General features: G+C 60.6%; 44 protein-coding genes and 1 riboswitch. Of the genes, 20 read left to right on the top strand and 24 right to left on the bottom strand.

Features of this window, described 5'->3' with window-relative positions; all coding sequences use genetic code 11:
* Nucleotides 1-157: 157 nt before the first annotated feature.
* The 9 genes from PH605_RS23260 to PH605_RS23220 form a co-directional block, all read right to left on the bottom strand.
* Nucleotides 158-1,675 carry an ATP-binding protein gene (locus PH605_RS23260; RefSeq protein ID WP_161988003.1) on the bottom strand — a complete coding sequence of 506 codons (1,518 nt, stop codon included), beginning with the start codon at nucleotides 1,673-1,675 and terminating at the stop codon, nucleotides 158-160.
* 121 nt (nucleotides 1,676-1,796) lie between these two features.
* On the bottom strand, nucleotides 1,797-2,690 hold the full coding sequence (locus tag PH605_RS23255) for an EamA family transporter (RefSeq protein WP_142846373.1): 894 nt from the start codon (nucleotides 2,688-2,690) through the stop codon (nucleotides 1,797-1,799).
* A gap of 51 nt (nucleotides 2,691-2,741) precedes the next feature.
* Entirely contained in the window at nucleotides 2,742-3,380 is a 639-nt protein-coding gene (locus tag PH605_RS23250; protein WP_142846375.1) for a LysE family translocator, read from the bottom strand.
* Between the two features lie 72 nt (nucleotides 3,381-3,452).
* Nucleotides 3,453-3,740, bottom strand: a complete 288-nt coding sequence (locus PH605_RS23245) for a HigA family addiction module antitoxin (RefSeq protein ID WP_020810458.1) — start codon at nucleotides 3,738-3,740, stop codon at nucleotides 3,453-3,455.
* A 14-nt stretch (nucleotides 3,741-3,754) separates the two neighbouring features.
* The gene (locus PH605_RS23240) at nucleotides 3,755-4,033 is read right to left on the bottom strand and encodes a type II toxin-antitoxin system RelE/ParE family toxin (RefSeq protein WP_142846376.1); all 279 of its coding nucleotides are present in this window, start codon (nucleotides 4,031-4,033) and stop codon (nucleotides 3,755-3,757) included.
* 97 nt (nucleotides 4,034-4,130) lie between these two features.
* Nucleotides 4,131-4,370, bottom strand: a complete 240-nt coding sequence (locus PH605_RS23235) for a hypothetical protein (RefSeq protein ID WP_065655931.1) — start codon at nucleotides 4,368-4,370, stop codon at nucleotides 4,131-4,133.
* A 378-nt stretch (nucleotides 4,371-4,748) separates the two neighbouring features.
* Nucleotides 4,749-5,570: a glutamate racemase gene (murI, locus tag PH605_RS23230; RefSeq protein ID WP_059760388.1), complete on the bottom strand. Its 822-nt coding sequence runs from the start codon at nucleotides 5,568-5,570 to the stop codon at nucleotides 4,749-4,751.
* The gene (locus tag PH605_RS23225) at nucleotides 5,554-6,387 is read right to left on the bottom strand and encodes an RNA methyltransferase (protein WP_142846378.1); all 834 of its coding nucleotides are present in this window, start codon (nucleotides 6,385-6,387) and stop codon (nucleotides 5,554-5,556) included. The genes murI and PH605_RS23225 overlap by 17 nt, the downstream gene beginning before the upstream one ends.
* A 138-nt stretch (nucleotides 6,388-6,525) precedes the next feature.
* Nucleotides 6,526-7,059: a hypothetical protein gene (locus PH605_RS23220; RefSeq protein WP_161988004.1), complete on the bottom strand. Its 534-nt coding sequence runs from the start codon at nucleotides 7,057-7,059 to the stop codon at nucleotides 6,526-6,528.
* Between the two features lie 216 nt (nucleotides 7,060-7,275).
* On the opposite strand from PH605_RS23220, the gene PH605_RS23215 reads away from it, so the two are divergent.
* Nucleotides 7,276-8,490, top strand: a complete 1,215-nt coding sequence (locus PH605_RS23215; RefSeq protein ID WP_035210117.1) for an NADP-dependent isocitrate dehydrogenase — start codon at nucleotides 7,276-7,278, stop codon at nucleotides 8,488-8,490.
* A gap of 19 nt (nucleotides 8,491-8,509) precedes the next feature.
* On the opposite strand, the gene PH605_RS23210 is transcribed toward PH605_RS23215, so the two are convergent.
* On the bottom strand, nucleotides 8,510-9,133 hold the full coding sequence (locus PH605_RS23210) for a TetR/AcrR family transcriptional regulator (RefSeq protein WP_161988005.1): 624 nt from the start codon (nucleotides 9,131-9,133) through the stop codon (nucleotides 8,510-8,512).
* A 79-nt stretch (nucleotides 9,134-9,212) separates the two neighbouring features.
* Between PH605_RS23210 and PH605_RS23205 the strand changes: the two genes are divergently transcribed.
* Together PH605_RS23205 and PH605_RS23200 are read left to right on the top strand one after the other, a co-directional pair.
* Complete coding sequence (locus tag PH605_RS23205; protein ID WP_161988006.1) at nucleotides 9,213-9,749, top strand: anthrone oxygenase family protein; 537 nt, start codon at nucleotides 9,213-9,215, stop codon at nucleotides 9,747-9,749.
* A gap of 371 nt (nucleotides 9,750-10,120) precedes the next feature.
* Nucleotides 10,121-10,747 carry a glutathione S-transferase family protein gene (locus tag PH605_RS23200; protein ID WP_065655929.1) on the top strand — a complete coding sequence of 209 codons (627 nt, stop codon included), beginning with the start codon at nucleotides 10,121-10,123 and terminating at the stop codon, nucleotides 10,745-10,747.
* Between the two features lie 97 nt (nucleotides 10,748-10,844).
* Here the strand turns inward: PH605_RS23200 and alaS are convergent, their stop codons facing one another.
* Both alaS and recA read right to left on the bottom strand, forming a co-directional pair.
* A complete protein-coding gene (alaS, locus tag PH605_RS23195; protein WP_065655928.1) occupies nucleotides 10,845-13,508 on the bottom strand; it encodes an alanine--tRNA ligase in 2,664 nt (887 codons plus the stop codon).
* Between the two features lie 232 nt (nucleotides 13,509-13,740).
* On the bottom strand, nucleotides 13,741-14,826 hold the full coding sequence (recA, locus tag PH605_RS23190) for a recombinase RecA (protein ID WP_065655927.1): 1,086 nt from the start codon (nucleotides 14,824-14,826) through the stop codon (nucleotides 13,741-13,743).
* 246 nt (nucleotides 14,827-15,072) lie between these two features.
* Here recA and PH605_RS23185 point away from each other — a divergent pair, with 246 nt between their 5' ends.
* Nucleotides 15,073-16,014 carry a carbohydrate kinase family protein gene (locus PH605_RS23185; protein WP_142846384.1) on the top strand — a complete coding sequence of 314 codons (942 nt, stop codon included), beginning with the start codon at nucleotides 15,073-15,075 and terminating at the stop codon, nucleotides 16,012-16,014.
* 29 nt (nucleotides 16,015-16,043) lie between these two features.
* The gene (locus PH605_RS23180; RefSeq protein WP_065655925.1) at nucleotides 16,044-16,967 is read left to right on the top strand and encodes a pseudouridine-5'-phosphate glycosidase; all 924 of its coding nucleotides are present in this window, start codon (nucleotides 16,044-16,046) and stop codon (nucleotides 16,965-16,967) included.
* Nucleotides 16,968-17,253: 286 nt separating this feature from the next.
* On the opposite strand, the gene PH605_RS23175 is transcribed toward PH605_RS23180, so the two are convergent.
* On the bottom strand, nucleotides 17,254-19,488 hold the full coding sequence (locus tag PH605_RS23175) for an OmpA family protein (protein ID WP_142846386.1): 2,235 nt from the start codon (nucleotides 19,486-19,488) through the stop codon (nucleotides 17,254-17,256).
* A gap of 336 nt (nucleotides 19,489-19,824) precedes the next feature.
* On the opposite strand from PH605_RS23175, the gene PH605_RS23170 reads away from it, so the two are divergent.
* From PH605_RS23170 to PH605_RS23150, 5 genes are all read left to right on the top strand, one after another.
* Nucleotides 19,825-20,598 (top strand): ABC transporter substrate-binding protein, encoded by a 774-nt coding sequence (locus PH605_RS23170; RefSeq protein WP_125146937.1) that lies wholly within the window; start codon nucleotides 19,825-19,827, stop codon nucleotides 20,596-20,598.
* 112 nt (nucleotides 20,599-20,710) lie between these two features.
* Nucleotides 20,711-21,514: an ABC transporter permease gene (locus tag PH605_RS23165; protein ID WP_078052763.1), complete on the top strand. Its 804-nt coding sequence runs from the start codon at nucleotides 20,711-20,713 to the stop codon at nucleotides 21,512-21,514.
* Nucleotides 21,511-22,341, top strand: a complete 831-nt coding sequence (locus PH605_RS23160) for an ABC transporter permease (protein ID WP_125146936.1) — start codon at nucleotides 21,511-21,513, stop codon at nucleotides 22,339-22,341. The genes PH605_RS23165 and PH605_RS23160 overlap by 4 nt, the downstream gene beginning before the upstream one ends.
* A 168-nt stretch (nucleotides 22,342-22,509) precedes the next feature.
* Nucleotides 22,510-22,776, top strand: a complete 267-nt coding sequence (locus tag PH605_RS23155) for an usg protein (RefSeq protein WP_003522173.1) — start codon at nucleotides 22,510-22,512, stop codon at nucleotides 22,774-22,776.
* An 84-nt stretch (nucleotides 22,777-22,860) separates the two neighbouring features.
* Entirely contained in the window at nucleotides 22,861-23,685 is an 825-nt protein-coding gene (locus PH605_RS23150) for a class I SAM-dependent DNA methyltransferase (RefSeq protein WP_065655920.1), read from the top strand.
* Nucleotides 23,686-23,856: 171 nt separating this feature from the next.
* Here the strand turns inward: PH605_RS23150 and PH605_RS23145 are convergent, their stop codons facing one another.
* The 4 genes from PH605_RS23145 to PH605_RS23130 all read right to left on the bottom strand — a co-directional run bounded on the left by PH605_RS23145 (nucleotide 23,857) and on the right by PH605_RS23130 (nucleotide 26,900).
* A complete protein-coding gene (locus tag PH605_RS23145) occupies nucleotides 23,857-24,822 on the bottom strand; it encodes an aliphatic sulfonate ABC transporter substrate-binding protein (protein ID WP_078052761.1) in 966 nt (321 codons plus the stop codon).
* 285 nt (nucleotides 24,823-25,107) lie between these two features.
* On the bottom strand, nucleotides 25,108-25,596 hold the full coding sequence (locus tag PH605_RS23140) for an Lrp/AsnC family transcriptional regulator (protein WP_003507846.1): 489 nt from the start codon (nucleotides 25,594-25,596) through the stop codon (nucleotides 25,108-25,110).
* Nucleotides 25,597-25,666: 70 nt separating this feature from the next.
* The gene (locus PH605_RS23135) at nucleotides 25,667-26,314 is read right to left on the bottom strand and encodes a uracil-DNA glycosylase family protein (protein ID WP_142846388.1); all 648 of its coding nucleotides are present in this window, start codon (nucleotides 26,312-26,314) and stop codon (nucleotides 25,667-25,669) included.
* Nucleotides 26,307-26,900 (bottom strand): thermonuclease family protein, encoded by a 594-nt coding sequence (locus PH605_RS23130; RefSeq protein WP_142846390.1) that lies wholly within the window; start codon nucleotides 26,898-26,900, stop codon nucleotides 26,307-26,309. Before PH605_RS23130 ends, PH605_RS23135 begins: the two co-directional genes overlap by 8 nt.
* Nucleotides 26,901-27,008: 108 nt before the next feature.
* Between PH605_RS23130 and pdhS2 the strand changes: the two genes are divergently transcribed.
* The gene (pdhS2, locus tag PH605_RS23125) at nucleotides 27,009-28,544 is read left to right on the top strand and encodes a two-component system sensor histidine kinase PdhS2 (RefSeq protein WP_035262217.1); all 1,536 of its coding nucleotides are present in this window, start codon (nucleotides 27,009-27,011) and stop codon (nucleotides 28,542-28,544) included.
* 62 nt (nucleotides 28,545-28,606) lie between these two features.
* Here pdhS2 and PH605_RS23120 read toward each other — a convergent pair whose 3' ends face one another.
* Nucleotides 28,607-29,011 (bottom strand): diacylglycerol kinase, encoded by a 405-nt coding sequence (locus tag PH605_RS23120; RefSeq protein ID WP_142846392.1) that lies wholly within the window; start codon nucleotides 29,009-29,011, stop codon nucleotides 28,607-28,609.
* Between the two features lie 8 nt (nucleotides 29,012-29,019).
* On the bottom strand, nucleotides 29,020-30,054 hold the full coding sequence (cobT, locus tag PH605_RS23115; protein WP_003522166.1) for a nicotinate-nucleotide--dimethylbenzimidazole phosphoribosyltransferase: 1,035 nt from the start codon (nucleotides 30,052-30,054) through the stop codon (nucleotides 29,020-29,022).
* A 152-nt stretch (nucleotides 30,055-30,206) separates the two neighbouring features.
* Between cobT and PH605_RS23110 the strand changes: the two genes are divergently transcribed.
* Genes PH605_RS23110 through PH605_RS23100 form a run of 3 tightly spaced genes read left to right on the top strand, consistent with a single transcriptional unit; the run spans nucleotide 30,207 to nucleotide 31,907 of the window.
* On the top strand, nucleotides 30,207-30,992 hold the full coding sequence (locus PH605_RS23110) for an adenosylcobinamide-GDP ribazoletransferase (protein WP_142846394.1): 786 nt from the start codon (nucleotides 30,207-30,209) through the stop codon (nucleotides 30,990-30,992).
* Nucleotides 30,993-31,011: 19 nt separating this feature from the next.
* Nucleotides 31,012-31,203 (top strand): DUF1289 domain-containing protein, encoded by a 192-nt coding sequence (locus PH605_RS23105; RefSeq protein WP_142846396.1) that lies wholly within the window; start codon nucleotides 31,012-31,014, stop codon nucleotides 31,201-31,203.
* A complete protein-coding gene (locus tag PH605_RS23100; protein ID WP_059760417.1) occupies nucleotides 31,200-31,907 on the top strand; it encodes a TIGR02281 family clan AA aspartic protease in 708 nt (235 codons plus the stop codon). The genes PH605_RS23105 and PH605_RS23100 overlap by 4 nt, the downstream gene beginning before the upstream one ends.
* A 268-nt stretch (nucleotides 31,908-32,175) precedes the next feature.
* Here the strand turns inward: PH605_RS23100 and PH605_RS23095 are convergent, their stop codons facing one another.
* Entirely contained in the window at nucleotides 32,176-32,778 is a 603-nt protein-coding gene (locus tag PH605_RS23095; protein ID WP_125146930.1) for a hypothetical protein, read from the bottom strand.
* Between the two features lie 290 nt (nucleotides 32,779-33,068).
* A riboswitch (FMN riboswitch) is annotated at nucleotides 33,069-33,219 on the top strand.
* A 120-nt stretch (nucleotides 33,220-33,339) separates the two neighbouring features.
* Here PH605_RS23095 and ribB point away from each other — a divergent pair.
* Entirely contained in the window at nucleotides 33,340-33,981 is a 642-nt protein-coding gene (gene ribB, locus PH605_RS23090; RefSeq protein ID WP_142846398.1) for a 3,4-dihydroxy-2-butanone-4-phosphate synthase, read from the top strand.
* A 269-nt stretch (nucleotides 33,982-34,250) separates the two neighbouring features.
* Here ribB and PH605_RS23085 read toward each other — a convergent pair whose 3' ends face one another.
* From PH605_RS23085 to PH605_RS23070, 4 genes are all read right to left on the bottom strand, one after another.
* Nucleotides 34,251-35,039 (bottom strand): SDR family oxidoreductase, encoded by a 789-nt coding sequence (locus PH605_RS23085; RefSeq protein WP_035262232.1) that lies wholly within the window; start codon nucleotides 35,037-35,039, stop codon nucleotides 34,251-34,253.
* Nucleotides 35,040-35,053: 14 nt separating this feature from the next.
* On the bottom strand, nucleotides 35,054-36,532 hold the full coding sequence (locus PH605_RS23080; protein WP_125147032.1) for a sugar ABC transporter ATP-binding protein: 1,479 nt from the start codon (nucleotides 36,530-36,532) through the stop codon (nucleotides 35,054-35,056).
* Nucleotides 36,533-36,650: 118 nt separating this feature from the next.
* Nucleotides 36,651-37,580: a sugar ABC transporter substrate-binding protein gene (locus PH605_RS23075; protein ID WP_142846400.1), complete on the bottom strand. Its 930-nt coding sequence runs from the start codon at nucleotides 37,578-37,580 to the stop codon at nucleotides 36,651-36,653.
* Between the two features lie 134 nt (nucleotides 37,581-37,714).
* Complete coding sequence (locus PH605_RS23070) at nucleotides 37,715-38,695, bottom strand: ABC transporter permease (RefSeq protein WP_065655910.1); 981 nt, start codon at nucleotides 38,693-38,695, stop codon at nucleotides 37,715-37,717.
* A 441-nt stretch (nucleotides 38,696-39,136) separates the two neighbouring features.
* Here PH605_RS23070 and PH605_RS23065 point away from each other — a divergent pair, with 441 nt between their 5' ends.
* The 5 genes from PH605_RS23065 to PH605_RS23045 all read left to right on the top strand — a co-directional run bounded on the left by PH605_RS23065 (nucleotide 39,137) and on the right by PH605_RS23045 (nucleotide 44,277).
* A complete protein-coding gene (locus PH605_RS23065; protein WP_078052753.1) occupies nucleotides 39,137-39,946 on the top strand; it encodes a transketolase in 810 nt (269 codons plus the stop codon).
* Complete coding sequence (locus PH605_RS23060; protein ID WP_142846404.1) at nucleotides 39,946-40,902, top strand: transketolase family protein; 957 nt, start codon at nucleotides 39,946-39,948, stop codon at nucleotides 40,900-40,902. Before PH605_RS23065 ends, PH605_RS23060 begins: the two co-directional genes overlap by 1 nt.
* A 115-nt stretch (nucleotides 40,903-41,017) precedes the next feature.
* Complete coding sequence (locus tag PH605_RS23055; RefSeq protein WP_142846412.1) at nucleotides 41,018-42,487, top strand: FGGY family carbohydrate kinase; 1,470 nt, start codon at nucleotides 41,018-41,020, stop codon at nucleotides 42,485-42,487.
* 20 nt (nucleotides 42,488-42,507) lie between these two features.
* The gene (locus tag PH605_RS23050) at nucleotides 42,508-43,467 is read left to right on the top strand and encodes a sugar-binding transcriptional regulator (RefSeq protein ID WP_161988008.1); all 960 of its coding nucleotides are present in this window, start codon (nucleotides 42,508-42,510) and stop codon (nucleotides 43,465-43,467) included.
* Between the two features lie 24 nt (nucleotides 43,468-43,491).
* Nucleotides 43,492-44,277 carry an SDR family oxidoreductase gene (locus tag PH605_RS23045; protein ID WP_142846406.1) on the top strand — a complete coding sequence of 262 codons (786 nt, stop codon included), beginning with the start codon at nucleotides 43,492-43,494 and terminating at the stop codon, nucleotides 44,275-44,277.
* Nucleotides 44,278-44,419 lie beyond the last annotated feature (142 nt).

Below are 44,419 nucleotides of genomic sequence, written 5' to 3'. Positions count from 1 at the left end.
TGCTTGATCTCGGCTGCGTAAACCAGTCCGGAAATACGGCCGCCTGCCTGCATAGGCCGGGATGCGCATCCCGGCCTATGCATCAAGTAAACCACAATACGTCCACACAAGTCCGGCATGACGGAAAGGTTATTCCAAGCAGGAAACCCTGCCAACCTCACTCCGCCGCAAGCCGCGCATCATCCTCAGCCGCATCCGCATCGCCGGGTGCGGTTTTTGCGTCGAGATCGGGAAACGCCACGATGCGCTTGCCGGAGAAATCGGCATGCACCACCACGAGCTCCTTCTCCTCGAAATAACCGAGGAGGCGCCGCGCGCGGCGAGCGGAATGGGTGCCATAGGCGCGGGCAATGCGGGCATCCGACGGGCAAGGCTCTTCACCCAGCGCCGCCTTGACGAGCAGCAGGAAGACCCCCTGCAGATCGTCGGAAACCGACATCGACAATTCCAGCGCCTTTTCCCAGCCTTCGCTTGCTGCCATCGCCGCATCCACGCCGGAACGGGCAATCGCCACCTGTCGGCGGAATTCCGCCAATGTCATCGGCGTGCCGGGAATGCGACGCATACGGGCGCGCACCAGAAAATCCTGATACAGCACGGCATCCGTGCGATAGGCCGATTGCGGATCGTCGAGAATTTCCACAAGAACCGCACCGATCTTTTCCTCACGCTCTTCGGGCGTCAGTTCCGGCTGACCTGCACGCGGCGACTGCTCCGGCGTAGGGCCAACGGCGGCGGGTGGGGAACGGGAGAGTTCGGCCAGAATATCCGTGGTCGGACGTGGTGCTGGCGGTGTGCGGCGCACGGCAGGCCGGGTAAACTCTTCCGGATCCGGCGTGAAGATCAGGTCTTCCACATCCTGCGGCGCATCCGGCAGCGGCATCAGCTTTGGCGAGGAGGAACGCGCCGAGGTTTCCACCGGGCCGATGACGATGGGCAGCGGCCGACGCGACAGCGCCGGGCCAAGCGCCACGAAATTGCCGCGCTGCAGATCGCGGAACATTTCCGCCTGCCGCCGGTCCATGCCGAGCAGATCAGCCGCGCGCGCCATGTCGATATCGAGGAAGGTGCGGCCCATCAAAAAGTTGGAGGCTTCCGCCGCGACATTCTTGGCAAGCTTCGCAAGACGCTGCGTGGCGATGACGCCGGCAAGCCCGCGCTTACGCCCACGGCACATCAGATTGGTCATGGCGCCCAGCGAGGCCTTGCGGGCATCTTCCGTGACTTCACCAGCAACGGAGGGCGCAAACATCTGCGCCTCATCCACCACGACAAGCACCGGATACCAGAATTCACGATCCGCATCGAACATGCCGTTGAGGAAGGCGGCGGCGGCCCGCATCTGCTGTTCAATATCGAGGCCTTCCAGCGTCAGCACGCAGGAAACGCGGTGCTGGCGAATGCGGTTGGCTATGCCGGCAAGCTCCGCTTCGGTGCGCTCGCCATCCACCACCACATGACCGAACTTGTCGGAAAGCGTGACGAAATCACCTTCGGGATCGATGATGACCTGCTGCACCCATGGCGCCGATTGCTCGAGCAGCCGGCGAAGCAGATGCGACTTGCCGGAACCGGAATTGCCCTGCACCAGCAGGCGCGTCGCAAGCAATTCTTCAATATCGAGCTTGGCCTGCTGCCCGCCCGATAGGGTTCCCATGTCGATACCGACCTGCAATGTTCCATTCCCTGTGCTGCATATCAGGACCGATTCCCTCAAGGGACGGCCGAACATGGTCTTTACCAAAAAAATGCTTGTTGCGTCTCACCCATGCCGATAATGCACAGGCAATTCGCTCTTAGCCCTGCGCAGACCTCACCCAAAAGCGTGAAGCGCCGATGCGCCGGCCAAAGACGTTGAGCGCGAGCCCCAGAATGACCAGTGCTGCGCCGACCACTTCGAAAACGGTAATATGTTCGGCAAAAGCGAGGTACGCGCTGATAAACCCGACAATTGGCACCAGCAGCGAAAATGGCGCCACCGTTCCAGCCGGATAGCGCAGAAGTAGGTAACTCCATATCCCAGCACCCACGATCGTCGCGCCATAGGCCATGTAGATAACCACAAAAGCCATGGTCGGGGTCGCATTGGCAACCCCTTCGGCAATCGCTTCCGGCCCTTCCACCACGAGGGACAGCAGGATCAATGGCAGAACAGGCACAAGACTGGTCCAGGCGACGAAAGAGACGGCATTGACCTGACCGATGCGGCGATTGACGATGTTGCCACAGGCCCAGGCAATCGCGGAACCGACGCCCATCAGAAGCGGTACCAGCGCCGCCGCCGTCATCCGCTCCACACCGATGACCGCCAGCCCGCCAAAAGCGATGATCGCGCCGAAGACCTGCGACGGCAATGGCCGTTCACCGAGAAACACCACGGCAAGCGCCAGCGTGAAGAAGGCCTGCGACTGCATGACCAGCGAAGCGAGCCCCGCCGGCAGCCCGAGCTTGATGGCGGGATAAAGCAGGCCGAACTGCACGAAGCCCATGGCCATGCCGTAAACGATCATGTGTCTCCACGGCACATTGGGTTTCGGCAGGAAGAACACAATGGGCACCGCCGCAAAGAGATAACGCACACCCGTCAGAAACAGGGGCGGCATATCGGCGACGCCCACCTTGATGACGACGAAGTTGAAGCCCCACAAAAACACGGTAATCAGGGCAAGAAATATATGCGGCAATGCCATTTTGTTATGTCCGAATTTCAGGCGATCGACGCCTCAGGTGCTTGAGGGGCTTTAAGCCGAAACCGCCCTCTTCCAGCCGAAGGTAATGAGGCCGGCACCGATCAGGAGACCGCCGCCCGTGCGGTTGACGATGCGCTGAACCTTCGGCTTGCGGATCGTATTGCGGGCGGCACTTGCCAGAAGTCCATAAAGCGCCGCATTGACAGTGGCAAGCACCAGGAATGTGACTTCGAAAATCAGCACCTGCGGCCAGAAAGGCGGCGTCGGCACCAGAAACTGCGGCAGGAAGGCCACGAAGAACACGATGCTCTTCGGGTTCAGCGCGGTCACGATATAGGCATGCAGGAAGATTTTGAGCGGTCTTTCACGGCCGGTCACGCCCGTCCCTTCCGCCCCCTCGCCGCTGACCGGCGAACGCCACAGCTTGATGCCGAGATAGATGAGGTAAGCCGCACCGATCCATTTAAGCCCGGTGAAAAGCGCCGCCGATGTGGCAAGCAGCGCGCCGAGCCCCAGCATGGAAGCCGTCATTGCGGTGAAATCACCAAGCGCCACGCCCGTCACCGTCGCCGTGCTGGCCTTGCGGCCATGGCCCAGCGCATAAGAAATCACCAGCAGGATCGTCGGTCCCGGAATGGCAAGCATGATGGCGGATGCGGCCACGAAGGCCAGCCAGTTTTCCAGCGGCATGAGGAATCTCCCTATCTTATCTTTGGGAGCAAGCCACCAAAACCAGAAGGTATCAAGCCAAATCTTCGAAGATTATGCCGCCCTGTCATCCAACGGACGAACGGGCGGCTGCTCACGTTTCATCGCCTGTGCAAGATCGTAATTCGACTGCATGGCAAGCCATGCCCGCGCGGTGCTGACCCCTGCCCGCTCCAACCGTAAGGCAAGGTCTGGGCTGACCCCTGCCCGTCCGTTCAAGACCCGCGAAAGCGCTACGCGCGACATTCCAAGCCTTTCAGCAGCGTCTGTTACGGAAAGCTGAAGTGCGGCAATAACCTCTTCCCGTAACAACTCACCGGGATGAACAGGAAATTTCATCATTGGAACAATTCCCTTCAGTGATAATCCTGATAGTCGACAAGTTCGACGTCGCTATCCAGAAATCGAAACGTCACACGCCAGTTTCCATTCACCCATATGGACCAGTGGCCCCTCATGTCACCCTTTAACGGATGAAGTTTAAGACCAGGAAGATCAAGATCGGGAACGCCTGCCGCAACCTCAAGCAAGGTTAGTATTCGGCCAAGCTTGGCGGCATGAGCAGGCTGAATACCCTTCGTCGTCCCGGAACGATAAAAAGCTTCCAGTCCTTTGTGTCGGAAACTGACGATCATAAGAACAGCGTATCCTGTATCGCATCGCTATACAATACGTAACGGCAGAGATGCGGCGGCCTCCCCGACATTTCTTTGCCGGAGAGGCCTTTGCCAATCAAAACCGGGGCGCCCAGTGAGGAACCTCCCAATCCCGCCGCCGCTTCACCCGCGACGGGTCAAGGCCAATATCGACCAGCAGGCGCTCTGGCAGATCGGCAGGATCGGTCGGCGGTGCGCGCGGCACCACTGCGGCAATGAGAACCGCTTTCAGGGTTTTCCAGACACCGAATGTGACGAACAAGCGATCGACCGCATCCGGCAGCGCATATGCTACCAATGGTTGATTTTTCTGCATGGGAAATCCATCCCGGCGCGGCAAAGCGGCCAGGTCCTTTATCGATGGAAAACGACATGCCGAAACGGTGCGCGCAGCACTCATGCCACGCAAACGCGCAAGTCACATGTCGGACGAAGTGAAAATGCCAAACGGCAGGGAAATCAGGCCATAAGCCTTATCGGAGGGAGATGCCTCGCATCACATAACCGCCGATAAACATGCCGGAAAGGCCTGACATGCCGTTAAGGCGCATATTGATGTCATTGGTCATTCCACGCCTCCATTTATAGCGGTTACAGACAAGGTGCATCTTACACAAGAAATCCGGCGCGACAAGTGGTCGCAATCTCGAATTGCAAAAGACGGATAAAACAGATGCAAAAATACAACAGGCGCTCAGGCTGCCGAAACGCTGAGACCGAAACCCTGCATCAGCCGCCGGGTGGCGAAATCCGGCTTGCCGGAGGTGAAGACGGCAAAATCGAAACCATCCGGATGCTCCGCATCCTGCGGCAGCGGCACAAGGTGGCGCGCGCGCCGCGCAATCGCCTCGGCGGGGTCAAGCCAATCCACCGGCCATGGCGCCAGCCTGCGAAACAGATTGGCCATGAAGGGGTAATGGGTGCAGGCAAGAACGACGATATCCGTGCGTTTTCCCTCGCTGTCGATGAAACAGGGTTCGATTTCGGCAAGCACAGCCTCATCCGAAACCGGCTCGCCCCTGATCCAGCTTTCCGCCATGCGCGCCAGGTTTTCAGAGCCGACGAGGCGGACATGACATTGGCTGGCGAAGGACTGGATGAGATCGCGCGTATAGGCGCGCTTGACGGTGCCCGGTGTCGCCAGCACGGAAACGAGGCCCGAGCGGGTGCGCTCCGCTGCCGGCTTGATGGCGGGCACAGTGCCAACGAAGGTCATATCCGGAAAGCGGGCGCGAAGATCTGCGCCAGCGAGCGTGAAGGCGGTGTTGCAGGCGATGATGCAGACTTCGGGGCTATAGTCGTCCAGCAGCTTGTCGAAGAGCGAGAGAATGCGCGCCTTCAGGGCTTCCTCCTCCCAGCCGCCATAGGGAAAACCCGCATCGTCGGCCACATAGATGAAGCCGCGCTCGGGCATCAGCACGCGCGCCTCGCGCAGCACGGTCAGCCCGCCAATGCCGGAATCGAACACCAGCACCGGTTTCAGCACATCGGCCGCCGCCTCACTCGTCTTCAGCATTCTCCCCTGCTCCCTCGGCCGACGGCCCCGCTGCCCTTCCCGCCTGCTTCGGCCACTGCCGGGGAAAGCGGTCGAGCGAATTGATCACGCCACGGAAAACGCTGATTTCCTGCTCCGAAAAACCGCGTCGCGACAGCACGGCGCGCAGATTGTCGACCATTTTCGGCTTTTTTTCAGCGGGATGAAAATAACCCCGCGCATCCAGCGCTTCCTCGATATGTTCGAACAGGCCAAAAACCTGTTCCTTGGTCGAAGGACGCTGCTCGACGGACTGGAAAATCGTCTCTCCCAGATCGTCCATGCCGGATTTCATCCATTCATAGGACATCAAAAGCACGGCCTGCGCGATATTGAGCGAGGCAAAAGCGGGATTGACGGGAAATGTCACGATCTCGTCGGCCAGCGCCACTTCCTCATTGGTCAGCCCCCAGCGCTCGCGGCCGAAGAGGATACCGGTCTTTTCGCCAGCCTTGAATTTTGCCCTGAGCGTATCGGCGGCGGTGACGGGCGCACGCACCGGCTTGAAACCGTAGCGCTCACGCGCGGTCGTGGCATAAACGAAGTTCAGGTCCTTGATCGCCTCTTCCAGCGTCTCGAATACCTTCGTGGCGTCAATGACGTGATCGGCCTTGGAGGCTGCGGCGCGCGCCTTCTCGCTCGGCCAGCCGTCACGCGGATTGACCAGACGCAATTCGGCCAGGCCGAAATTGGCCATGGCCCGCGCCACCATGCCGATATTTTCGCCGAGCTGCGGTTCGACGAGAATGATCGCCGGGCCTTCCGCCACAAGTTCGAGATCGCTGTTTGTGCCTGCCATCGTCTTTTGTCCGTGTGTTGAAGCGTCGCATCGATTTTCAGCCTGACGCGCTAAAGCGCGCTTCACTGGCACAGATCGGCGCCAAAATCAAAGCCGGCGCGGAGAAAGCCTGGCTCCACTCCGCTGGCAAGACGCCCCTTATTGCTCCCCCTTGATGATATTCGCCATTTCTTCGCGCAGCGAATCCCTGCCCTCATCGCCAACCCGGTGAATATCGCTGATGACCGGGCGGCCGTCTTCCTCGATGACATCGAAATGCACTTCGTCAACCGTCGCTTTCATCTCCGCCTCGTCCATGCAGGCCCAGAGCTTGAACTTTGCTGTCACGTCCGTCACGCCGTCCTTCACCGCGCCCGGCGTCACGGAAACATCGGCCAGCGGGCAGCCATCCTGCGAGTTCGTCACGACATCGTAACCAAAGGGATCGCCGGTCTCGCCGCTTTCGGCCTCGTAAGCCGGCTTCTTGGAGGCTTCGCGATATTGCGCGACGAAATCCTTGCTGAAGAGGCTGGTCAGCATGTCCTCGTCGAAAACGTATTTCCAGTTTTCCGCCTCGCCCGACCAGTTCTTGACGGTGATATCCATCACCTTCTGGACGGGATCGGCAGGCCCGGCGGCGAGCGCGCTATACGAAAAGAGGACGGCGGCAGTCAGAAGCAGAATATTCCGCATGATGTGATCCCGGGATAGGCCCGACAGGCGGGCGAAGCGATTCGCCTGACTGTATTCCGGCATTGTGGTTTGGCAATGCGCAAAGCGTTATTGCGCTGCGCCAAAAAAGCGCCCCCCATGGCTTTGCCTCAGGCGCGCGCGATGCTATAGCCGCACCGGATATTTTTTCCGAATACCGGCGCCATCCGGCGCCACAGCTTCGAAGGTGAGGAATTCATGGCAAAGATCAAGGTAGCCAATCCGGTCGTCGATCTCGACGGCGACGAAATGACCCGTATCATCTGGCAGCTCATCAAGGACAAGCTGATCCTGCCATACCTCGATCTCGACATCGAATATTACGACCTCTCGGTTGAAAACCGCGACGCCACCAACGACCAGGTGACCGTCGATGCGGCGCACGCCATCAAGAAGCATGGCGTCGGCATCAAGTGCGCGACCATCACCCCGGATGAGCAGCGCGTCGAGGAATTCGGCCTGAAGCAGATGTGGAAGAGCCCGAACGGCACCATCCGCAACATTCTGGGCGGCGTCATCTTCCGCGAGCCGATCATCTGCAAGAACGTTCCGCGCCTCGTTCCCGGCTGGACCAAGCCGATCGTCGTCGGCCGTCACGCTTTCGGCGACCAGTACAAGGCAACCGATTTCAAGTTCCCCGGCAAGGGCAAGCTGACCATCAAGTTCGTTGGTGAAGACGGCCAGGTCATCGAAAAGGACGTCTTCGACGCCCCGAGCGCCGGCGTGGCGCTTGCCATGTACAACCTCGACGAATCCATCCGCGAATTCGCCCGCGCCTCCATGAACTATGGCCTGATGCGCAAGTGGCCGGTTTACCTCTCCACGAAGAACACCATCCTCAAGGCCTATGACGGCCGCTTCAAGGATATCTTCGAAGAAGTCTACCAGACCGAATTCAAGAAGCAGTTCGATGAGATCGGCATCACCTACGAGCACCGCCTGATCGACGACATGGTGGCTTCCGCTCTGAAGTGGTCCGGCGGCTACATCTGGGCCTGCAAGAACTATGACGGAGACGTGCAGTCCGACACGGTTGCTCAGGGCTTTGGCTCGCTCGGCCTGATGACCTCCGTTCTGCTGTCTCCCGATGGTCGCACGGTCGAAGCCGAAGCCGCACACGGCACGGTCACGCGCCACTACCGCCAGCACCAGAAGGGTCAGGAAACCTCGACCAACTCGATCGCATCGATATTCGCCTGGACCCGTGGCCTCGCCCACCGCGCCAAGCTGGACGACAATGCGGAACTGGCAAAGTTCGCAGCAACGCTTGAAACCGTCTGCGTTGACACCGTCGAAAGCGGCTACATGACCAAGGATCTGGCGCTCCTCATCGGACCGGACCAGCCCTGGCTCTCCACCACCGCCTTCCTCGACAAGATCGACGAAAACCTCAAGAAGGCAATGGCGGCTTAAGCCGGCCTTCCCAGCGACTTCAAAACCCGGCCTCAGCGCCGGGTTTTTCATTTGTACCGTAGAGCTGAAACGTCAGCTGCGCGGCGCGGGCCGAGCGAGCGTCTATCTCCTCTTGCGTCGGCAGGCCAATCACTCCCGTCGCACGCCTTATCTGCAAATCCCCTGCCAGAAGCGACAGCCAGATTTCCGCAGGTTCTTCCGCTGCCGCGATACCCATGACGCCCTGTTTTGCCAGCGCCTGAAAATACGCCGCAAGCTTCGGCATGACGTGGTCACGACCCTTTTCCGCCAGAAATGCTCCGAGCGTGGCGTCACCGCCGGCTTCCGCCGCCGCAACCCGATTGAGCAGCACAGCCCGCTCCCCGAGAAGCATCGACAATAGTTCAGCCCCGAAACGGGAAAGCTCCCTCACGCCATCGGCCGCTTCCGCCGACGGCAATACCAGCCTTGCGGCATTTTCTTCGACCATGGCTTTGTAAAGCCCGGCCTTGCCGCCGAACCAGCCATAGAGCGTTTCCTTGGAGGACCTGCTCACCTTCGCCAGCGCCTGCATGGAAAAGGCGGCATATCCATCCCTGGCAAGCATGGCGAAGGCATGTTCGACAATCTCGCGCCGGCGCAATTCCCTGCTTTCGTTTCGCATCCGCTTTCCTTGACAATAACCGTACATATGCGTACGGATATGCCGTACATAGATGTACGGTTATTTGATGGAGGTTTTGATGTCCAGCTCATTTCTGCACGAGATCAGAACAAGGCATTTTCCCGCGCTCGCCATCGCAAGAGAACCGGCAATATCGGTCTTGCGCATCGTTGCTCCGCTGAGCCTTGGCGTGATGGCCGGATTCTTTTTCGCCTTCAGCAACCCCGTGATGATGGCTTTCCAGCAACTGGAGGCCGATATCTTCATTCCCGCATTCAACGGCATCAATATCAGCGTCCGCAACGGCGTCTTCTTCACCGCCTTCTTTGCGCCGCTGGCGGGCCTACTCGCCGCCGTGGTCGTTGATCGCAACAACAGGCTGCTATGGTTGTCGGCCTTAATAATTTACACCGTCGTCGTCGTTCAGACGCGAATGGTCAATGTTCCGATCAACGAGTTTTTCAAGACTGTTGCCGCCGACGTGCCGGCCAACTGGCAGGAGCTGCTGGACCGCTGGGCACTTTCCAACCTTCTCCGCACCGTGCTCACCACGGTCGCATTTTTTCTGGCGCTGCTCGCCGCAACGAGGCATGCGGGAAGAACACCAACCCACTGAACTGCAATGGCTTCTCTTTCCAGAGCACCGGCCGCCAATGCGATTGATGGCTGACGGACGCCGATAGGAGCGAACCCGGACCAGGCGCAATGCCGGGTTTTCTTTTTTGTTCACAGTATCTTGATTAGCCGTTGTACTAGGCGCAGACTTCGATTCCGCGTGCTGCGGCCAGTACAACAATAAGACAAAGCTTAAACAGCATCTATTTGCACATAACTTGCCCGGCACAGTCAAACGTTCATCGGAGCATCGGCGCGATCTTAGGGAACACGCGAAGGATGTTGCGAACTTTAAAAATGCGAAGCGCAGGCGCGAAATCCGCATCGGTTTTCCCATGATGCTTCAACGATTTTGCTTGGGGAGGCAAAAGCATGAGTGAATTGATCTTCTACACCAACCCCATGTCGCGCGGACGCATCGCGCGATGGATGCTTGAGGAAGTGGGCGTTCCTTACAGAACGGAAATACTGGGCTTCGAGACCTCGATGAAATCGCCCGCCTACCGGCTGATAAATCCGATGGCGAAGGTGCCCGCCATCAAACACGGCGATACCATCGTTACCGAGGCGGCAGCGATCTGCGCCTATCTTGCCGATGCCTTTCCCGGTGCGAACCTTGCGCCCACACCCAAGGCGCGCGGGCTCTATTATCGCTGGATGTTCTTCGCCGCAGGCCCGCTGGAAATGGCAGCGAGCATGAAGGCGATGGGTTTCGAAGTGCCCAAGGAGAAGCTGCGCATGGCCGGCTGCGGCAGCTATGCGGATGTGATGAATACACTGGAGCGGGCCGTCAGCGAAAACCGCTTCATCGCCGGCGATCTCTTCACGGCGGCGGATGTCTATGTCGGCGCCCATGTCGGCTGGGGCCTGCATTTCGGCACCATCGAAAAACGCCCGGCCTTTCTCGATTACATGGCCCACCTCACCGACCGCCCGGCCTTCAAGCGGGCAGCACAACTAGATGAGGAAGCGGCAAAGGATTTGCAGGCGGCGGGCTGAGAGACGGGAAGACCTGCACCAACCGTCCGTGCACCGGAAGGCTTGAACCGAAAGCAAAAGGGCGGGGTAAAACCCCGCCCTTTTCAATTTACACTGGCTAGGCCGCCAGGGCCGCTGCCACCGCTTCGATGGCATCCTGCGCCTTTGCGCCATCGGGACCACCCGCCTGCGCCATATCAGGGCGACCGCCGCCGCCCTTGCCGCCAAGTGCGGCGGAAGCGGTGCGGACGATATCGACAGCGCTGAAACGGGCCGTCAGATCTTCGGTCACGGCAGCGACAGCACTTGCCTTGCCGTCTTCGGAAACGGCGATCAACAGCACGACGCCCGAGCCGAGATTGGCCTTGGCCTCATCGGCAAGACCCTTGAGGTCCTTGGCATCGATGCCGGACATGGATTTTGCCAGGAAGTTGACGCCCGCGACCTGCTTGACGTCGCTTGCGCCGGCATCCGCCGAACCGCCGCCCATGGCAAGTTTCCGGCGGGCATCGGCAAGTTCGCGCTCCAGCTTCTTGCGCTCATCGAGCAGACCTTCGACACGCGACAGTACATCGCCCGGCTGCACCTTCAGCGAAGAAGCGAGCGCCTTCACACGCTCATCCTGTTCGGCCAGATAGGCAAGCGCGCCCTGCCCGGTCACGGCTTCGAGACGGCGCACGCCCGCACCGACGGCGCTTTCGCCGAGAATGCGAATGAGGCCGATCTGGCCGGTGGCCGCCACATGCGTGCCGCCGCAAAGCTCGACGGAATAGGGACGGTTGGCTTTTGCGCCATGCAGGCCGGTGCCCATGGAGACAACGCGAACTTCGTCGCCGTATTTTTCACCGAACAGCGCCATGGCGCCCTCGGCAATGGCGTCGTCGACGCTCATCAGGCGGGTCACGACCGGCGAGTTCTGCAGCACGATTTCGTTCGCCATTTCTTCGACGACCTTCAGCTCTTCGGCCGACATCGGCTTCGGATGCGAAACGTCGAAACGCAGGCGCTCGGGCGCAACCAGCGAACCCTTCTGGGCAACGTGTGTGCCGAGCACTTCGCGCAGCGCCTCGTGCAACAGGTGGGTGGCGGAATGGTTGGCGCGCAGACGCGAGCGGCGGTCATGATCGACCGTCAGCTGAACGGCATCGCCAACTTTCAGACCGCCCTTGGAGACCGTGCCCAAATGCACGAAGAGGCCTTCGCCCTTCTTCTGAGTATCGGAAACGGCAAAGGCGCCATTGTCGCCGGAAATCACGCCGGTATCGCCCATCTGGCCGCCGGATTCGCCATAAAACGGCGTCTGGTTGACGACGACCTGCACCGTCTCACCATCGGCAGCGCTATCCACCGACTTGCCGTCCTTGACGATTGCCTGGATGACGCCTTCGGCGGTTTCGGTGTCGTAACCGAGAAATTCGCTCGCACCGAGCTTTTCCTTGAGCTCGAACCAGACGGTCTCGGTCGCCTTGTCGCCGGAACCGGCCCAGTGCGAGCGGGCTTCGGCCTTCTGGCGCTCCATCGCATCGGTGAAGCCGGAAATATCGACGCCGATTTCGCGGGCGCGCAGCGCATCCTGCGTCAGGTCCAGCGGGAAACCATAGGTGTCGTAGAGCTTGAAGGCGGTCTCGCCATCCAGCATGTCGCCCTTGTGCAGCGTCGACGTCGCATCGGAAAGCAGCGACAGGCCGCGTTCCAGCGTCTTGCGGAAACGGGTTTCTTCAAGCTTCAGCGTCTCGGAAATCAGCGCTTCGGCACGGACCAGTTCCGGATAGGCGCGGCCCATCTGCTGCACCAGCGCCGGCAAAAGCTTGTAGATCAGCGGCTCACGCGCGCCGAGAAGTTCGGCATGGCGCATGGCGCGGCGCATGATGCGGCGCAGAACATAACCGCGACCTTCGTTCGACGGCAGGACGCCATCGGCGATCAGGAAGGCGGACGAGCGCAGGTGGTCGGCGATGACGCGGTGGCTGGCGCGCTTTTCGCCTTCGGCCGGAACGCCGGTCGCTTCCACGGAAGCGGAAATCAGCGCGCGGAACAGGTCCGTATCGTAATTGTCATGCTTGCCCTGCAGCAGCGCCGAAATGCGCTCAAGACCCATGCCGGTGTCGATCGACGGACGCGGCAGGTCGATGCGCTCTTCCTTCGTCAGCTGCTCATATTGCATGAAGACGAGGTTCCAGATTTCGATGAAACGGTCGCCATCTTCTTCCGGCGAGCCGGGCGGGCCGCCCCAGATATGATCGCCATGATCGTAGAAGATTTCCGAACACGGACCGCAGGGGCCGGTATCGCCCATCGCCCAGAAATTGTCGCTGGTCGGGATGCGGATGATACGGTCGTCAGAGAAACCGGCGATCTTCTTCCAGAGGTTAAAGGCCTCGTCGTCGGTGTGGTAGACGGTGACCAACAGGCGGTTGCGGTCGATGCCGAATTCCTTGGTGATCAGGTTCCAGGCGTGGGTGATCGCCTCTTCCTTGAAATAATCGCCGAAGGAGAAATTGCCGAGCATTTCGAAAAACGTGTGGTGACGGGCGGTATAACCGACATTGTCGAGGTCGTTATGCTTGCCGCCGGCACGCACGCATTTCTGCGCCGAGGCGGCCGTGGAATAGGGACGGCTTTCAAGACCGGTGAAGACGTTCTTGAACTGCACCATGCCGGCATTGGTGAACATCAGTGTCGGATCGTTGCGCGGCACCAGCGGGCTGGAGGGCACGATCTCGTGTCCGTTCTTCTTGAAGTAGTCGAGAAAGGTCGACCGAATTTCATTCACACCGCTCATGCCCACACACCGCTCACAGCTGGAGTCCATCACTTCCACCCCGAAGGATGGCTATATTGCAAAATCACTGGCTTTTATCGTCCGCACCCGGCCCTGTCCAGCCATGGAGGCCCGCGAAGGCGCGCCGACAAACAAAAAGGGCCATGCGAGGCAAATCGCACGGCCTTTTTGTTATGCCAATTCATATCGAGCGCAGCAGCCGGGCGGAGAACACGCCGCAGCTTTACCCAAATCAGCCGTCGTCACCGTCGCTGTCACCGGCTTCCGGGCCGCCATTCTGCAGGAAGCGGTCGGCGATCAGGCCGGCATTCTGGCGCAGCGCCAGTTCGATCTCATTGGCCGTTTCCGGATTGTCGCGCAGGAACATCTTGGCGTTTTCACGCCCCTGCCCCAGACGCTGGCTGTTATAGGAGAACCATGCACCCGACTTCTCGACAATGCCGGCCTTAACGCCGAGATCGACAAGCTCGCCGGTCTTGGAAACGCCTTCGCCATACATGATGTCGAATTCCACCTGCTTGAAGGGCGGCGCCATCTTGTTCTTGACGACCTTGACGCGCGTCTGGTTGCCGACAACCTCTTCGCGCTCCTTGACGGAGCCGATGCGGCGAATGTCAAGACGAACGGACGCATAGAACTTCAGAGCGTTACCGCCCGTCGTCGTTTCCGGCGAACCGAACATGACGCCGATCTTCATACGGATCTGGTTGATGAAGATCACCATGCACTTCGACTTGGAGATCGACGCGGTCAGCTTGCGCAGCGCCTGGCTCATCAGACGGGCCTGAAGACCCGGCAGGCTGTCGCCCATCTCGCCTTCAATTTCCGCCCGCGGCGTCAGCGCCGCAACGGAGTCGACGACCAGCACGTCGACCGCGCCGGAACGCACCAGCGTATCGGTAATTTCCAGCGCCTGTTCGCCCGTGTCGGGCTGCGAGATCAGAAGGCCCTGCAAATCCACACCGAGCTTGCGGGCATAGACCGGATCGAGCGCATGTTCGGCGTCCACGAAGGCGCAGATGCCGCCCTTCTTCTGGGCTTCGGCAATGGTCTGCAATGCCAGCGTCGTCTTGCCCGAGCTTTCCGGGCCATAAATTTCAATGATGCGCCCCTTCGGCAGACCGCCGATGCCGAGCGCGATATCCAGGCTGAGCGAACCCGTCGAAACGGTCTCCACTTCAACCACGTTTTCATTGGAACCGAGCTTCATGATCGATCCCTTGCCGAACGACCGTTCGATCTGGGAGAGCGCCGCTTCCAGTGCCTTGCTTTTATCCACCGATTTATCCTCTACGAGACGCAAAGAATTTTGTGCCATCCGAACCACCTTTAGGTTATTGAAGCCGCACAGGCAATGAAGCAGTATGGAAACGGTATGTACTCTATTTGTTCTCATTTCGCAAGGCTGAGCCAGCATATTGAAAACAAATAGCGATAAGTCGTTTGTTCTGCTTTCGTTTTTCCGTGCCCGGCCCATGGCCGCAAACCGGATGCGAGGTCAGGAAGACGTCAGTTTAGGCCGAATCGTCCGGTCTTTCCATCCGCCAAAGAGGGAAACGCAAGCGTGAAGAAAATACTCGTTCTGGGCGGCGCGCATATCGACAGGCGCGGCATGATCGAGACTGAGACGGCGCCCGGCGCGAGCAACCCTGGCTCCTGGATGGAAGAGGCCGGCGGCGGCGGTTTCAACGCCGCGCGCAATCTTTCCCGCCTCGGTTTTCAGGTCCGCATCATCGCCCCACGCGGCGGCGACGCGACCGGTGAGGCGGTGGCGGAGGCCGCACGGCAGGCGGGCGTGGAAGACACGCCCTTCACCTTCCTCGACCGCCGCACGCCAAGCTACACCGCCATTCTGGAGCGTGACGGCAATCTGGTCATCGCGCTGGCCGATATGGACCTCTATAAGCTCTTCACCCCGCGCCGCCTCAAGATACGCGCCGTGCGCGAGGCGATCACGGCGAGCGATATCCTGCTCTGCGACGCCAATCTGCCGGAAGACACGCTGACGGCGCTCGGCCTCGTCGCCCGCGCCTGCGAGAAACCGCTGGCGGCCATCGCCATATCCCCCGCCAAGGCGGTGAAGCTGAAAGCGGTGCTCGGCGATATCGACATTCTCTTCATGAACGAGGCGGAAGCCCGCGCGCTGACCGGCGAAACGACGGCCAATGTCCGCGACTGGCCCGACATCCTGCGCAAGGCCGGGCTTGCCGGCGGCGTCGTCACCCGCGGCGCAAGCGAGGTGGTGGCCTTCAGCAGGAGGGAGACGGCGATCCTCCATCCGCCCCTCATCCGCGAGGTGAAGGACGTGACCGGCGCGGGCGACGCGATGGCGTCGGGTTATCTCGCCGCCATCGCCGAGGGAAAGACGATTGCGGAAGCGTTGAGGCAAGGCGCGGCGGCAGCGGCCATCACCGTGCAGTCACCCTTCGCCACCTCCCACGAACTATCAAAAGACAGTGTCGAAGCCATGTTGGGGCTTGTTCCCCGGGCTGAAATGCTGGCATGAACCCGCTTTTAAAAACTGGAACAGATGAAATGACCCGCCCTATCTCCCCGCTCCTGCCCATCGTCTATTCTCAGGAAGTCGCCGCCGCCAAGCAGCGCGGTGCGCCGATCGTGGCGCTTGAATCGACCATCATCACCCACGGCATGCCCTATCCCGGCAATATCGAGATGGCGGAAAGCGTCGAACAGATCATCCGCGATCAGGGTGCGGTTCCGGCCACCATCGCGGTCATTCACGGCACCCTGCATATCGGCCTTGAGAAGGACCAGCTCGAGGCGCTGGCCCAGACCACCGACGCCATGAAGGTCTCGCGCGCCGATATCGCCTTTGCGATCGCCGAGCGCCGCACCGGCGCCACCACGGTGGCCGCCACCATGATCGCCGCCGCCCGCGCCGGCATCCGCGTTTTCGCCACCGGCGGCATCGGCGGCGTGCACAAGGGTGCGGAAGAGACCTTCGACATCTCCGCCGATCTGACCGAGCTTGCGAAGACCGGCGTGATCGTCGTCTGCGCCGGCGCCAAGGCCATTCTCGATATTCCGAAGACGCTCGAGGTTCTCGAAACCAATGGCGTGCCGGTCGTCACTTTCGGCTCGGAAGAGTTCCCGGCTTTCTGGTCGCGCTCCTCCGGCCTGCCGAGCCCGCTCTCGCTCAACAGCCCGGCGGCAATCGCCAATTTCCAGACAACCCGCGAACAGCTCGGCATCGATGGCGGCATGCTGGTGGCCAATCCCGTGCCGGAAGAGGATGAAATTCCGCGCGAGGAGATGGAAATCTACATCAACCGCGCCATCTCCCACGCCGAGCGCGACGATATCACCGGCAAGGAAGTCACCCCCTACCTGCTTGGCGACATCTTCCGCCTGACGGATGGCCGCAGCCTGGAAACCAATATCGCGCTGGTGCGCAACAATGCGCAGTTGGCTGCGGAGATTGCGGTGGCGCTGAACTAACCGCCGGGGTTGGGATCATCCTCAAGTTTGCGGGTGACGGCAGGGTTCGAAAACCTCTCCTCCGTCATGCCGGACTAGATCCGGCATCCAGCCACGGCGCGTCTGCGCCGTGAAAGAGTCTTTCGTGATCAAGGACTTGATCACGCTGGACCCCGGATCTGGTTCGGGGTGACGGATTGCGGATGATCAAGCTTTGCCAAACGCCTCGGCGCTGGGGACATCGTAAGCAACAAAAAGGCCCGGAGAGCTTGCGCTTCCGGGCCTTTGTTTTTCCTGTCGAACCCGATCAGTTCTGGGCGACCGGCTTCACCAGCGGCGTCACGCGGCGGATGGTGACGCGGCGGTTCTGCTGTTCCGGGCCGAGCGTCTGGACCTTCAGATAACGCTCGCCATAGCCTTGCGTCGCGAGGTTTTCCGGCGGAATGCCGTAAACATCGGTCAAGACATTGGCGACGGAAGCGGCGCGCTCGTCGGAAAGAACGAGGTTGCTTTCATCCGAACCGACGGCGTCGGTATGGCCCTCGATCAGGAAGGTTTCACCCGGGTTCTTGTCCAGCGCCTTGTTGATCGCATCCGCCACCTTGCGCAGCGAACGGGCCTGCGTCATCGGGATTTCGGCGCTGCCGGTGGCGAAGGTGATGGTATCGAGGTCGATACGGCGCACCTTGTCGCGGATACGGGCCGAATAACGCACTTCATCCAGCGAATAGACACGCTCCACCGGCTCGACCGGCGGCTGTTCCAGGAAGCGGTAATAATCGCGGTCCGGATCGCTCGAGGTGTCGATGATGTAGTCCGTCACGGGAATGCGCAGGCGCATCGGCGGCAGGTCGAGGCCCGGATCGCGATAGACGTAGTCGCGGTCGGGATCTTCCATCAGCTCCGGCGCATAGAACAGCACATATTCGCGGCCGCGATCGTCGATGCGCGAGCGCTGGATCACGTCGCCATAACGGTTGCGGATCGTCACCACCTGCGTTCCGTCACGGCGCTCCACGGTTTCGCGGACACGGCCGCCGGGCAGACGCTCGTAATAGGGCTCGCCGCCATCGCGGATGAAGCGCTGGTTGTCGTCGCCGCGCACCACGACACGGTCGCCGAATTGCAGGATGATCGGCGCATCGCGGTCGCGATCACGCGGACGGCCTTCGCGCGGCTGCCATTCGCGCACGCCTTCCGGCCGCTCATATTGCGGGCGACGGTCGACACGCTCACCCTGCTGCGAGGTGATGGCTTCCATCTTGACGGGCGGCGGCGGGGCCTTGCCTTCGGCGGCGCCGGCGCGCTGCGCCTCCGCGTCGGAGGTCGGAACCTTCACGTCACCGGCCTGCTCGCGTTCGCGACGGCGTTCCTCGCGGGTCTGGCGGTTGCCGGAGCGTTCCACTTCCTTGTCGCTGTCAAGAACGGCGGCGCCCTTGTCGACCGGCAGAATGACGGTATCGGCGGTCTTGGACGGGTCCTTGGCGATTGCCTTGGCCTTGTCCAGCTCTTCCTTCGTCATCGGCGGCGCTTCCGTCTGCGGAACAGCAACCTGATTGGGAACGGCTTCGCCGGCCGGCGCCTGTCCGGTCGTCGTACCGCTCGGCGGCGGCGTCGGCGCGCCTGGCAGCGGGGCTGCGGGTTCGGTTCTGCCCTGACCCTCTACCGGCGGCTGTTCCGAAGGCTGACGGCCCGGTGCGGGGTTGGGCTGGGCTTCAGGTGCCGGCGGACGCGCAGGCGTCGGCGCTTCGGTCGGAACCGGTGCTTCCTTCGCGGCGGGCTCGGGGGCGGCCGGCTTTTTCTCCGGAACGGCTTTTTCGGCCGGCTCGGCTTTCTGTTCCGGGGCCTTTTCCTCTACCGGCGGCTTTTTGGCGGGTGCCGGTTCGCGGGGCTTGGCCGGCTCGCCGGCATTTTCAGGGCGTGCCGCGGGCTCCTGCTCGGCAGCAGGTTCCTTCGCGCGCTCCTTGCGGGGACGCTCGGGACGCTGCTCGCCCTCACCTGCGGGCTGCTCGGCCCGTTCCGGCTTGCGCGGACGTTCCTTCGGCTGCTCTTCGGCAGGTGCGGCTTCGGGTGCGGCCTCGCGCTGCGGCTCCTGCGCGCGTTCGGGTTTGCGGGGACGCTCCTGCGGCTGCTCGGCCGGCGCGGGCTCCGGGCGGGCCTCACGCTGCTGCGGTTCCCGCTGGGGTTCGGGCTGCGGCTCCCGTTGCGGCTCAGGGCGCGGTTCGGCAGGCGCGGCTTCGCGCTTGGGCTCCGGTTCGCGCTGCGGCTCCGGCGCACGCTCCTGTCGTTGCGGCTCGGCCTGCGGCTGCTCCTCTTCGGCCTGCTTGCGACGCTTGCGCAGTTCCTCTTCCGGGTTCGGTTCTTCCGGCTGCGCCTGCGCCAGAATCACCTGACCGGTCGCAGCATCGCCGGGAAGCCCCTGCGACACGGGCGTCTGCGCCCGCGCAGCACCGGCAAAACCGGCCGCGGCCGGCTCCACCGCAATCGCCAGCGACATGAGGGGGAAAACCACCCCCGTCAGCAATGTGTTCTTCTTCAGCATCGGTGTTTCCTCATCTGCCATTATTGGTCGCCAGTCTTGCGACATCTTGATTCCGGCTGCGCGTGCAGGCGCTGGTCAACGCCTCGCACACACTTCGGTTCCCATGATGGACAAAGCCTTCTGTACCGGAAATGAACAGATCAAGGCGTTTTCGTGGAAGCTCTGCGGCACAATCGCGGTCACTAATATTGCAGTTGCATTTTTTGACCAACCGGATGAATAATCGCATCCGCGCTGAAGGCCACAGGCGGTATCATCCGCTGCGCCCTGCGCTCATGGCGTCCGCACTGAAAACAACAACAGACCGCGGATGAACGACCAAAAGAGAGGATCGAAATGCCTATTTCCACCCGTCTGCTCGCAGCCGTATCGATTGCCGCCATCTCGCTGTTTTCAGGTGCTGCCCTCGCGCAGGACAAGATCGTCATCGGCACCGAAGGCGCCTATCCGCCCTTCAATAATCTCGAAGCCGACGGCACGCTGACCGGCTTCGACATCGACATCGCCAAGGCGCTGTGCGAACAAATGAAGGCCGAATGCACCTTCGTCACCAATGACTGGGACGGCATCATCCCCGCCCTTCAGGCCAAGAAGTTCGACGCCATCATCGCGTCCATGTCGATCACGCCCGAGCGTCTCGAGAAGGTCGACTTCTCCAAGAAATATTACAACACCCCGCCGGCCATCGCCGTGCCGAAGGATTCGCCGATCAAGTCCGTCGAAGACCTAAAGGGCAAGTCGCTCGGCGCGCAGGGTTCCACCACCCACTCCAATTATGCCGAAAAGCACTTCCCCGATGCCGACGTGAAGATGTATCCGACCGCCGACGAATATAAGCTCGACATCGCCAATGGCCGTATCGACGCCGTCATCGACGATATCGTCGTGCTGTCGGAATGGCTGAAGACGGATGCGGGCGCCTGCTGCAAGATCCTGACGCCGCTCAAGGTCGATCCCGAGATCAACGGCAATGGCGCAGGCATTGCTGTGCGCAAGGGCGACACGGCGCTGGCTGACAAGTTTACGGCCGCAATCGCCGGTATCCGCGCCAGCGGCAAGTATCAGGAGATCAACAAAAAATACTTCGATTTCGACGTTTACGGCGATTAAGCCGGTTCGATCTGTTGAAATCTCGTGGCGGAAGGCTTGCCCTTCCGCCATTTTTGTTTGAAAACGTCACGATAACAATCACGGCGGCTTAAGACCGCAGGGGAAAATTGGCATGAGCGGAGCATTTTCCGCCATAGGTGCGTTCTGGACCTATGTCTCGACACTTCTCGATCCCTTCTGCGGGCCGGTCGGTCTCTTCTCGCTTTTCGGAAACAGCACCCTGGTCGCCTGTGGCGATGCGGGATGGGGCGATGAAATCGCCTTCGGCGTCAAGGTCACCATCTCGCTGGCGCTCGCCACCCTGCCCGTCGGGCTGCTGATCGGTTTTCTCATCGCGCTCGCCGCGCAATCGGAAGAAAAATCGCTGCGGCTGGCGACCGGCATCTACACCACCATCTTCCGCGGCCTGCCGGAACTGCTGACGCTCTTCATCGTCTATTACGGCATCCAGATGCTGCTGCAATCGGTGGCCGGTTATGTCGGCATCACCGGTCCGGTCGAGATCAACGCCTTCGTGGCGGGCATGGTGGCGCTGTCCGTGGTGTTTTCGTCCTATGCGTCCGAAGTGCTGCTCTCCGCCTTCAAGGCCATACCGAAGGGGCAATATGAGGCAGGCGCGGCACTGGGGCTTTCGCGGGGCCGCACCATGGTGCTCATCATCATTCCGCAGCTGGTGAGGATCGCCCTTCCCGGCATGACCAATCTCTGGGTCATCCTGCTGAAAGACACCTCTTACGTCTCGATCATCGGCCTTGCCGATATCGTTCGCCAGACCGGCATTGCCGCCCGCGTCAGCAAGGAAGCCTTCTTCTTCTACAGCATCGCCTGCCTGCTCTACCTCATCCTCGCGCTGCTTTCCTCCATCGGCATCGGCTTCATCGATCGCTGGTCGCGCAAGTCGGAGGTAAGCCGATGAGCCATATTCAGGAACTCATTCCCCCCCGCCCCGCCCCGGCCGTTGCGGACAAGCCGCTCAATATTTCGCGCATCGTCGGCATCGCCGTCATCACGCTCTGGCTGCTGCTCGCCGCCGGGCTGATCTTCGCCATGATCGAGGGCTGGGACTGGGACAAATTCCAGCGTTACGGGCCGCGCTATATCGACGGTCTCATCACCACCATTACCCTCGTCGGCAGTTCGATCATTCTCGGCGCCATTCTTTCCGTGCCGATCGCCTTCGGCCGCATGTCGGAAAACCGCATCATCGGCGCGCTGGCCTATGCCTATGTTTACGTCTTCCGCAGCACGCCGCTTTTGGCGCAGCTTTTCCTGATCTATTACGGCCTCGGCAGTTTCCGCCAGGGACTGGAAACTGTCGGCCTGTGGTGGTTCTTCCGCGAGGCCTGGTATTGCGGCCTGTTGTCGCTCACCCTCAACACCGCCGCCTATCAGGCCGAAATCCTGCGCGGCGCGATCCGCAGCGTGCCGCGCGGCCAGCATGAGGGCGCCGCCTCGCTCGGCCTGTCGAAACTCGTCACTTTCCGCAAGATCATCCTGCCGCAGGCGCTGATCGTGGCGCTGCGTCCCTATGGCAACGAAATCATCCTGATGATCAAGGGTTCCGCGGTGGTCTCTATCGTCACGGTCTTCGACCTGATGGGCCAGACCCGCTACGCCTTTTCCCGCACCTTCGATTATCAGGCCTATCTGTGGGCCGCGATCTTCTACCTGACGATCGTCGAAACGCTGCGGCATGTCTGGGCATGGCTGGAAGCCCGCCTGACCCGGCATCTCAAGCGCTAGTCGCAACGTTGGCAGCACTCATCAATGAAGGCTGCCAACATTTTGAAAAATATAAATATTTTGTGACAACCCATGTCTTTGGCAAGCTTGGATTAACCATGACGTGTTCCCATATTCGATACAGCGGTAACGCTGTGATCGGCAATCATGGAAACGGGAACCGCCGTCATGAACAAGGACATGGAAATGATGCTGAGAGGCTACGGCCTCACCACCGCCCAGATATTTTATCGCCTGCCGGATCATCCGCTGGTTCTCCAGACCTATGTCTGGCAGGACTATGATCTTGCCCCGGACTTCCCTGAGATGCATGGCTTCCTCAAATTCTGGAAGGAAAAGCTCGATGGACCGCTGCATTCCGTCCGCTACGTGCACCGGCAGGTAATCTCGGCGCAGGAATGGCGCGCGCTCAAGGGGGAGTTCATCATCCACTGAGCCGTCGCACCACATAAGCATTGCGCCCGTCCCCGATGCAGCTTACAGCAAACCTCAACTGAAGATGCTGACGGATAAGGCGCGATGACCAAGAACCAGAAAATCGACGAAGAGGCGCTTGCCGAGGCCTATAACCGCGCGCTCGCGCTTGAAAAAGCCGGCGATGTGGACGCGGCGGTGAAGGCCTATGAAGAAGTTCTGGCCATCGATCCCGACGATCACGGTGGAGCGGCCGTTCGCATCGCCGCCATGGGCCGGGGCGAAACCCCGCCAAAGGCGCCCGACGCCTATGTCGAAACCCTGTTCGACCAGCATGCCGAAGCTTTCGAGGATATTCTTGTCGAACAGCTCGGTTATGCCGTGCCGATGATGGTGCGCCAGCGGCTGCAGACGCTGAACCTCGGCCCCTTCAAGCGCCTGCTCGATCTCGGCTGCGGCACAGGCCTCACCGGTGAAGCGCTACGCGACATGGCCGACGATATCACCGGCATCGACATTTCCGAAAACATGGTCGAGATCGCCCATGAGAAGGACCTCTACGAGACGCTCTACGTCGCCGAAGCCGAGGATTTTCTCGAGGATAATGACGACGAGCCTTTCGACATCATCACCGCCACCGATGTGCTGCCCTATCTCGGCGCGCTGGAGCCGCTGTTTTTCGGCGCCGCCGAAAACCTCAATGCCGGCGGCCTGCTGATCTTCTCGTCGGAAACCCTGCCCGAAGAAACCCTGGCCGGACGCCCCTATATGGTCGGCCCGCACCAGCGTTTCGCCCATGCGGAAACCTATGTCCGCGAAAGACTGGCCGCGACCGGTTTCGAGGTTCTCGAGGTGACCGACATCAACGTGCGCATGCAGGACGGCAATCCGACGCCCGGCCACCTGGTGATTGCCAAGCTCAAGGGCTGATGCGACATAGGAGGCTTGTGCCCCCGACGTTTCGGCAGATTTCTTCTCCCCGGCGGGGAGAAGAAACAAGCGGCACGGGCTCGCCCTATGCGGCAAGAATGGCATTTTCCTGAATCAACCTCTTAGCAACACCCGCCAGCAGGTTGAAGAGACTCACCTTTTCCGACCCGCTCAGCTCGCCTTCGGCCGCCAGACGATATCCGCCACGTTGAGTTTCTTCGGCACGATCTTCAGATCGTAGAACTCATCCGCAAGCGCCTGCTGATAGGCGATGGCCTGATCCGGAACCAGCGAAACCCGCCCGAGATCGGCGCCCGGCCGCGTCAGCGAGACCTTGGTGACATCCTCGGGAACGCCGGTGATCGACGCCAGCGACTTTGCCGTTGCATCGATATTGGCCTGCGCTTTCGCACCCACATTCGCCAGTTCCTTGAGGATCAGTGGCACGAGATCGGGATTGGCCTCCACGAAATCGCCATTGGCAAGGAAATAGCTCCACGGATCGACGATGCCTTCGGCGGTCGAAAGAACCCGCGTCGTCGGCTCTTTTTCCGCCACGGCGAAATAGGGATCCCAGATCGACCAGGCATCGATGCTGCCGCTGCGGAAGGCGGCGGCCGCATCCGGCGGGGCAAGATCGACCGGCGTAATGTCGTTCAACGTCAACCCTGCCTTTCGCAACGCCTTGACGGTGACATTATGGGCGCTGGAGCCACGCTTGAAGGCGACCTTTCTGCCTTTCAGGTCTTCCAGCGTCTTCAGCGGCGAATCTTTCTGCACAAGGATGGCCGAACCGCCGGCCGCCGCTTTGTAAGTGCCCACATAACGCAGATTGCCGCCGGCGGCCTGCGCGAAAAGCGGCGGCACATCGCCGGTTGGGCCGATATCCAGCGCGCCGGCACCCAGCGCTTCAAGAAGCGGCGGCCCGGAGGAGAATTCCGACCATTTGACCTCGATGCCGCGATCCTTCAGCAATGCTTCGAGCGCGCCCTGGCTTTTCGCGAGCGCTATCACGCCATTCTTCTGCCAGCCAATCCGCAATGTGGCGGTTGCGGCACTCGCCCGCCGGATATGCGGCAGAAACACCGCCCCGGTCGCACCTGCAATCAGTCCCAATGTTCCGCGTCGTGTAAGCATATGGATATCCCTCGCTATTCCATCCTTCGACAGTAAAAGCGTAGATATTCGAGAGATTTTATCAAAATCGCAGTTTGCGCGCAGACAGCTCCGGGAGAATTGAATGTGCGAATTTGCCACGATGGGTGGAATAGAATTGTCGTGCCCCGGCGGCGGCTACCGGGATGGACCTTCCGGCTGGATCAGCCCTTGGCGGGCCAGATCGACGGGAAAAACGACCCGCAAATGAAAATGCCCTCCCCGGCAACCGGAAGGGCATTGGTCGAAAAACTGGCCGGCGGCGGATCACTCCTCGCCGGATTTCGGATTGTCCAGCAGCATGTAGTCGAGCGGCAGCTCGGTCGTATATTTGATCTGCTCCATCGCGAAGGCGGAGGACACGTCGCGAATTTCGATCTTGGCGATCATGCGCTTGTAGAAGGCGTCATAGGCCGCGATATCGGGCACAACGACGCGCAGCAGGTAATCGACATCGCCGCTCATGCGATAAAATTCGACGACTTCCGGAAACTCGGAAACCACCTCGGAGAAACGCTTCAGCCATTCGATGGAATGGGAGGCGGTGCGGATGGAGACGAAAACCGTGACCTTCGTGTTTACCTTGACCGGATCGAGCAGCGCCACGCGCCGGCGAATAACGCCGTCTTCCTCCATCTTCTGGATACGCCGCCAACAGGGCGTCGTGGAAAGGCCGACCTTTTTCGCCAGATCGGCAACGGCCAGCGTGGAATCCTCTTGCAGAATGCGCAAAATCTTACGGTCTAGGCGATCCAATGCGTCTATCCTCCTGAATTAATTTCCTTTCAATACACTAATTTTTGCAGAAAAACAGAAAATTGTTTCACTAAAGCCGCATTTCCACATGTTGTCGCAGAACCGGCAGCAGTTCCTCGGTGAACCATGGGTTCTTTTTCAGCCAGCCGGTATTGCGCCAGCTTGGATGCGGCAGGGGAAAAATGCCGGGGCCGGAATTGGCATGGAGAAAGCCGCGCCAGTCCTGCACCGTTTCCGTCATGGTCTTGCGCCGCCTTTCACCCAGATGAAAAGCCTGCGCATATTGGCCGATGGCGAGGATCAGCTCCACCTGCGGCATCGCCATTATTACCCGCTCACGCCATTGCGGCGCGCATTCGCGCCGGGGCGGCAGGTCGCTGCCTTTTTCGTCATAACCGGGAAAACAGAAGCCCATGGGCACGATGGCGAAACGATCCGGATCATAGAATGTCTGCCGGTCGACGTTCAGCCATTGGCGCAGCCTGTCGCCCGAGGCATCATTGAACGGCAGCCCCGTTTCATGCACGCGAAGCCCCGGCGCCTGCCCGGCAATCAGGATGCGCGCCTTGGTCGACATGACGACCACCGGCCGGGGTTCGTGCGGCAGGCGATCGGCCATTCCCCTGAGCGGCTTGTCGCGACAGAGACGACAACGGGCGATTTCGCCGCGCAATACGTCCAGCCCGTCATCACACGCGCCCTTCTCTCCTTCAACCATGATCCCACCCCAGAAGATGACGGACAATGGTGAGGAAACCCGCCGCCGGCGTTTCCAGATCCGCGGCACGGTGTTCCCGCCGCCACTGCGACGGTTTCTCGAATTCTCCCGCCCAGATGCCGCGTGCCTGCCTGCGCGCCGCCGCCTGCTCGCTGGAGAACTGGAAATAACCGGATGCGACGGCAAAACCCGCCGACACCATTTCCGATGAGACATCCCTGCCGCCGGCGGAACAATAAACCAGCAGCCGCCCGTAACGGTCCCTGGAACTGCCGGAACAGGAAAAATCCACAGCCCCGGCCAGCTTTTGCAGGACACGACGCGCTTCCTCACCGCACGGCCAGCTTTCGCTGCCGCGCAGGCATGTCTGCGAAAGCTCCGGCGCATCGATGCCGAGCAGCCGGAAACGTTCCTCACCCTTCGACAGCGTATCGCCATCGATCACGAAGAAGCGGCCGCTATAGGTTTCGCTGTTGATCTGGTCGAGCTTGGCCGCGATCAGAATGCCGAGAAAAACCGTGGCGAGAAAAAGCCCGCCATCGCGAAATGCCGAAAACCGCCTGCCCTTGCCTCCATTTCGTCTCATGTAACAACAAACCCTTGTCAGAAATGGCAAACAAATCCTTTCACGGCAGCATCTTCTTAAGATTTTGCGCGTAGTCTGCAAGGGTTCATGTCACCCTGCGTTGTAACAATGAGTAAAAGCGTCAGCACGTCCACCGACAAGATCATCGTCGACCGGTCGAAAAAGCACCGCAACAAGGCGGTCTTCGACACGGTGAAGACGACGCGTGAACGCCTGCAGCAGGGGGCCGGCGCAAGCGACGCCTATGAACGCGAAATGCTGACCATGCACATCGCCGAAACCCTGCAGGGCGCGATGATCATGCCGCTTTTCATCCTGCTCGCCTCCATCATCGGCCTTTATATAACGCGCGACATCAGCCTGATCATCTGGTCGCTGATTGCGCTGAGCTTCCACGCCTTTTCCCTGCTCTTGGCCAAGCGGGCGGCAAAACAGGAAATCACGGCCGACAATCTTCAGCACTGGAAAAGTCTCTTCCTCGGCATGCAGATCCTCATCGGCTGCGCCTGGGCGATGTTTGCGCTGGCCGAACCGGTGCGCAACGACCCGACGCTCGTACTTTTCTTCAAGGGCTCGACGCTGCTGATCGCGCTTTCGCTCACCGCCATGGCCAATTTCATGCTGCGGCGGGCGACCTTCATGACCTTTTTGCCGGTGCTGGCGGCTCTCTGCATGACCTCGGCCATTTCGCGCAATCCTTTCGATGTCGGTCTCGCGCTGATGTTCGGCATGGCCATCCTCTTCTGTCATCGCATCACCAGCCGGCTTTACCAGACCAGCATCAAGCTCCTCTCCTCGCAGACGGAAAAGGACGACCTGATCGCCGAACTCGAAGTCGCCAATTCGGTGTCCGACGAGGCGCGGCGGCGCGCGGAAGAAGCCAATCTGGCGAAATCGCGCTTTCTCGCCTCCATGTCGCACGAGCTCAGAACGCCGCTCAACGCCATTCTCGGCTTCTCCGAGGTCATGTCATCAGAGGTGCTCGGCCCGCTCAACAATCCGCTCTACAAGGAATATTCCGGCGATATCCATCGCTCCGGCCAGCATCTGCTTGATCTCATCAACGAAATCCTCGACCTGTCGCGCATCGAGGCCGGCCGCTATGACCTCAACGAAGAAGCGATCTCGATGCTGGAAATTGCCGAGGATTGCATCGGCATGATCCAGCTCCGCGCCCGCGCCAAGAACATCAAAATTTCCCAGCAGTTCGAAAACAGCCTGCCGCAGGTCTGGGCCGATGAGAAATCCATCCGCCAGGTCATCCTCAATCTGCTGTCCAACGCCGTGAAATTCACGCCGCAGGGCGGCGAAATCCTCGTGAAGGCGGGCTGGACGGCAGGCGGCGGCCAATATGTCTCGATCAGGGATAACGGACCCGGCATTCCCGAAGATGAAATTCCCGTGGTGCTGTCCGCCTTCGGTCAGGGATCGATCGCGATCAAGAGCGCCGAACAGGGAACCGGCCTTGGCCTGCCCATCGTTCAGGCCATTCTCGCCAAGCATGACGGCCAGTTCATCCTGAAATCGAAACTGCGCGAGGGCACCGAAGGCATCGCCATCCTGCCAGCCAAACGCGTGCTGCAAAGCCTGCCGGCCGTGGAAGAAACCCACGCCATCCAGCCGCGCCGCCGGTCCTTCGCTTGAGGAATTTCCAGGAAAAGTGGCCCCCGGGTTTTCCGTCCTGAAATGCCTTGAGGCTTAGAACTTCAGAAGAACAGCGTCGTTACCAGCGAATACAGCACGAAAAATCCGTTCGCCATCAACAGGCAGAAGACGGCAAAGGAGCCGAGGTCCTTGGCGTGCCGCCCGACCGAGGAGATTTCCGGCGAAATGCGGTCCACCAGCTCTTCGATGGCGGTATTGAGCGCTTCCACCGAAAACAGCAACAGCATCAACACCGTAAAGACGAGAAGATGGGCAAAGGGTGCGCCGACGATCAGAAGAAGGGCAAGCCCGACGCCGAAGGCGAGAACCTCATGCCGGAACGCCGCTTCCTGCCACAGCCGGCCAAGCCCCTGCACGGAATAGCGCGCCGCGGCAAAAAGATGCCGCCAGCCTTTTTCCTTGCGAAAGGCGGGTTCCGGTTGCTTCTTTTGCGGCGTCACGTCCATCTTCAGCCTCAATGGTCGGTGCGGGAGCTGATGCGGGTGTCCACACCCGCCGCTTCGAATGTCGCCATGCCGGAATGGCAGGCGGCGGCGGCCTTGACGATGCCGGCGGCAAGCGCTGCCCCCGTGCCTTCGCCGAGCCGCATGCCAAGCGCCAGAAGCGGCGTCTTGCCGAGCTTTTCGATGGCGGCCAGATGCCCGGGCTCACCCGAGACATGGCCGATCAGGCAATGGTCGAGCGCCGCAGGATTGGCGGCCTTGAGGAGAGCGGCAGCGGCCGTCGCCACATAACCGTCGATCAGCACGGGAATGCGCTGCACGCGGGCAGCAAGGATGGCGCCGGCAATCGCTGCGATCTCGCGTCCGCCGAGACGGCGCATGATCTCCAGCGGATCGGACAGATGATCCTTGTGGAACTCCACCGCTGCCTTCACCGCCGCGATCTTGCGGGCCATGACTTCGCCTTCCGAACCGGTCCCCGGACCGGTCCATTCTTCCGCCGTGCCGCCATAAAGCGCGAGATTGATCGCCGCCGCAATGGTGGTGTTGCCGATACCCATTTCGCCGACGCAGAGAAGATCGGTGCCGCCGGCAATCGCCTCCATGCCGAAGGCCATGGTGGCGGCGCAGTCGCGCTCGGAAAGCGCGGGCTCGCAGGTAATGTCGCCGGTCGGGTAATCGAGCGCCAGATCGAAGATCTTCAGGCCAAGATCGTTTGCAACGCAGATCTGGTTGATCGCCGCACCGCCTGCCGCGAAATTTTCCACCATCTGCTGGGTCACGGATGTCGGATAGGGCGTAACGCCGTGCCGGGTAACGCCATGATTGCCGGCGAAGATCGCCACCAGCGGGCGGGTGACGGCCGGAGAACGGCCGGACCATGCCGCTAGCCACATGGCGATTTCTTCGAGACGTCCGAGCGAACCGGCAGGCTTGGTCAGCTGCGCATTGCGCTCCTTGGCCGCCACAAGCGCGTGCGTATCCGGGCCGGGAAGCTCGCGCAGCAGCGCGCGGAAATCGTCGAAGGGCAATCCGCTCATGCTCATGATATCTGTCTTTCTCGTCGTCGGGTTGGCTGTCGCATCGGCTCATGCGTCCGGAACTTGTGTTTTCCGGCAAATCGGTCTTTGTTGCGCCTCTCATAATCGCGGATGCGCCGCGGAACAACCGGAAATGCAGCGACTGCAACGGAGAGAGCATGAAGGCCGGGGATTTTATAACAGATGTCATGCATTCCCTCGCCTTTCTGAGCCGCCTGCCCGTTCCCTCGCGGTTTTTCGATGATGCCGACGGCGTGTCGATGCGCCGCACCGCCCGCGCCTTTCCCGCCGCCGGCCTGCTGATCGCCCTGCCCGCCGCTTTCCTTATTGTGGTTTTCGCAGCCTTCGACGCCTCTCCGCAGCTCACCGGCTGGCTCGTCATTGGCCTGACGGCGCTCATCACGGGGGCTCTGCATGAAGACGGTCTGGCCGACATGGCCGACGGTTTCGGCAGCGGCAAGGAGAAGGCGCGCATGCTTGAGATCATGAAGGACAGCCGGATCGGCAGCTATGGCACTATTGCCATGATCCTGTCCTTCGCGCTTCGCGCCACCGCACTCGCCTCGCTCATTGAGACGCTGCCGGCAAAAACCGCCGCCGCCGCCCTGATCGCCGCACTTGTCCTGAGCCGCGCCCTGATGGTGTGGCACTGGCAGTCCCTGCCTGCCGCCAAAACCTCCGGCATCGCCGCCGGCGCCGGCCAGCCAGGCTCAAGCGAGCGCAACATCGCGCTGGTGATCGGGCTGCTGCTTTTCACACTCTTCACGCTGCACGCCCTGCCGCTTCTGTCGATTGCCCTCGTGCTGGCGGCAGCCTTTCTGGCGGCCGTCCTTTTCGGCAGGCTCTGCGACAGCAAGATCGGTGGCCATACCGGCGACACCATCGGCGCCTGCCAGCAGATCACGGAGATCGTTACCCTCATCGCCCTTGCCCTTGCGGCGTGACGGCCTGATATAAATCATCATGGAAACACCCTGCATTCATATCTGCCGCCTCGATGAAACCAGCAGCCTCTGCATCGGCTGCGGACGGACGCTGGATGAAATCGGTGGCTGGACGGGGTATAGCGACGAGAAGCGCCGCGAAATCATGCGGTTGCTGCCGCAAAGACTGGCAAACCTGCCCGAGACCGCCAAGGAGACGCATACCGCATGAACAGGCTGACCATCGTTCTCCTCCTGCTGGCCGTCGGCCTTGGCCTGCTTCTCATCAATCACGACGGCGGCCGAACGCTCGGCATCGACAATGATCAATTCGCCCACGTGCTTTATCTTCTGCCCATTGCCGGCCTATTATCCGCCGGCATTCTGGCGGGAAGACGCGGCAGTTTCGGCACCGTCATCCGCCAGCTCGCCGTCTGGCTCGTCATCATTCTCGGCCTCGTCTCGCTCTATCTCTATCGCTACGACCTGCAATCCTTCGGAGACCGGCTGCTGGGCGGCCTGATGCCCGGCCGCGCCGTGGTGGTGACGACAGCCGGCGGCGAACAGGAAATCGTCCTGCACAAATCGATGAGCGGCCATTTCGAAGCGAATGTCGGCGTCGAGGGCAAGACGATCCACATGTTGGTCGATACCGGTGCAAGTTCCGTGGTGCTCGCCAATGCGGATGCGACCGCAATCGGCATCGACACCGCAAATCTCCGCTATACCGTACCGGTGATGACCGCGAATGGCCGCACGGCGGCAGCACCCGTCACCCTTTCGGAAATCAGCATTGGCCCGATCATGCGACGCAACATCCCCGCCCTCGTCGCGCAGGATGGCCAATTGGGCCAAAGCCTGCTCGGCATGAGCTTCCTGTCGACGCTCGGTTCGCTGCAGATGCAGACCGATGAATTGCGATTGCGGGATCGGTAAGCTGCTCTCGGAGAAGGCACCTTATCTTGCGATCAAACGCCCCCATCACAATATATGTGAAGTAACGAGGAAAGGGTTGATCAACGCTGACCCGCTGAAGCAGTGGCTTATCTCGAAAAATACCGCCACCTCGGCAAATCATTGACAGGCCGCATTGACCATGAGACAAGATTACATATTCAACGCAGGAGTTCTCAACATGATCGGTCCAGATCCTATCCTACTTTGATCTAAACGTCCTTCCACTGTAGAGAAGCGAAGCGTCGAACTATGGTTTCGGCGCTTTTTGGTTTTTTGAGATGCCCGGCGAACGGATTTTTCGCTTTAGTTTGTATCCCCTGTATTTTCCTTCCATTGTCTGCAAAAGCTTCTCGCCGGTTTTCTTTGCCTCTTCCGCGTGCTCGTAGAGGCTACGAATGGCACTCTCCCGACCCTCGAGTGAAATATTGGTGAAACTCTTACGGTATATTCCATCTATCTTGGCGCGGATTTTATCCAGAACACCATAGAAATAGACGACATCGCCAATATACTCTCTTCCAGTGGCCGATATGGAATCGATATTCTTCAGATAAAAATGGGTGTGACGCGCATCTGTAATATGCGGGACGAAATCTTTGTTTTCCTTGATGCGTTCCCTGAAAGTCACATAGGAAATAGGTGCGGCAAGGAAGATCGCCATATCGGCTGTATTAAAGTCGATTTCCGCATACAGGGACCGAATGAATTTCTCTTTTTCTCGCGATTTTTTCCAGAATCCTACGCCCACCGCTACAAATTGTCCAAGTATCCACAGCGTGAACGCTGTAGAAGCCGCGACCAACGCGGCAAGCAATTGCGGGCTTTCAGATATTTGCTGCGTCGCTGACATGCAACAATTCCCTTAAATATAAGAAAATACATATTGCGATAATGACAATATAAAAATCACAAGACGCCAATATTAACAACATAAATACGATACTTCAGATGGCGAACTGGCCAAGATTGCGCCGCCAATATCAAATCGGTCTCGATAGAAAAACACAGTAGGAACTCGACCTGAAACGGGCGGAACTAAAATGCTCGTAGAAACGCCTTTCCAAGAGATTTCTTTCTGCCCGGCACCCGCCCAACGAACCATTGCCCCTTGATTCCTTCCCATTTGATAATTTATGTTGGTTCTGTTCTCAGGGCGGGGTGCAATTCCCCACCGGCGGTATCGGGATTTTTCCCGGAGCCCGCGAGCGCTTCCGGTCTCCAAAGCCGGAAGGTCAGCAGATCCGGTGAGAGGCCGGAGCCGACGGTATAGTCCGGATGGAAGAGGACAAGGCATAGGACGCCCGCGCGTGAGCGGGCTTCGAATTGCATTGTTCGCCCAAGGGATATTTGGCGCTTCTCGAAGCGCGAAAATGCCGCAAAACGGCATAACCCTTGAAAGGCTTGAAAGAAAATGACCATTGCCAAAATTGAAGACGCGATCGAAGCCATTTCCCGTGGTGAGATGGTGATTGTGGTTGACGACGAAGACCGCGAAAATGAAGGCGATATCATCGCCGCCTCCGACAGCATCACCCCACAGCAGATCGCCTTCATGATGAACCATGCGCGCGGGCTGATCTGCGTCGCCATGCCGGGCGAGCGTCTCGATGCGCTCGATATTCCGCTGATGGTGTCGCGCAACACCGAATCCCTCAAGACGGCCTTCACCGTCTCGGTGGACTATATTCCGGGCACCACCACCGGCATTTCCGCCGCCGACCGCGCAAAGACAGTGCGTGCGCTGGTATCGGAAGAATCGCGCCCGGAAGATTTCGCCCGCCCCGGCCACATCTTCCCGCTGCGCGCCAACCCGCACGGCGTTCTCGGCCGCACCGGGCACACCGAAGCAGCTGTGGACCTCTGCCGCCTCGCCGGCAAATATCCCTGCGGCACCATCTGCGAAGTCGCCAATGACGACGGCACCATGGCCCGCCTGCCCCAGCTCGAAGTCTTCGCCGAACGCCACGGCCTGCTGGTCGTGACGATCAAGGACCTTGTTGCTTACCTCAAGGGCGAGGTTGTCGAGGAAGTCGCGCAGAAGCAGGTCGCTTGAGCTGCTGCTCGCGGTGTGAATACAAAAACGCCCGGCGCAAGCCGGGCGTGATGCCTGTGAAACCGTCTGGTCCTCTTCCGTCATGCCGGACTTGATCCGGCATCCAGCCACGGCGCGTCTGCGCCGTGAGAAGAGTATTTTGCGATCAAAGACTTGATCGCGCTGGACCCCGGATCAAGTCCGGGGTGACGGAGGGAAAAGCCGCGTCAGCCTGACCCATAGGTCTGGCGCGCCCCATCATCCACCTCAGCGCTACCGCGTCGAAAACCCTACCAGCAGCAGAAACCACCATCCACCAGTAGATCCACGCCCGTCACGAAGCTCGCCGCATCGGAGAGCAGGAAGATCGCCGGACCGACCATCTCATCGACGCCCGCCATGCGCTGCATCGGCGTCTGTTCTTCGAAGAGCTTCGTCTGGTGCACCATTTCCGGCCGCGTGTTCATCGGCGTCGCCGTGTAACCGGGCGAGATGGTGTTGACGCGGATGCCGCGACCCACCCACTCCATCGCCATGGATTTCGACATGTGGATGACACCCGCCTTCGAGGCATTGTAGTGGCACTGCATCAGCCCGCGATTGACGATGACGCCGGACATGGAGGCGATGTTGACGATTGCGCCGCGCCCGTTCTTCAGCATGGCATTGGCTTCCGCCTGGCAGGACAGGAAAACGCCCTTCAGGTTTATGTCCATCATCGTCTGGAACTGGCTTTCCTCCATCTCCTCGGCAGGATTGGCATTGGCGATGCCGGCCGCATTGACGGCGAGTGAAAGCGCGCCAAGCTCCGCCTCAGTACGCGCAACCGCATCGGTTAACGCCTCTTTGCTGGTCACGTCAGCGGCAATCTGGATCGACTTGCGCCCGGCCTTGGCGATGAAATCGGCCGTCTGCGCTAGGCCGTCATCGGTGCGGCGGTCAAGCAGCGCGACATTGGCGCCGGACTGGGCAAGCCCCATGGCGATCCGCTGGCCGATGCCGGAACCGGCGCCGGTGACGAGCGCCACCTGGCCGGAAAGATCGAACAGTTTCGGCGCGTTGAGGGTGATGGTGGACATTTCTGTTTCCTTCTTCAGATGGTCGCCAGTTCCATGACCGAGACGTCGTTTGCTTCGTCACGGTTGAGGATGCCGGCCTGTTTTCCCTGCGCAAGCACGAGGATGCGGTTCGAAACGCCCAGCACCTCCTCGAGATCGGAGCTGACGACGATGACGGCCACGCCGCTTTTGGCCAGATCGACGATGATATCGTAAATGCCCGCCCGCGCGCCGACATCGATGCCGCGCGTCGGCTCGTCCAGCACCACCACGCGCGGATTGCGGGCAAGCCATTTGGCAATGACCACCTTCTGCTGGTTGCCGCCGGAAAGATCAGATGCCGGCTGTTCGCTACGGCCCTTCACGCCAAACTTGGCGATGGCCTCCTTGGTAAAGGCGCGCTTGATACGCGGCGTGATCCAGCCGGTGCCTACGCGGTCGAGATTGGCATAGATCAGGTTTTCGCCGATCTCGTGCTCCACCACCAGCCCCTGCAATTTGCGGTCTTCCGGCACCATGACGATGCCCTTTGCAATCGCATCCGCCGGGCTTTTCAGCGTCAGCACCTTGCCATCCAGCAGCACCTCACCCGCACTCGTCGGATCGGCGCCGGAAATGGCCCGCACCAGTTCGGTGCGTCCCGCGCCGATAAGACCGGCAATACCGAGAATTTCACCGGCGCGAACGCCGAAGCTAATGTCGCGGAAGGCATTGGTCGCGCCGGTCAGCCCCTTGACCTCCAGCACCACCTTGTCCTGCGGTTCCGGCAGCGTCGGAAACAGGCGTTCCAGCGAGCGGCCGACCATGCTTTCGACAATGGTTCGTACCGGCGTCGCGCTATCGGCGAATTCATGCACCCGCTCGCCATCGCGCAACACGACGATGCGGTCGGTGATCTGTTTGATCTCTTCCATGCGGTGAGAAATATAGATGATGCCCACGCCCTCGGCGCGCAGCTTGCGCACCTGCTCGAACAGCGCCTGCGTTTCCGCGCCGCCAAGTGCCGCCGTTGGCTCGTCGAGGATCAGAAGTTTGGCGTCCAGCGCCAGCGCCTTGGCGATTTCAATCAGCTGCTGATTGGCAGTCGAAAGACCCGCCACCTTGCGGGTCGCGGGAATGTGAAGGTTGAGACGCGCCAATTGCTGCTGGGCTCTGCGCACCATCTCGGCACGGTCGACAACGCCGTTCTTCATCGGCCAGCGGCCAATGAACACGTTTTCGGCGATGGAAAGCTCCGGCAGGAGCTTCAATTCCTGATGGATGAGGACGATACCCTTGTCTATCGCCTCTCGCGGCGAAGACGGTGCATAGGGCTGGCCGAGCCATGTCATCGTGCCTTCGGACGGCTCGCGCGAACCGGCGATGATGCCTGACAGCGTGGACTTGCCCGCGCCGTTTTCACCCAGCAGGGCCACCACTTCGCCGGGATAAACGTCGAGATCGACGTTTTTCAGGACCTCGAGCGGACCGTAACGTTTGCTGATGCCACGGAGCGAAAGAACCGGCTCGCGCATGACGGGACCTCCCAGGACATGATCGCGGCGGAGATCCGCCACAGCCTTGTGTCCAAATTGCATAAAGACAAACCAATGAATGCCCCGCGCATCCCAGCGGACGCGCGGGGCGGATGCATCAGGGATGGTTGGCGATGAAGCCTTCGACATTTTCCTTGGTGGTCAGCGTCGCATCGGAAAGCTGCACTGCCGGAACCTTCTCACCGCCGACGATCTTGACGGCCATCTCGACAGCCATGCGGCCCATCTTCTGGGTCTGCTGCGTCGCGGTCACGTCGAAGACGCCGTTCTTCAGCGCCTCAAGCGCTGCCGTATCACCATCAAAGCCGCCAACGACGATCTTCTGCGAAGGGTTGGCGACCTTGATCGCCTGCGCCGCGCCGAGCGCCAGACCGTCGGCCTGTGCAAAGACGATGGAAACATCCGGATTGGCCTGCAGCATGTTCTGCATGATCTGGAAGCCTTCATCCTGGCTCCACATGTTGGACCACTGTTCCGCAACGATCTTCACGCCGGAATTGGCCTTCACCGACTCCATGCAGCCCTTGGTGCGGTCCACTTCCGGCGTCGTGCCCTTCTGGCCGTGGATGATGACCATCTTGCCCGAACCGCCGGCCTGCTTGATGATGTAATCGCAAACCGCCTTGGCGGAGGCGACGGAATCGGTGGCGAGGAAGGTATCGCCCGGCGCGCCATCGGCATTGCGGTCGATGTTGATGACCGGAACGCCGGCGGCCTTGGCAAGCTTTACCGGAACGGTCGCGGCAGCGGCACCGGCCGGAATATAGATCAGCGCATCGATATTCTGGGTCAGCAGATCCTGGATCTGGTTCACCTGCGTCGGGCCATCGCCCTTGGCATCGACGGTGACGACTGCAATGCCGCGCGTCTTGGCTTCGGCCTCAACGGCCTGCTTGATCTGGTTGAAGAAGTTCGCCTGCAGATTGGCGACGGCAAGGCCGATCTTCTTGACTTCGGCGGCATTGGCGGAGCCGAGCGACAGGGCGAGAAGGGCAGCGGATGTCAGCAGAATGCGTGAAAATTTCATGATTATTCCTCCATTTGTTGATTGTTGACCTTCGGGCAGATCGAACCTCCTCCCCTCCGGCCGTTTATTTCACGCCTCCCCAATAAGGAGGGTCGTTTATTGCGCGGACGGCTCAGCACCGTCCGCAGGCAAATTCAGCTTCTGCGGCGGCGCAGGGTTTCAGCACCCACGGCCAGCACGATGACGACACCGATGATGACCTGCTGCAAAAAGGGAGAGACGTTGAGCAGGTTGAGGCCGTTGCGCAGCACGCCGATGATCAGCACGCCGATCAGCGTTCCGCCGATGCCGCCCGCACCGCCCGAAAGCGAGGTTCCGCCGATGACGACGGCCGCAATCGTATCCAGCTCGTAACCGAAGCCGCTGGAGGGCTGTACCGAGTCGAGACGTGCCGCAAGAACGATGCCGGCGAGACCGGCAAGAACTGCACAGGCGACATAAACGCAGATCGTCACCAGCGGCACATTGATGCCGGCAAGGCGCGCCACTTCCGGGTTACCGCCGACCGCATAGACCGTCCGGCCTTCCGAACGGAAGCGCAGGAACAACCAGGAAACCAGAACGACGACGAGCATCAAAAGCACGGTCGCTGTCAGCACGCCGAAATGGCGGTCGATTGCCAGCATCATGAACCAGTCAGGGAAACCGACAATCTGCTGTCCATCGGTGATCATGTTGGCGAGACCGCGCGCCACCGACATCATGGCCAGCGTGGCGATGAAGGCCGGCACGCGGAAGGCAGTGACGAGAATACCGACTACGAGGCCGCAGGCGGCGGACGCGATCAGCGCCAGCACGATGGCCATGCCCATCGGCATGCCCGCCACATTGGCCGTCCAGCCCATGATCATCATCGACAGCGCCAAAACCGAGCCGACAGACAGATCGATGCCGCCAAGCAGGATAACGAAGGTCATGCCGACGGCCATGATGCCGAGAACGGTGATCTGGTCGAGAATGTTGAGCCCATTGCGCAGCGACAGGAAATTCTCGCTGGCGAAGGTCAGAAACACGCAGAGCAGCAGCAGGCCCAAAAGAGGTCCGGTCGCTCCGCTCAACCAGGCAAGCGGGCTCCTGGTGTGCGTGACCCCCTCATTGCGTTCAATCGCGGACATGGCTCCTCCCGGTGACTGTCTTGCATTTTTTAAACCGATTAGAATAATTATTCATCATCGGTGAAACATGCATAAGCCAGTTTCGAGAAGGTTGTCAATAGGGCGTTAATGGCGAGGCCTGCCGTGAACAAGGACAGGCGGCTTTCAGCCTGCCGCCTCTCTACTCATTCCTGTGCTCGTCAGAGGAATCCAGTCGACGCGCGTCTGCGCGGCGGGAAGAGCCCTTTCAGCCCAAGGACTTGGGCTGACTGGATTCCTGTGACAAGCACAGGAATGAGGGCTGTGGAGATGCTCTTCACCGTGAATGCGAATGTAGTGGCAGAAATAACCAGCACGGATTGAAACAAGAGAATCCGCAATTCCATCTTGACAGAAACGCCATCTCTGCAATTATATAAATAGCTGTATAAATATTCACACACATGTTTTGAAGAGGATTCCATGCAGTCCCAGGAGCTAGAGCGCATTGCGCGCCAGATTCGCCTTCGCGACGTACAGGCTGTTTTTGAAGCGGGTGCGGGCCATGTCGGCGGCGAAATGTCGGCTATCGACATCATGACGGCCCTTTATTTCCGCGTCCTGCGCATCTGGCCGGATGATCCGAAGAACCCTGCCCGCGACCGCTTCGTGCTTTCCAAGGGCCATACGGCCTGCGCGCTGTATGTGACGTTGGCCAAGCGCGGTTTCATCCCGGAAGAGGAAATCTCGACCTTCCTGCAGCCGAATTCGCGCCTCAACGGGCATCCGAACTGTAACAAGGTGCCGGGTGTGGAAACCAATACCGGCCCGCTCGGTCACGGACTGCCGGTTGCCGTCGGCATGGCCAAGGCGGCCAAGCTTTCCGGTGCGGACTACCACACCTATGTCATGACCGGCGACGGCGAGATGCAGGAAGGCTCCAACTGGGAAGCCATCATGTCCGCCGCACAGTTCGGCCTGAACAACCTGACGCTGATCGTCGATCACAACCGCTTCCAGCAGGGTGCGGCGCTTTCGGAAACCAATGATGTCGCGCCGCTTCGCCCGAAGCTCGAGGCTTTCGGCTGGGAAGTCAGCGAAATCAACGGCAATGCCATGGCGGAAGTCGTGCCGGCGCTGGAGCATCGCGGCGACCGCCCGCATTGCATCGTCGCCCACACCAACAAGGGCCACGGCATTTCCTTCATGCAGGACCGCGTCGACTGGCACCATAAGGTTCCGAGCAGGGAACAATATGAAATCGCCGTCAAAGAACTTTCGGAGACATTGTGATGAACGCGCCCGTAACCGCCGCCAAGCTTTATGACTGCCGCGACGCCTTCGCGGAAACGCTGGAAGCGCTGGCCGCCGGCAATGACAGGGTCGTCGCCGTCTGCAACGATTCGGTCGGCTCCTCGAAGCTCGGCGGCTTCAAGTCGAAATTCCCCGAGCGCCTCGTCAATGTCGGTATCGCCGAACAGAACATGGTCGGCGTTGGCGCCGGTCTCGCCAATGGCGGCCAGTTGCCCTTCGTCTGCGGCGCATCCTGCTTCCTCACCGGCCGCGCGCTGGAGCAGATCAAGGCCGACCTTGCTTATTCCAACGCCAATGTGAAGCTGATCGGCATATCCTCGGGCATGGCCTATGGCGAACTCGGCCCGACGCATCATTCCATCGAGGATTTCGCCTGGACCCGCGTTCTGCCGAACCTGCCGGTCATCGCCCCCTGCGACCGCATCGAGACGGCGGCCGCCGTCAAATGGGCAGCAGACTATGCCGGCCCGTGCTTCCTGCGCCTGTCGCGCGTCGGCGTGCCGGATCTGCTCCCGGAGGGCCATGTCTTCGAACTCGGCCGCGCCAACCTGCTGCGTGAAGGTTCCGACGTCACGCTGATCGCCAACGGCACGCTGACCCACCGCATCGTCAAGGCCGCCGATATTCTGGCCAGCCGCGGCATCAAGGCTCGGGTTTTGAACATGGCGACCGTGCGTCCCATCGATGAGGCGGCCATCGTCGCAGCAGCAAAGGAAACCGGCGCGATCCTGACGGCCGAGGAACATTCGATCTTCGGCGGCCTCGGCTCGGCCATTGCCGAAGTCGTGGTCGAACAGGCCCCCGTACCGATGAAGCGCCTCGGCGTTCCGGGCGTCTTCGCCCATACGGGTTCTGCCGAATGGTTGCTCGATGAATTCGGCATGGCGCCGGCCGCCATTGCGGATGCGGCCGAAGCGCTGATCAAGAGAAAATAAAGTCTCCTCCCAGAGTCGTCGCGTGTCTTCGGATGCGCGGCGACACCTTTTCTGCAATATCGTCGTTTAATCGCCGCAAGGCGGAAACGAAAACTGCCGACGAAAGACTCCCATGATGCGCGCCATTTTGTCCATCGATCAGGGCACCACCAATTCCAAGGCCATTCTCGTCTCGGAAAGCGGAGAACTGCTGGCGCGCGGCTCATCACCGGTCGGCATCGCCTATCCGCAGCCCGGCTGGGTGGAACAGGAACCGCAGCGCATCTGGGCCTCGGTCTGCGAAGCAATCTCCGCCTGCCTCGCCGCCGCACCCTCCGCCGTCGATGTCGCGGCCATCGCCATTTCCAACCAGCGCGAATCCGTAACCATCTGGGATGGCGAAACCGGCGAGCCGCTCGGCCCGGTGCTCAGCTGGCAATGCCGCCGCACGGCGCAGGATTGCGCCGAACTGATCGAGAAGGGCCATTCCGAGCGCGTCATGGCGCTGACCGGCCTGCCGATCGACCCGATGTTTCCGGGCGCAAAAATGCGCTGGCTGCTGGAGCGCGCCCCGAAGGGCCGCAGGCTCCGTATCGGCACCATCGACAGCTGGCTCATCCATTGCTTCACCGGCGGCAAGGTGCATGCCTGCGATGCCTCCAACGCCGCCCGCAGCCAGGTACTCGATCTAAACCGGCAGGTCTGGAGCGATGAGCTTTGCGAGCTCTTCGGCATCGACATCAACGCCCTGCCCGATCTGCGCGACAGCAGCGGCGATTTTGGCGTCACATCAGGCGTTCCCGGCATCAAGGACGGCACGCCGATCCTCGCCGCCATCGGCGACAGCCACGCTGCTCTCTTCGGCCATGGCGCCTTCAATCCGGGCGATGGCAAGGTCACTTTCGGCACCGGCTCCTCGGTCATGACAACCCTGCCGCATTTCATCGCGCCCGAACGCGGCATCACCACCACCGTCGCATGGCGGCTCGGCGGCAAACCGACCTTCGCCTTCGAGGGCAATATTCTCGTTTCGGCCGCCTCCCTGCCCTGGATGACGGAGATACTCGGCCTGCCGGATGTCAGCGCCCTTGTCGAGCTGGCCGCCACTGCTGAGCCAAACGGCCCCGGCTTCGTCCCAGCCTTCGTTGGCCTTGGCGCACCCTATTGGGATACCAATGCGCGTGCGCTTTTCTCCCAGATCAATTTCAGCACCACGCGTGCCCAGATGGCCCGCGCCGTCACCGATTCCATCGCCTTTCAGGTCCATGACGTCTTCGCCGCCATGCGCGCGCAGTCGCCTTCCGGTTTCGGGCGCCTGTTCGTGGATGGCGGCCCGAGCCAGAATCGTTTCCTGATGCAATGCGTGGCCGACATGCTGCAACACCCCGTCATCCAGCGTGACGCGCCGGAAGCCTCGGCACTGGGTGCCGCCTATCTCGCCGGCCTCGCCCTCGGTGTCTGGAGCGATCTCGATGCCATCGCGGCCCTGAACAGCAACGGCAACACCATCGCGCCGTCCGCGAGCGAAAACAGCCAGCAGCTCGGCATCTGGCGCGATGCGATTGCCCGCTCGACCTTGCCTGTAACCTCGGGTAATGGTGAATAAAAATTCACCCTGGAGGGCTTATGGGCAGGCTAAACGAACTTCGAATGATTTCCCGCGTGGCGCAGATGTATTTCAGCGAGCACAAACGTCAGGCGGAAATCGCCCAGCATCTCAATCTCTCGCAAGCCACCGTCTCGCGCATGTTGAAGCGCGCCGAGGCGGAAGGCATCGTCCGCACCAGCATCATTCCGCCGCCCGGTACCTATAGCGATCTGGAAGCGCAACTGCGCGAACGTTTCGACCTGCCGGAAGCCATCGTTGTCGATTGCAGCGAAGATCGCGACGGCGCGATCATGGCCCGCATTGGCGAAGCGGCGGCGCATTTTCTCGAGGTGACACTGTCGCAGAACGAGATCATCGGTGTTTCCAGCTGGAGCCAGACGATCTTCAAGATGGTGGAAAACATCCACCCGCTAAAAGGCGCCAAGGCGCGCTATATCGTGCAGACGCTGGGAGGCATGGGCGACCCATCGGTACAGACGCATGCGACCCAGATCACCACGCGTCTGGCGCGGCTGACGGAGGCTGAACCGAAACTGCTGCCGGTACCGGGCGTCGCCACATCCCGCGAGGCGAAGCTGTTGATGCTCGCCGATCCCTTCGTGCGCGAAACAATCGATCTCTTCGGGTCGATCACCCTCGCCGTCGTCGGCGTCGGTGCGGTCGAGCCGTCGGAGCTTCTCGCCCGTTCCGGCAACATCTTTTCCGCCAAGGAACTCGCCGATCTCGCGCAGGCAGGTGCGGTCGGCGACATCTCGCTGCGCTTCTTCGACAAGGACGGCAAACCGGTGAAGACTCCGCTCGACGACCGGGTCATCGGCCTGCCGCTGGAAAACCTCTCCAATGTCGACCGTGTCATTGCGCTCGCCGGCGGTTCGAAAAAGACCGAGGCGATTGCCGGTGCGCTCAGAACCGGTGTGATCGACGTGCTCGTCACCGACAAATTCACCGCCGAACGACTGGTCGGCCAGGAAACATAGCCAAAATCCCATAAAGGAGGAGACATGAGGCGCTTTGAAGGTCAATCCGTATTCGTGACCGGAGGCAACAAGGGCATCGGTTACGGCATCGCCCGCCGTTTTGCCGAGGAAGGCGCGAAAGTCGCCATCGCCTCTGTCGACAAAGACACGCAGGACACCGCGAAAAAACTCGCTGACGAAACCGGCAGCGTCACCCATGGCGTGATCCTCGACGTTCGGGATGCGGCAGCGGTGCGCGAGGCCTATGGTGCCGCCGAAGAGGCGATCGGCCCGCTTTCCATCTCCGTCCAGAACGCCGGCGTCATCACCATTTCGAAGATCGAGGAACTGACGCAGGAACAGTGGGATTTCAATCTCGACGTCAATACCAAGGGCGCGTTCCTCTGCTGCCAGGAGGCGATCCGCCGCTTCCGCGAAAGCGGCACCAAGGGCCGCCTCGTCAACACCGCCTCCGGTCAGGCGCGGCAGGGTTTCATCTATACCCCGCATTACGCCGCCTCGAAGTTCGGCGTCGTCGGCCTGACGCAGAGCCTTGCCAAGGAACTCGCGCCGGAAGGCATTACCGTCAACGCCATTTGCCCAGGCATCATCCACACCGAAATGTGGGACTATAACGACCGCGTCTGGGGCCAGATGCTGGGTGAGTACAAGCCCGGCGAACTGATGGCCGAATGGGTGCGCAACATCCCCATGCGCCGCGCCGGAACGCCCGCCGAAGTCGCCGCACTGGTGGCGTTTCTGGCTTCCGACGACGCGGCCTATATCACCGGCCAGACGATCAATGTCGATGGTGGGTTGATTATGTCGTAAAGGGGCTTGCTAAAGCCTCTCCTCCGTCATCCTCGGGCTTGTCCCACTACTGTCCGGTTTAAATTTGCGGCCATTGGAAGGCCATCTGGTTTTGGTTTCTGGGTTTGTCTGGTGGCGGGTTTAGAAGCCGATCGGTGCGTCG

Source organism: Agrobacterium sp. CFBP 3001 (assembly GCF_027871605.1).
Taxonomy (GTDB): domain Bacteria; phylum Pseudomonadota; class Alphaproteobacteria; order Rhizobiales; family Rhizobiaceae; genus Agrobacterium; species Agrobacterium leguminum.
The sequence above is the reverse complement of the archived record's forward strand: the minus strand, read 5'-3'. Positions and strand labels throughout refer to the sequence as shown.

Coding starts and splice junctions, on each gene's coding strand:
- PH605_RS23075 (WP_142846400.1), bottom strand. CDS start 37,580: ATGAAATTTTCACGCATTCTGCTGACATCCGCTGCCCTTCTCGCCCTG.
- PH605_RS23180 (WP_065655925.1), top strand. CDS start 16,044: ATGACCCGCCCTATCTCCCCGCTCCTGCCCATCGTCTATTCTCAGGAA.
- PH605_RS23070 (WP_065655910.1), bottom strand. CDS start 38,695: ATGTCCGCGATTGAACGCAATGAGGGGGTCACGCACACCAGGAGCCCG.
- PH605_RS23100 (WP_059760417.1), top strand. CDS start 31,200: ATGAACAGGCTGACCATCGTTCTCCTCCTGCTGGCCGTCGGCCTTGGC.
- PH605_RS23050 (WP_161988008.1), top strand. CDS start 42,508: ATGGGCAGGCTAAACGAACTTCGAATGATTTCCCGCGTGGCGCAGATG.
- pdhS2 (WP_035262217.1), top strand. CDS start 27,009: ATGAGTAAAAGCGTCAGCACGTCCACCGACAAGATCATCGTCGACCGG.
- PH605_RS23085 (WP_035262232.1), bottom strand. CDS start 35,039: ATGTCCACCATCACCCTCAACGCGCCGAAACTGTTCGATCTTTCCGGC.
- PH605_RS23055 (WP_142846412.1), top strand. CDS start 41,018: ATGCGCGCCATTTTGTCCATCGATCAGGGCACCACCAATTCCAAGGCC.
- PH605_RS23175 (WP_142846386.1), bottom strand. CDS start 19,488: ATGCTGAAGAAGAACACATTGCTGACGGGGGTGGTTTTCCCCCTCATG.
- PH605_RS23060 (WP_142846404.1), top strand. CDS start 39,946: ATGAACGCGCCCGTAACCGCCGCCAAGCTTTATGACTGCCGCGACGCC.
- PH605_RS23135 (WP_142846388.1), bottom strand. CDS start 26,314: ATGGTTGAAGGAGAGAAGGGCGCGTGTGATGACGGGCTGGACGTATTG.
- PH605_RS23145 (WP_078052761.1), bottom strand. CDS start 24,822: ATGCTTACACGACGCGGAACATTGGGACTGATTGCAGGTGCGACCGGG.
- PH605_RS23250 (WP_142846375.1), bottom strand. CDS start 3,380: ATGCCGCTGGAAAACTGGCTGGCCTTCGTGGCCGCATCCGCCATCATG.
- PH605_RS23110 (WP_142846394.1), top strand. CDS start 30,207: ATGAAGGCCGGGGATTTTATAACAGATGTCATGCATTCCCTCGCCTTT.
- PH605_RS23065 (WP_078052753.1), top strand. CDS start 39,137: ATGCAGTCCCAGGAGCTAGAGCGCATTGCGCGCCAGATTCGCCTTCGC.
- PH605_RS23130 (WP_142846390.1), bottom strand. CDS start 26,900: ATGAGACGAAATGGAGGCAAGGGCAGGCGGTTTTCGGCATTTCGCGAT.
- alaS (WP_065655928.1), bottom strand. CDS start 13,508: ATGAGCGGTGTGAATGAAATTCGGTCGACCTTTCTCGACTACTTCAAG.
- PH605_RS23150 (WP_065655920.1), top strand. CDS start 22,861: ATGACCAAGAACCAGAAAATCGACGAAGAGGCGCTTGCCGAGGCCTAT.
- PH605_RS23220 (WP_161988004.1), bottom strand. CDS start 7,059: ATGCGGAATATTCTGCTTCTGACTGCCGCCGTCCTCTTTTCGTATAGC.
- cobT (WP_003522166.1), bottom strand. CDS start 30,054: ATGAGCATGAGCGGATTGCCCTTCGACGATTTCCGCGCGCTGCTGCGC.
- PH605_RS23225 (WP_142846378.1), bottom strand. CDS start 6,387: ATGGCAGGCACAAACAGCGATCTCGAACTTGTGGCGGAAGGCCCGGCG.
- PH605_RS23045 (WP_142846406.1), top strand. CDS start 43,492: ATGAGGCGCTTTGAAGGTCAATCCGTATTCGTGACCGGAGGCAACAAG.
- recA (WP_065655927.1), bottom strand. CDS start 14,826: ATGGCACAAAATTCTTTGCGTCTCGTAGAGGATAAATCGGTGGATAAA.
- PH605_RS23080 (WP_125147032.1), bottom strand. CDS start 36,532: ATGCGCGAGCCGGTTCTTTCGCTCCGTGGCATCAGCAAACGTTACGGT.
- PH605_RS23120 (WP_142846392.1), bottom strand. CDS start 29,011: ATGGACGTGACGCCGCAAAAGAAGCAACCGGAACCCGCCTTTCGCAAG.
- PH605_RS23240 (WP_142846376.1), bottom strand. CDS start 4,033: ATGATCGTCAGTTTCCGACACAAAGGACTGGAAGCTTTTTATCGTTCC.
- PH605_RS23235 (WP_065655931.1), bottom strand. CDS start 4,370: ATGCAGAAAAATCAACCATTGGTAGCATATGCGCTGCCGGATGCGGTC.
- PH605_RS23255 (WP_142846373.1), bottom strand. CDS start 2,690: ATGGCATTGCCGCATATATTTCTTGCCCTGATTACCGTGTTTTTGTGG.
- PH605_RS23155 (WP_003522173.1), top strand. CDS start 22,510: ATGAACAAGGACATGGAAATGATGCTGAGAGGCTACGGCCTCACCACC.
- PH605_RS23095 (WP_125146930.1), bottom strand. CDS start 32,778: ATGTCAGCGACGCAGCAAATATCTGAAAGCCCGCAATTGCTTGCCGCG.
- PH605_RS23215 (WP_035210117.1), top strand. CDS start 7,276: ATGGCAAAGATCAAGGTAGCCAATCCGGTCGTCGATCTCGACGGCGAC.
- PH605_RS23205 (WP_161988006.1), top strand. CDS start 9,213: ATGTCCAGCTCATTTCTGCACGAGATCAGAACAAGGCATTTTCCCGCG.
- murI (WP_059760388.1), bottom strand. CDS start 5,570: ATGCTGAAGACGAGTGAGGCGGCGGCCGATGTGCTGAAACCGGTGCTG.
- PH605_RS23105 (WP_142846396.1), top strand. CDS start 31,012: ATGGAAACACCCTGCATTCATATCTGCCGCCTCGATGAAACCAGCAGC.
- PH605_RS23200 (WP_065655929.1), top strand. CDS start 10,121: ATGAGTGAATTGATCTTCTACACCAACCCCATGTCGCGCGGACGCATC.
- ribB (WP_142846398.1), top strand. CDS start 33,340: ATGACCATTGCCAAAATTGAAGACGCGATCGAAGCCATTTCCCGTGGT.
- PH605_RS23210 (WP_161988005.1), bottom strand. CDS start 9,133: ATGCGAAACGAAAGCAGGGAATTGCGCCGGCGCGAGATTGTCGAACAT.
- PH605_RS23245 (WP_020810458.1), bottom strand. CDS start 3,740: ATGATGAAATTTCCTGTTCATCCCGGTGAGTTGTTACGGGAAGAGGTT.
- PH605_RS23160 (WP_125146936.1), top strand. CDS start 21,511: ATGAGCCATATTCAGGAACTCATTCCCCCCCGCCCCGCCCCGGCCGTT.
- PH605_RS23170 (WP_125146937.1), top strand. CDS start 19,825: ATGCCTATTTCCACCCGTCTGCTCGCAGCCGTATCGATTGCCGCCATC.
- PH605_RS23165 (WP_078052763.1), top strand. CDS start 20,711: ATGAGCGGAGCATTTTCCGCCATAGGTGCGTTCTGGACCTATGTCTCG.